This is a genomic window from Pseudidiomarina mangrovi (assembly GCF_003999375.1).
Taxonomy (GTDB): domain Bacteria; phylum Pseudomonadota; class Gammaproteobacteria; order Enterobacterales; family Alteromonadaceae; genus Pseudidiomarina; species Pseudidiomarina mangrovi.
On the sequence record NZ_RJLC01000017.1, the window covers coordinates 1 to 57,671 of the forward strand.

Annotated in this window: 47 protein-coding genes, 1 other RNA gene and 1 pseudogene (1 of these 49 running past the window's edge); 25 read left to right on the forward strand and 24 right to left on the reverse strand. The window is 50.8% G+C overall.

Features of this window, described 5'->3' with window-relative positions:
- On the forward strand, positions 1 to 816 hold an 816-nt coding region (locus tag EFO84_RS11720), incomplete at its 5' end, for a T6SS effector amidase Tae4 family protein (protein WP_205701971.1).
- A complete protein-coding gene (locus EFO84_RS09315; RefSeq protein WP_127347799.1) occupies positions 807 to 1,517 on the forward strand; it encodes a hypothetical protein in 711 nt (236 codons plus the stop codon). The genes EFO84_RS11720 and EFO84_RS09315, both read left to right, overlap by 10 nt.
- A 98-nt stretch (positions 1,518 to 1,615) precedes the next feature.
- Here the strand turns inward: EFO84_RS09315 and EFO84_RS09320 are convergent, their stop codons facing one another.
- Positions 1,616 to 3,184 (reverse strand): AbgT family transporter, encoded by a 1,569-nt coding sequence (locus EFO84_RS09320; protein ID WP_127347800.1) that lies wholly within the window; start codon positions 3,182 to 3,184, stop codon positions 1,616 to 1,618.
- Between the two features lie 88 nt (positions 3,185 to 3,272).
- Positions 3,273 to 5,741, reverse strand: a complete 2,469-nt coding sequence (gene fadE, locus EFO84_RS09325; RefSeq protein WP_127347801.1) for an acyl-CoA dehydrogenase FadE — start codon at positions 5,739 to 5,741, stop codon at positions 3,273 to 3,275.
- A gap of 183 nt (positions 5,742 to 5,924) precedes the next feature.
- Here fadE and EFO84_RS09330 point away from each other — a divergent pair, with 183 nt between their 5' ends.
- Positions 5,925 to 6,578 (forward strand): DUF3108 domain-containing protein, encoded by a 654-nt coding sequence (locus EFO84_RS09330; RefSeq protein WP_127347802.1) that lies wholly within the window; start codon positions 5,925 to 5,927, stop codon positions 6,576 to 6,578.
- A 10-nt stretch (positions 6,579 to 6,588) separates the two neighbouring features.
- Here EFO84_RS09330 and purN read toward each other — a convergent pair whose 3' ends face one another.
- Together purN and purM are read right to left on the reverse strand one after the other, a co-directional pair.
- Positions 6,589 to 7,233 (reverse strand): phosphoribosylglycinamide formyltransferase, encoded by a 645-nt coding sequence (gene purN, locus EFO84_RS09335; protein ID WP_127347803.1) that lies wholly within the window; start codon positions 7,231 to 7,233, stop codon positions 6,589 to 6,591.
- Positions 7,230 to 8,276, reverse strand: coding sequence for a phosphoribosylformylglycinamidine cyclo-ligase (purM, locus tag EFO84_RS09340; RefSeq protein ID WP_127347804.1), 1,047 nt, complete (start codon positions 8,274 to 8,276; stop codon positions 7,230 to 7,232). Before purM ends, purN begins: the two co-directional genes overlap by 4 nt.
- 161 nt (positions 8,277 to 8,437) lie before the next feature.
- On the opposite strand from purM, the gene rimI reads away from it, so the two are divergent.
- From rimI to ssrA, 3 genes are all read left to right on the forward strand, one after another.
- Positions 8,438 to 9,559 (forward strand): ribosomal protein S18-alanine N-acetyltransferase, encoded by a 1,122-nt coding sequence (gene rimI / locus EFO84_RS09345; protein ID WP_127347805.1) that lies wholly within the window; start codon positions 8,438 to 8,440, stop codon positions 9,557 to 9,559.
- A gap of 117 nt (positions 9,560 to 9,676) precedes the next feature.
- Complete coding sequence (locus tag EFO84_RS09350; protein ID WP_164742420.1) at positions 9,677 to 10,555, forward strand: pepsin/retropepsin-like aspartic protease family protein; 879 nt, start codon at positions 9,677 to 9,679, stop codon at positions 10,553 to 10,555.
- Between the two features lie 45 nt (positions 10,556 to 10,600).
- Positions 10,601 to 10,960, forward strand: a transfer-messenger RNA (tmRNA) gene (gene ssrA, locus EFO84_RS09355).
- 143 nt (positions 10,961 to 11,103) lie between these two features.
- On the opposite strand, the gene EFO84_RS11835 is transcribed toward ssrA, so the two are convergent.
- The 4 genes from EFO84_RS11835 to EFO84_RS09370 all read right to left on the reverse strand — a co-directional run bounded on the left by EFO84_RS11835 (position 11,104) and on the right by EFO84_RS09370 (position 12,981).
- Complete coding sequence (locus EFO84_RS11835; RefSeq protein WP_240642683.1) at positions 11,104 to 11,613, reverse strand: Sir2 family NAD-dependent protein deacetylase; 510 nt, start codon at positions 11,611 to 11,613, stop codon at positions 11,104 to 11,106.
- Positions 11,501 to 11,932 (reverse strand): Sir2 family NAD-dependent protein deacetylase, encoded by a 432-nt coding sequence (locus tag EFO84_RS11840; protein WP_240642684.1) that lies wholly within the window; start codon positions 11,930 to 11,932, stop codon positions 11,501 to 11,503. Before EFO84_RS11840 ends, EFO84_RS11835 begins: the two co-directional genes overlap by 113 nt.
- A 129-nt stretch (positions 11,933 to 12,061) precedes the next feature.
- The gene (locus EFO84_RS09365) at positions 12,062 to 12,328 is read right to left on the reverse strand and encodes a DksA/TraR family C4-type zinc finger protein (protein WP_127347807.1); all 267 of its coding nucleotides are present in this window, start codon (positions 12,326 to 12,328) and stop codon (positions 12,062 to 12,064) included.
- Positions 12,329 to 12,369: 41 nt separating this feature from the next.
- Positions 12,370 to 12,981 (reverse strand): membrane-associated protein, encoded by a 612-nt coding sequence (locus tag EFO84_RS09370; RefSeq protein ID WP_164742421.1) that lies wholly within the window; start codon positions 12,979 to 12,981, stop codon positions 12,370 to 12,372.
- 174 nt (positions 12,982 to 13,155) lie between these two features.
- Here EFO84_RS09370 and EFO84_RS11965 point away from each other — a divergent pair.
- Positions 13,156 to 13,677: pseudogene (locus EFO84_RS11965) on the forward strand (DUF1543 domain-containing protein).
- An 18-nt stretch (positions 13,678 to 13,695) separates the two neighbouring features.
- On the opposite strand, the gene EFO84_RS09380 reads toward EFO84_RS11965, so the two are convergent.
- Positions 13,696 to 13,986: a YebG family protein gene (locus EFO84_RS09380; protein ID WP_127347809.1), complete on the reverse strand. Its 291-nt coding sequence runs from the start codon at positions 13,984 to 13,986 to the stop codon at positions 13,696 to 13,698.
- Between the two features lie 768 nt (positions 13,987 to 14,754).
- Between EFO84_RS09380 and EFO84_RS09385 the strand changes: the two genes are divergently transcribed.
- The 8 genes from EFO84_RS09385 (at position 14,755) to EFO84_RS11905 (ending at position 25,820) form a co-directional block, all read left to right on the forward strand.
- Positions 14,755 to 16,122, forward strand: a complete 1,368-nt coding sequence (locus EFO84_RS09385; protein ID WP_127347810.1) for a TolC family protein — start codon at positions 14,755 to 14,757, stop codon at positions 16,120 to 16,122.
- The gene (locus tag EFO84_RS09390) at positions 16,115 to 17,947 is read left to right on the forward strand and encodes an efflux RND transporter periplasmic adaptor subunit (protein WP_127347811.1); all 1,833 of its coding nucleotides are present in this window, start codon (positions 16,115 to 16,117) and stop codon (positions 17,945 to 17,947) included. Before EFO84_RS09385 ends, EFO84_RS09390 begins: the two co-directional genes overlap by 8 nt.
- A complete protein-coding gene (locus tag EFO84_RS09395; protein ID WP_431355330.1) occupies positions 17,947 to 21,642 on the forward strand; it encodes an efflux RND transporter permease subunit in 3,696 nt (1,231 codons plus the stop codon). The genes EFO84_RS09390 and EFO84_RS09395 overlap by 1 nt, the downstream gene beginning before the upstream one ends.
- A 1-nt stretch (position 21,643) precedes the next feature.
- Positions 21,644 to 22,003: a copper-binding protein gene (locus EFO84_RS09400; RefSeq protein ID WP_127347812.1), complete on the forward strand. Its 360-nt coding sequence runs from the start codon at positions 21,644 to 21,646 to the stop codon at positions 22,001 to 22,003.
- Positions 22,004 to 22,099: 96 nt separating this feature from the next.
- A complete protein-coding gene (locus EFO84_RS09405; protein ID WP_127347813.1) occupies positions 22,100 to 22,450 on the forward strand; it encodes a copper resistance CopC family protein in 351 nt (116 codons plus the stop codon).
- Positions 22,450 to 23,298 (forward strand): copper resistance D family protein, encoded by an 849-nt coding sequence (locus EFO84_RS09410; RefSeq protein ID WP_127347814.1) that lies wholly within the window; start codon positions 22,450 to 22,452, stop codon positions 23,296 to 23,298. Before EFO84_RS09405 ends, EFO84_RS09410 begins: the two co-directional genes overlap by 1 nt.
- 27 nt (positions 23,299 to 23,325) lie before the next feature.
- On the forward strand, positions 23,326 to 24,042 hold the full coding sequence (locus EFO84_RS11900) for a PepSY domain-containing protein (RefSeq protein WP_127347815.1): 717 nt from the start codon (positions 23,326 to 23,328) through the stop codon (positions 24,040 to 24,042).
- Positions 24,039 to 25,820, forward strand: coding sequence for a 2Fe-2S iron-sulfur cluster-binding protein (locus EFO84_RS11905; RefSeq protein ID WP_127347816.1), 1,782 nt, complete (start codon positions 24,039 to 24,041; stop codon positions 25,818 to 25,820). The genes EFO84_RS11900 and EFO84_RS11905 overlap by 4 nt, the downstream gene beginning before the upstream one ends.
- 298 nt (positions 25,821 to 26,118) lie before the next feature.
- Here EFO84_RS11905 and EFO84_RS11855 read toward each other — a convergent pair whose 3' ends face one another.
- The 3 genes from EFO84_RS11855 to EFO84_RS09440 form a co-directional block, all read right to left on the reverse strand.
- Positions 26,119 to 26,277: a type II toxin-antitoxin system RelE/ParE family toxin gene (locus EFO84_RS11855; protein WP_276317321.1), complete on the reverse strand. Its 159-nt coding sequence runs from the start codon at positions 26,275 to 26,277 to the stop codon at positions 26,119 to 26,121.
- A gap of 119 nt (positions 26,278 to 26,396) precedes the next feature.
- A complete protein-coding gene (locus tag EFO84_RS09430) occupies positions 26,397 to 26,669 on the reverse strand; it encodes a CopG family ribbon-helix-helix protein (RefSeq protein WP_019677808.1) in 273 nt (90 codons plus the stop codon).
- 330 nt (positions 26,670 to 26,999) lie between these two features.
- Complete coding sequence (locus EFO84_RS09440) at positions 27,000 to 29,324, reverse strand: heavy metal translocating P-type ATPase (protein ID WP_083923088.1); 2,325 nt, start codon at positions 29,322 to 29,324, stop codon at positions 27,000 to 27,002.
- A gap of 175 nt (positions 29,325 to 29,499) precedes the next feature.
- Between EFO84_RS09440 and EFO84_RS09445 the strand changes: the two genes are divergently transcribed.
- Positions 29,500 to 30,650, forward strand: a protein-coding gene (locus EFO84_RS09445; protein WP_127347817.1) for an IS3 family transposase whose coding sequence is annotated in 2 segments (ribosomal slippage) — positions 29,500 to 29,743 and positions 29,743 to 30,650 — 1,152 coding nt in all. Because the reading frame shifts where the segments join, the coding sequence is not laid out codon by codon here.
- Positions 30,651 to 30,768: 118 nt separating this feature from the next.
- On the opposite strand, the gene EFO84_RS09450 is transcribed toward EFO84_RS09445, so the two are convergent.
- The 3 genes from EFO84_RS09450 to EFO84_RS09460 all read right to left on the reverse strand — a co-directional run bounded on the left by EFO84_RS09450 (position 30,769) and on the right by EFO84_RS09460 (position 34,591).
- Positions 30,769 to 31,635, reverse strand: a complete 867-nt coding sequence (locus EFO84_RS09450; RefSeq protein ID WP_127347818.1) for a sensor domain-containing diguanylate cyclase — start codon at positions 31,633 to 31,635, stop codon at positions 30,769 to 30,771.
- 66 nt (positions 31,636 to 31,701) lie between these two features.
- The gene (locus EFO84_RS09455) at positions 31,702 to 33,474 is read right to left on the reverse strand and encodes a putative bifunctional diguanylate cyclase/phosphodiesterase (protein WP_127347819.1); all 1,773 of its coding nucleotides are present in this window, start codon (positions 33,472 to 33,474) and stop codon (positions 31,702 to 31,704) included.
- Between the two features lie 88 nt (positions 33,475 to 33,562).
- A complete protein-coding gene (locus tag EFO84_RS09460; protein ID WP_127347820.1) occupies positions 33,563 to 34,591 on the reverse strand; it encodes an MBL fold metallo-hydrolase in 1,029 nt (342 codons plus the stop codon).
- A 160-nt stretch (positions 34,592 to 34,751) separates the two neighbouring features.
- Between EFO84_RS09460 and EFO84_RS09465 the strand changes: the two genes are divergently transcribed.
- Positions 34,752 to 35,168, forward strand: a complete 417-nt coding sequence (locus EFO84_RS09465; protein WP_127347821.1) for a thiol-disulfide oxidoreductase DCC family protein — start codon at positions 34,752 to 34,754, stop codon at positions 35,166 to 35,168.
- Between the two features lie 2 nt (positions 35,169 to 35,170).
- Positions 35,171 to 36,169: a catalase family peroxidase gene (locus tag EFO84_RS09470; RefSeq protein ID WP_164742422.1), complete on the forward strand. Its 999-nt coding sequence runs from the start codon at positions 35,171 to 35,173 to the stop codon at positions 36,167 to 36,169.
- Here EFO84_RS09470 and EFO84_RS09475 read toward each other — a convergent pair whose 3' ends face one another.
- Positions 36,170 to 37,459: a patatin-like phospholipase family protein gene (locus EFO84_RS09475; RefSeq protein ID WP_164742423.1), complete on the reverse strand. Its 1,290-nt coding sequence runs from the start codon at positions 37,457 to 37,459 to the stop codon at positions 36,170 to 36,172. It lies immediately after the preceding gene.
- Positions 37,460 to 37,682: 223 nt separating this feature from the next.
- Between EFO84_RS09475 and EFO84_RS09480 the strand changes: the two genes are divergently transcribed.
- The 3 genes from EFO84_RS09480 (at position 37,683) to EFO84_RS09490 (ending at position 39,944) form a co-directional block, all read left to right on the forward strand.
- Positions 37,683 to 38,123: a histidine phosphatase family protein gene (locus tag EFO84_RS09480; protein ID WP_164742424.1), complete on the forward strand. Its 441-nt coding sequence runs from the start codon at positions 37,683 to 37,685 to the stop codon at positions 38,121 to 38,123.
- The gene (locus tag EFO84_RS09485; RefSeq protein ID WP_127347825.1) at positions 38,120 to 38,530 is read left to right on the forward strand and encodes a VOC family protein; all 411 of its coding nucleotides are present in this window, start codon (positions 38,120 to 38,122) and stop codon (positions 38,528 to 38,530) included. Before EFO84_RS09480 ends, EFO84_RS09485 begins: the two co-directional genes overlap by 4 nt.
- 76 nt (positions 38,531 to 38,606) lie before the next feature.
- Positions 38,607 to 39,944: a diguanylate cyclase domain-containing protein gene (locus EFO84_RS09490; RefSeq protein WP_127347826.1), complete on the forward strand. Its 1,338-nt coding sequence runs from the start codon at positions 38,607 to 38,609 to the stop codon at positions 39,942 to 39,944.
- Here the strand turns inward: EFO84_RS09490 and EFO84_RS09495 are convergent.
- The 4 genes from EFO84_RS09495 to EFO84_RS09510 form a co-directional block, all read right to left on the reverse strand.
- Positions 39,941 to 41,458 (reverse strand): putative bifunctional diguanylate cyclase/phosphodiesterase, encoded by a 1,518-nt coding sequence (locus EFO84_RS09495; protein WP_127347827.1) that lies wholly within the window; start codon positions 41,456 to 41,458, stop codon positions 39,941 to 39,943. The two genes, EFO84_RS09490 and EFO84_RS09495, sit on opposite strands and share 4 nt — an antisense overlap.
- Positions 41,459 to 41,552: 94 nt before the next feature.
- The gene (gene fghA / locus EFO84_RS09500; protein ID WP_127347828.1) at positions 41,553 to 42,407 is read right to left on the reverse strand and encodes an S-formylglutathione hydrolase; all 855 of its coding nucleotides are present in this window, start codon (positions 42,405 to 42,407) and stop codon (positions 41,553 to 41,555) included.
- Positions 42,394 to 43,518, reverse strand: coding sequence for an S-(hydroxymethyl)glutathione dehydrogenase/class III alcohol dehydrogenase (locus EFO84_RS09505; protein ID WP_127347829.1), 1,125 nt, complete (start codon positions 43,516 to 43,518; stop codon positions 42,394 to 42,396). The genes fghA and EFO84_RS09505 overlap by 14 nt, the downstream gene beginning before the upstream one ends.
- A gap of 107 nt (positions 43,519 to 43,625) precedes the next feature.
- The gene (locus EFO84_RS09510) at positions 43,626 to 46,415 is read right to left on the reverse strand and encodes a M16 family metallopeptidase (RefSeq protein ID WP_127347830.1); all 2,790 of its coding nucleotides are present in this window, start codon (positions 46,413 to 46,415) and stop codon (positions 43,626 to 43,628) included.
- Positions 46,416 to 46,620: 205 nt separating this feature from the next.
- Here EFO84_RS09510 and udk point away from each other — a divergent pair, with 205 nt between their 5' ends.
- Positions 46,621 to 47,253, forward strand: a complete 633-nt coding sequence (udk, locus tag EFO84_RS09515) for a uridine kinase (protein ID WP_127347831.1) — start codon at positions 46,621 to 46,623, stop codon at positions 47,251 to 47,253.
- A gap of 21 nt (positions 47,254 to 47,274) precedes the next feature.
- Positions 47,275 to 48,525 carry a NupC/NupG family nucleoside CNT transporter gene (locus EFO84_RS09520; protein ID WP_127347832.1) on the forward strand — a complete coding sequence of 417 codons (1,251 nt, stop codon included), beginning with the start codon at positions 47,275 to 47,277 and terminating at the stop codon, positions 48,523 to 48,525.
- Between the two features lie 25 nt (positions 48,526 to 48,550).
- Here the strand turns inward: EFO84_RS09520 and tesB are convergent, their stop codons facing one another.
- Positions 48,551 to 49,411: an acyl-CoA thioesterase II gene (gene tesB / locus EFO84_RS09525; RefSeq protein ID WP_127347833.1), complete on the reverse strand. Its 861-nt coding sequence runs from the start codon at positions 49,409 to 49,411 to the stop codon at positions 48,551 to 48,553.
- Positions 49,412 to 49,532: 121 nt separating this feature from the next.
- Between tesB and acnA the strand changes: the two genes are divergently transcribed.
- Positions 49,533 to 52,214 (forward strand): aconitate hydratase AcnA, encoded by a 2,682-nt coding sequence (gene acnA, locus EFO84_RS09530; RefSeq protein ID WP_127347834.1) that lies wholly within the window; start codon positions 49,533 to 49,535, stop codon positions 52,212 to 52,214.
- 27 nt (positions 52,215 to 52,241) lie between these two features.
- On the opposite strand, the gene EFO84_RS09535 is transcribed toward acnA, so the two are convergent.
- The 3 genes from EFO84_RS09535 to EFO84_RS09545 all read right to left on the reverse strand — a co-directional run bounded on the left by EFO84_RS09535 (position 52,242) and on the right by EFO84_RS09545 (position 56,706).
- The gene (locus tag EFO84_RS09535; RefSeq protein ID WP_240642685.1) at positions 52,242 to 55,475 is read right to left on the reverse strand and encodes a S41 family peptidase; all 3,234 of its coding nucleotides are present in this window, start codon (positions 55,473 to 55,475) and stop codon (positions 52,242 to 52,244) included.
- A gap of 110 nt (positions 55,476 to 55,585) precedes the next feature.
- Complete coding sequence (locus EFO84_RS09540; protein WP_127347835.1) at positions 55,586 to 56,299, reverse strand: SDR family NAD(P)-dependent oxidoreductase; 714 nt, start codon at positions 56,297 to 56,299, stop codon at positions 55,586 to 55,588.
- A complete protein-coding gene (locus tag EFO84_RS09545; RefSeq protein WP_127347836.1) occupies positions 56,296 to 56,706 on the reverse strand; it encodes a 2-amino-4-hydroxy-6-hydroxymethyldihydropteridine diphosphokinase in 411 nt (136 codons plus the stop codon). Before EFO84_RS09545 ends, EFO84_RS09540 begins: the two co-directional genes overlap by 4 nt.
- Positions 56,707 to 56,849: 143 nt before the next feature.
- Here EFO84_RS09545 and EFO84_RS09550 point away from each other — a divergent pair, with 143 nt between their 5' ends.
- On the forward strand, positions 56,850 to 57,671 hold the 5' portion of the coding sequence (locus EFO84_RS09550; protein ID WP_127347837.1) for a hypothetical protein. 33 nt of this gene lie beyond the right edge of the window; only the first 822 of its 855 coding nucleotides appear in the window; its start codon is at positions 56,850 to 56,852; its stop codon lies off the right edge, out of view.

The window sequence follows — 57,671 nt, forward strand, 5'->3', positions numbered from 1 at the left end:
AGCAACAACCAGCTCTATTACGTGCATAACGACCATTTAGGCCGCCCCGAAGTACTGACTGATAACCAAGGTGCAGTGGTGTGGCGGGGGCAGCTAGAAGCCTTTGACCGCTCGGTGCTTATGAGCACAATCGGCGACTTCAACATCGGCTTTCCGGGGCAATACTGGGACGAAGAAAAGCACAGCTGGTACAACTACTACCGCGATTACGATGCCACCACCGGCCGCTACTTGCAAAGTGATCCAATCGGCTTAGCGGGTGGGATGAATACCTATGGGTATGTGGGTGGGAATCCACTGATTTTCATTGATCCCGTTGGGTTGTGTGCGTGCGGGCTTCCAAATTCGCAAGACTTTATGCAAAACTATCCTAATTATGGGGATTATTTGTCAGAACACGTTTGGGAAAAAATCGGTGGCTCACTTAACGACAAGTATGGGAAAACACCTACACGAGAGGCTCAAAATAGTTGTGCTGCGAGAGTTAGCCACGGTTTAAATGGAAGTGGTGCTACCATTCCAAATAGTCCCAAACATCAAACCAACAAAAACTGGAATGGTAATAATCAGCGATATATTTTAGATGCAACCATGATGAATAAATATCTTCGCGACACTTATGGTCCGCCGTCTCAAACGCTAACGAGTCATCAACAATTCCTCGACCTTAAGTTCAGTCTACCTAGAGGCCAAGCTGCTATAGTGTCGGCCCAACGTCACATTGGGGTTGTTACTTCTTCATATGATGATGGGATAGTCCCGACGTATTTAGGAGATGTTTGGCTACTTCCGGGAGCAGCTTGCACATGCAATTGAAAATTATTTTTTTTTGTGTCCTTTGTGCTTTGAGCCTGATAACTGGGGTCAAAGCGAAACCTGCGGATCAAGCGGGTTTGGAATGGTTTGAAAACGGAAACAGCGGTATAACGATCAACGTAAAGCTAACTTCTGGTACCGAAGTCAAAGGTATTCATTATGTACTACTTATTCCTGCCAGCAATAGTTGGATATTGAGAGTACAAGAACGCTCGGTAAATTATTCAGGTATTGAAATCCACACTGACCAGGGCCAACGGCAAAGTATGTCGCGTATAGATTTTGAAGAACTAATAAACGTGCTGTTGGTTTTCATTGCGGAAAACTATCAATCAAACAGCCTAGAGTCTATCCATCTTGGGTTGGGCATTGTAGAAGAACTTTGGCAAGATACTGCCTCCTCAATGAGGCAGGGCGATATCCCGAAGAGTTATTTTTTGATACCTAAGGAAAAAGATACCAATTTGATAAACCATAGAATGGTGACATATTTAGGTAATCATCCCACGATTAAAAAGTTGTGTGATTCTGCGATAGTCTTAAACAAAACTTGTGGTCAAAGTTTTGTGAAAATGAACCCCATTTTTTTTGAGTATGATTATATCGGTAAGCAATGGCAGGATGTTGAAATGCTCCCAAATTTAGGTATCCCGGTCGACAGACACTGGTTCGCAGTCAATTTTCGGGAAAATCATCTATAGTTATTTATTCTAATAAAGACATCGTAAAGTCGAGCCGCTCACATGAGTTATAATGTCAGCCAGGTTCACTGACTGACACTATTGTAATGTATTAGCCTCTACGGTGCCGGATAATAGGTCGGTGAGCCAGGCCCAACCGGTAGTTCTAAACCAAATACCCAAAGCATAAAGAAGGCTGTCCAGCCAACAATAAACACCATGGTATAGGGCAGCATCATGGCAATCATGGTACCGATACCGGTATCTTTCTTATAGCGTACGGCAACCGCCAAAATTAAGCCGAAATAGCTCATCATCGGGGTAATGATATTGGTGACTGAGTCGCCAATACGGTAAGCCGCTTGAATCACTTCAGGTGAGTAGCCAATTAACATCAGCATGGGAATAAATATTGGTGCAAAGATAGCCCACTGAGCTGAGGCTGAGCCGAGTGATAAGTTCACAAAGGCACACATGAAGATAAACACAATGAACAGCAGTGGCCCGGTCAAACCAATGTTCTGTAGAAACTCAGCGCCGTTTACCGCAAAAATAGTGCCGAGGTTGGTCCAGCCGAAGAAGGCCACGAACTGCGCGGCAAAGAACACCAGCACAATATACATGCCCATGGTGCTCATGCTGTCTGACATGGCATCAATGACATCGCGGTCGCTGCGCATGACTTTAGTGATGCGGCCATACACGTAGCCAGGAATGGCAAAAGTAATAAAGATAAAGACAACGATGCCTTTAAGGAACGGTGAATTAGCCACTAAACCAGTGCTTGGATCACGTAAGATGCCGTCGGCCGGAACAATGGTGTAGGCGAGCAAGGCAGCCAGCACCAAAAAGGCCAATAGCGCGCCTTTTAAACCGCGTTTCTCCAGTGGGTTGAGCGCCTCTATGGTTTGTTCTTTGAGGTTAATGGTGGCTTCTTTGGGGTTGTATTTACCGAGCTTGGGCTCGACGATTTTTTCGGTAACGAAAGTACCCATGAGTGCAATCAAGAAGGTTGATGCCGCCATAAAGAACCAGTTGGCTTCTGCACCGACCACGTAATTTGGATCCAATAAATTAGCCGCTTGCGTGGTGATACCAGCCAACAGCGGATCAACTGTACCGATGGCTAAGTTCGCGCTGTAACCGGCGGATACGCCAGAAAATGCTGCCGCTAAACCGGCCAGCGGGTGGCGCCCAAGAGAATGGAAGATCATCGCCGCCAACGGTACTAAAACAACGTAGCCTAATTCAGCCGCGGTATTTGAAATGACCCCGGCAAATACCACCGCAACAGTGACTAAACGCGGCGGTGCGTTCATAACCAGGCCGCGCATCATTGCTGATAACAGGCCTGACCGCTCGGCAATGCCAACACCTAGCAGGGCAACCAGCACCGTACCTAACGGGGTAAAACCAGTAAAGTTGGTGACTAAACCGGTGACAATACGTTGCAGGCCTTCGGCATTGAGCAAGTTAACCACTTCTATAACGCCGCCACCTGGGCGCGGGTCCTGCGCGGTTACGCCAAAATAGCTGGCAACGCCGCTGCCAATCACAATGGCAATAGCGAATAAGGCAAATAGGGTAATGGGGTGGGGCAATAAGTTACCAAGATACTCAACGGTGTCTAAGAAACGGGTAAAGCCACTGCGCTTAGCGCTCTCTGATTGTTGTGGTGTTTGCGTCATGCAGACTCGACTCCAAATTCATTTTTGTTATTTGAAGGCCGATTGTACACCAAAAAAAAACGGCGCCACAGGCGCCGTTTGTCATTTATTACGCGGCATCAGCGGCCGCTTTGGGCTTTTTCGGCTTATTTGCCAAGGCATAGTCACGTGCTGCTTTGCCAGCCATCAGGTCTTCATGGGCAAAATCATCCACGTTGATGGTACGCAAACGACCTTCTTCAGCACGAATCAACAAGGCGACTTCTTCGTCATTCAGCACACCCAATTCTTTGCCTTTAGCAGCCACTTTATCAAGGAAGATAAAGCTCATACGCTGATTAGCTGCTTTGCGAACGCGGTCGAACAGTTCTTCCGCTTTAATAATATCGCGCAAGGTTGTTTCTAAGTAGCCAAATGCACCCTCTGGGCTCAAGAACTGGCCAGCGCCTAAACGCTCACGTGAGGCATTTGGTTTCAGCAGCAGCTTCGCGACTTTGTGATCTAGCTTGTCACTTGGGCGGCTAGCGATGCGACCGAATGGATACATCACAACTTTTAATGCTTTACCAATACCACCAAAGTTATCCAGCAAAGCTAACTGACTTTCTTGTAGTTTGTGCAAGGTGTCTTGTAAAGCCCAATGCACTAACGGCAGGTCGTCTTTTTGACGGCCTTCTTCGTCAAAGCGTTTCAGCGTTGCTGAGGCTAAGTACAGGTAGCTCAACATATCACCCAAACGCGCAGAGATACGTTGTTTACGTTTCAGTGAACCGCCTAATACACCCATGGCAACATCTGATAACAGTGCCAAGTTAGCGCTAAAACGATTCATTTGTTTGTAGTACTTAGCGGTGCTATCGCCAAATGGCGTTGAACTAAAGTGCCAACCACCAAAGCCCAGCACCATTGAGCGTACAAAGTTGCTCATGGCAAAGCCAATATGACCAAACAAGGCTTTATCGAACCGCGCTAAGCCAGCTGCGGTATGATCGGCAGACGCCAACATTTCTTCCAATACATACGGATGGCAACGAATTGCGCCTTGGCCGTAAATCATCAGGTTACGGGTTAAGATGTTAGCGCCTTCTACGGTAATGGCTACCGGCACACCTTGATAACCGCGGCCAAGATAGTTATTCGGGCCTAAACAGATGCCTTTACCGCCATGAATATCCATCGCGTCATCCATACGGGCACGCAATTTTTCGGTCATGTGGTATTTAGCAATAGCTGAAATTACCGATGGTTTTTCGCCCAAATCAATGGCTTTGGTGGAGAAGCGAGTAACCGCATCCATCAAATAGGCATCACCAGCTAAACGCGCTAACGGCTCTTCAACGCCTTCCATTTTACCAATCGGTAATTTGAACTGGCGGCGAATATAGGCATAAGCACCGGTTGCCAAAGCAATCGATTTGACGCCACCGGCGCTGTTGGATGGCAGGGTAATAGCACGACCCACTGATAAACACTCCACCAGCATGCGCCAGCCTTTACCGGCCATTTCTTTGCCACCAATAATGTAATCAAGCGGCACAAACACGTCTTGACCACGTAACGGACCATTCTGGAATGGCACGTTTAATGGGAAGTGACGGCGACCAATTTCAAGCCCTTTGGTATCGCGCGGAATTAACGCTGCGGTAATACCGAGTTCAGCTTTATCACCCAACAGTTGCTCTGGGTCATATAATTTGAATGCCAAACCAATTACCGTAGCCACCGGGGCTAGGGTGATATAGCGCTTATTAAAGTTAAGTTTAATACCAACGATTTCTTGGCCTTCCCACATGCCTTTACAAACCACCCCAGAATCTGGAATAGAACCGGCATCAGAACCCGCTTCAGGGCTGGTCAGAGCAAAGCAAGGGATCTCATCACCCACTGCTAAGCGCGGTAAGTAATAGTCTTTTTGTGCTTTAGTGCCATAGTGTTGCAGCAACTCGCCCGGGCCTAAAGAGTTTGGTACGCCTACAGTTGAGGCCAAAATAGTGCTAACGCCAGCAAGTTTCTGTAGCACCCGTGATTGGGCATAGGCAGAGAACTCTAAGCCGCCATATTCTTTTTTGATGATCATGGCGAAGAACTTATGGTCTTTCAGATATTGCCACACATGCTCAGGCATATCGGCTAACTCATGGGTCGCTTCCCAATCGTCGAGCATTTTGCAGACTTCTTCCACTGGGCCGTCTAAGAATGCTTGCTCTTCGGCAGTTAACTCAGATTTTTGAATGCTGTGCAGCTTTTTCCAGTTTGGCGCGCCACGGAATAGATCGCCTTCCCACCAGGTGGTACCAGCATCAATAGCGTCACGTTCGGTATCGGAGATTTCCGGCATAATGTTGCGGTATACCGACAGAATCGATTTACTCAGTACGCCGCGACGAAACGCAGTTATATTCAGCGGCAACAGCACCACGGCCAGCACAGTCCATAACACCGGGCCAACAATACCGAGTAAGTTACCGACCGCGAATAAGCCCACGAGTGCTAAGCTAGTGACTAGCAGCGAGCTGCGGTAATACATAAGGCCAACGAAAATTGCTATCGTGGCGATAATCCAAAGCGTGGTGAACATGCTGTTACTCCATCTCTATTCAGAGGTCTGACCAGTATTTGTTATCCATTAAAGGTAGTCGCTTTACGTCGATTTTTCAAGTGAAATTTGAAACAACCGTTTGAAACTCTAAACCATTACGCAGAACGACGGTCTTAAGATGACAGGTAGCCCTAATTTTCATATCAAGGATAGCTATTCGCGATGAAAGTATTGATGTTTTTGTTATTCACCAGCGTATTAAGCAGTGCTGTTGCTGAGACCAGTGCGCCATTACCTTACGCCGCCCAGTACGAGGTGCAGCGCGATGGCTCTGACTATGGCGAGGCGCAACGCACGTTGCAGATAAATGCCGATGGTTTATTCGAGCTGTACACAGAAACTGAAATTTCTTGGATGTTTTTAAGCGACCGCCGCAGGTACTGGTCAACCTTTGCTTGGCAGGATGACCGTGTGGTAACGCGAAAGTTTGGCTTTAAACGTTCAGGTACCGGCAAAAATCGACAGTATGATGCCAGTTATCCAGCACAGCCACCGGTGTTGGATGAAGCCGCATTATTAGAGCAGTTGCGGGTTGATCTGGCTGATACGAAGCGCAGCGAATTTCGTTACACCTTGGTGGATGAAAAAGGTGAAACTGACCAGCAAGTTTATCAACGCGGCGTCACTGAAACGCTACAATTGCCTTACGGCGAGGTAAGTGCCACCAAAGTAGCGCGTATTCGCGAACACAGCGACCGTGAAACCTATTATTGGTTTGCCCCAGAACTAGACAACGTGCTGGTGAAAATGCAGCAACTTGAAGAGGGTGATGAAGTGGCAACCTTGGTGCTACGTAAACTGCACACCAGTCAATAAGCCGCCGGTTTTAGTCGGCGGCATAGCCTTGTGGGCCCAGCAGTTCACCGTCGAGCTCAGCGCCGGCGGCGGTTAAGCGCAAGCGGCCGCTACACAACCAATGCACCACCAATGGATAAATACCGTGTTCTTGCACTTGCACCCGTGCTTGCAAGTCAGCAGCGGTGTCCTCAGCAAACACCGGTACTTTGGCCTGCAGAATAACCGGGCCGCCATCGAGTTCTTCGGTGACGAAATGCACACTCACGCCATGCTCACTATCGCCTGCCGCCAGGGCGCGATTGTGAGTGTCTACGCCTTTATATTTGGGTAATAGCGACGGATGGATATTGAGCATACGACCGTGGTAATGCTGGGTAAATGCGGAAGTAAGAATGCGCATAAAGCCAGCCAATACCACCACATCGGGGTGAAAGCTATCGACCAGCTGCAACAACGCCGCATCGTAATCTTCGCGGCTGGCAAAATCGCCATGAGCTAGCACTGCGGTGGCAATACCAGCCGCTTGCGCCTTTCCAAGCCCTGCAGCAGAAGCCTTGTTGCTTATAACCGCAACTACCTCACCGGCAATTTTTCCGGCTTGGCTGGCAGCCACAATAGTTTGCATGTTACTGCCAGAACCACTGATTAGAATGACAATACGCTTGTGGCTCATGCGCTGATTTCGACTCGCGCATCAGTCTCGCCACGAGCTGCAACGTGGCCAATTACCCATGCTTGCTCGCCGTGCTGCTGTAAAATGCTCAATGCTTCATCAACCTGCGCACCCGGCAGGGCAATAATCAACCCTACGCCACAGTTGAAGGTACGATACATTTCACGCGTGGTGACGTTACCTTGTTGCTGCAACCAATTGAAAATAGCCGGCCACTGCCAACTATCGCCATCGATCACTGCTTTGGTGCCTTCTGGCAACACCCGTGGGATATTTTCCCAGAAGCCGCCACCGGTGATGTGCGAAATAGCATGCGCTTCGCAGCGCTCCAGCATGGCCAGCACCGATTTCACATAAATACGGGTCGGGGCCATCAGATGTTCGGCAAGCACTTTGTCACCGAGTACTTCGGTGCGCACATCAGCGCCGCTTACTTCAATAATTTTACGGATCAGTGAGTAGCCGTTTGAATGCGGGCCTGACGAGGCCAGGGCAATCAAGGCATCGCCTGGAGCGACTTTGCTGCCATCAATAATGCGTTCTTTTTCAACCACACCAACGCAGAAGCCGGCAATGTCGTAATCGCCATGTTCGTACATGCCAGGCATTTCGGCGGTTTCACCACCAATCAGTGAGCAACCGGCTTGTACACAACCCTCACCAATACCGGTGACGACATCGGCGGCAACATCCACATCTAATTTGCCAGTGGCGTAGTAATCAAGGAAAAACAGTGGCTCAGCGCCTTGCACAATGAGGTCGTTGACGCACATGGCAACCAGGTCGATACCGACACTGTCATGCTTGGCCAGATCAATGGCTAAGCGCAGTTTGGTACCAACGCCATCGGTGCCCGACACTAACACAGGGTGTTTGTACTTGCTCGGTAACTCGCAGAGCGCACCAAAACCACCAATATTGCCCATCACTTCAGGGCGCTTGGTGCGCTTGGTCACGCCTTTAATACGCTCCACTAAAGCGTTACCCGCATCGATATCAACGCCGGCATCTTTGTAACTTAAAGAAGGTTTTTGCTCGCTCACAGTGGGTCCTCGGTTGCTGCCATAGCTGCTGCTAAAAATTGCGCGCAAGTTTACCACTTTTGTTGCCGCTTCGCGATATCTGAAACAAAAATCCACAGACAAGCGGCGAGGACAGGCCTATAATCATCCACGTATTTATAAATAGTCCAACGAGTTATCCCATGGCCATTGCGCTTCGCCCCGTCTGTCGCGACGATATTGACGCCCTTGAACAGATCGAAAACCGCAGCTTTATTACCGACCGTATCAGCCGCCGTAGCTTTCGGCGTTTTATTGATCAAAGTATTGGCGATTTTCAGGTGCTGACCGTATCTGGGCAGGTGGTAGGCTATTATATTGTGCTCTATCGCCAAGCCACACAGCTGGCGCGCTTGTATTCGTTGGCGGTTGACCCCGATCATCGCCGCCGCGGCTATGGCTCGCAGCTATTGAGTGCTGCCGAGCAAGACGCTGATGACCGCCACTGTTTATTTATGCGGCTCGAAGTCAAAGTCGATAATCTCGGTGCGCAAACCATGTATCACCGTGCCGGCTATTACGACATGGAGATCCGCCCCGAATATTACGAAGACGATAGCGATGCTCTGGTATTACAGAAGTTGTTGCCGCGCTTTGAGCCACATCCGGCCCATAACGGCACCCAACGGCTGGTTCCTTATCGTACGCAAACTACTGAATTTACCTGTGGCCCAGCCAGCTTGCTGATGGCCATGGCGTATTTTGATATTCCCACCCGCGACGCGCATTTAGAAGAACTAGAAATTTGGCGTGAAGCGACCACTATTTTCATGACCTCAGGGCATGGTGGTTGTGGTCCGCATGGTCTGGCTCGTGCAGCAAACAAACGTGGCTTGCAGGTCAGCCTACATGTCAGTGAGAGTGGGCCGCTGCTGCTTGATTCGGTACGTAGTGATAGCAAGAAGCAAATCATGGCGCGTATTCAAGAGGTCGATATTGCCGCACTGACCGCCGAGGGTGTTGCTATTGTGGTGGGTGATTACAGTATGCAGAACCTGTTTGATGATTTGGCCAACGGCAAATTGGTCGTCGGTTTAATCAGTACCTACGTATTTGACGAAAGTAAAGCGCCGCACTGGGTGTTGATTTGCGCGGCCGATGAAAACTATGTTTATATCAATGACCCCGATCAAGATACCTTTCCCTGGCAGTCACCAGCCGACCGCCAATATCTACCGATTCCGCTTGCCACCTTTAAGCGCGCCTTTGGTTTTGGTAAGCGCAAACAGAAGGCTGCCGTAGTGCTCAGCCGGGCCGGAAATTAATCGAGAATAAGTACTTTTATTCGTGATAGTGATTCGCTAAACTCCTTTTTGTATCAACAATTTCTATACAAAAAAGGGACTTTTATGCGTTCTATAATGCTTTCCATGAGCCTCATCATGAGCTTTGTTGCTGCCATTGTGAGTGCGCCTGTTCAGGCACAAGCCACCAGCTGGATCCCATTCGAACAGAGTAACGGCCATATCCGCATCAAGGTGAAGCTCGCCGGTATTGAGACCTACGCCATCATCGATTCCGGTTCGCAAGCCAACGCGGTTAACATCAGCTTTCTTGAGCATCACCAGTTATCGTACAAAAACCATGAATGGGTGCGTATTCGCGGTGTTAATGGCATTGATGAACGGCCAATCTACAAAGATATTCCAGCGGATATCTTGGGGCTTGAAATGGACATGGAACTCGTGGGCTTGCAGTTGGGTGGCCCAGAGGTTGGGCTGTTACTCGGCGCACCGGTACTGAATCAGTTTATTTTCCAATTTGATTATCCCAATAGCCAGATGCGTTTTGCGATGCCGGGTACCTTTGACTTAGCCGAGATCGGCAACATTGAAATGCGCTCGCAGCAGGGTTCAGGTCAGCCGCTGGTTAAAGTGAATTTAAATGGTGAGACCGACCGCTGGCTCGTGCTTGATACCGGCAACAGTGGTGGTATTTACATGCCACGAAATATTGCCGATAGCTTGGGTTGGTTAGAAAAATATCCGGTCGCTGCGGGTACCTCGCGTGGCGTGAATAAACAAGTAGGGGTCGACATGCTGCGAATACCGACCTTAGGGTTTGGCCCATTTACGTTAGAAAATGTTGCGGTAACGGTGCCTGAAGATGGCGTCGGTTTTGATTTTGCCTCGCGTTATCAGAGTGTTAATTCGCGTATTCGCGGCGTACAGGTGAGCGGTATTCTTGGCTACGATGTGATGAAGCATTTTGTACTGACCATTGATTATAAGAACGGGCGTGGCCATATATACGTTCCATAAGTCAGTGACAGCGACAGCCGATAGGCGTATAATCGCACTTGCTTTGGGGCTGATTAGGATTCGACGGGATACACGAAACCCAAGGTGCATGCCGAGGTGAGGCTGGCCTCGTAAAAAGCCTCAAACTAATAGTTGCAAACGACGACAACTACGCTTTAGCGGCTTAATAACCCGCTATGCCCGACCCCTAGCGCTTTGTCTGTGAGACTAGGACCAGTCGGCTAACCCTATAGCAGACTCGCGTGGAGGCTTCGCCCGTAGCCAAAGCGTTAAAACCAATCGGGATCGTCACCTTAAGGAGCCTGTCTGTCGGCGCCTTGGTGATTAACTAAAAGACCGACTAAGCATGTAGTACCGAGGATGTAGGTATTGCGGACGCGGGTTCAACTCCCGCCAGCTCCACCACATGAAAGACCAGACAAGTCTTATATTGTCTACTAACCCAGCGTAATTGCTGGGTTTTTTATTGCCTGTAGTAAAATATAGTCTTATGAAGAAAGTCGACTAAATTTCACTTGGTTTAACGCCCAGAAAAGTAAGTTGCTCGCTCACCGTACACATGTCAGCGTAGGAATAATTCTAGTATTCAGCTTCAAACTGGCGATATCATCGGCGCGGGTGGTGCCAAGATTGAGCAGTGTTAGTGGTTGCCCGGCTTGATGCGCCTGGCGGGCGAAACGAAAGCCAGAAAATACCATCAGTGAAGAGCCGATAACTAGCAGCCCGCCACTATCTTGCAATGCTTGTTGCGCTTGCTCTACTCGGGGGCGAGGCACATTGTCGCCAAAATACACTACATAGGGCTTCAATATGCCGCCGCAGTGGAGGCAGTCAGGTACATGAAAATCGTCAAAGTTGCCCTCTAAAAAAGCATCTCCGTCGGGGCCAGCTTGCGGCGATAGGTTGGCATAGTGAGGGTTTAATGCCAGGCAACGTTCGTGCATATCAAGGCGCGGACTGTGTTGGCCGCAGTCCATGCAAACCATGTTGTTGGCGTCGCCATGTAAATCGATAACGTCGGTACGTACTGCCTGCGCGCTGGTGCAGACCGTCAACATTTTGTGTAATAATGGTGCCGATCAGGCCTTCAGCTTGCCATTGTGCGAGCGTTTGATGGGCTGCGTTGGGTTTGGCGTAATATAGCTTCGGCCAACCATGTAGACTGCGAGCCCAGTAGCGCTGGCGTGCCTGATTGCTACTCATATATTCGCGATGCTGCATGGGTGGGGGGCTTTTCCATGCGCCTTTGTGGTCGCGGTAGGCTGGGATGCCGGAATCGGTGCTAATACCTGCGCCCGTTAATACCGTCACTGGTCTAGCATGGGTGAGCAATTCGTGGAGTGCTGCACTGGCTTGCGCGATTTCATCAATGTACATATAGCAAACTGCCTTTTGCGCTGACTACCCGCGCTATGATGCCAAGTTTTGGCTGACGATAGAAGCATAGAAAGCATCTAAGCTACCGCGGGGCATCGGACAGCAAGCCTAAGGGTAATGTAGTCAGCATCAACGCAACTGGCTGTCTTTACTGCCGCGGCGGTTGATACCAGCCGCGTTACTGGCTTGTTTGTCGAGCTCGGTTTGGCACTGGATGCAATAACGCACGCCGGGCAGAGCTTCGCGCCTTGCTCGTGGTATTGTTTCGCCGCACTCAGCGCAGTGGATCAGGCTTTCACCTGCGGGGATCTTGCTTGTTGCCTGTTTCACACTGTCTTCAGTGCTGGCATCAATTTGTTCTTGAACTGTGCCATCTCGTGACCATCCGCCTGCCATATCAACCCCCTTAACTTAAGCAATACTTTTATTATTGTAGCTTATCCAGCTTGATTACTTTTGTCCCTGGCATCACAGTCAGGCAACCGGCAGGTGCTTAGGAAGCGTTTGCATAGCCAATGGGTGGGTAAGTAAATAATCACCACCATAGCAAACCAGAGCAACAATAAGTACAGCCATGGATTGATCATATCCTGCGCTTCACCGGGGCCGAACGCCCAGTTGATATTGGCTTCGGGGTCGCTGACTAGGTAGGTAACTGGCAGCACGATAAGTGCTACCAGGCACTGGAGCGCAAAACCACGGCGGCCATAGCCAAATTTGTACAGCATGTAAATTAAAACCGGGGGCAAGGCGAGGTGAAACTTACCGGACAATACCCGGATGTGTAGGGCGCGCTCAGCCTCAAACATGTAATTTGCGAGCACACTGAAGTAACTAAGGGTGATAAAATCTAGTGTCCACACGATTTCGGGTATTAGAACTGCGATCGCCATGGTACTGGCAATCAGTCGGTTTCCCAGCCATAGCGCAGGTACCAGTGCAAACAAGGCGATGTCAGAAAACCACAGGTAGTTCTCAGGTCCGTAGTAGTCCCAGTACGCGACAAACACAACAACGGCGAGGGCGGTGAAGCTTACCTTGAGCCACATGGGCACATCTTGCCCAGAGCCTGCTCGGGTGTATTGATGGTGACGAAAGTTAAGTAAATTCACTTTGAAAGCCTACTCCCTTTGGTTTATACGTGCTGTTTAGTCTAGCATGCGTGCTGCTGATTGAATGACGGCTTAAATGGGAGAGCGTAAAAGGTGAATAACAAGCTATTCATGGTTTATTTAGGGGGCACAGCGCCTGGTGCTAACATTGAGCTACACGACATTCGCTTTGTGGTTGCGCCTTCCATCGAAGCTGCTTACCCTGCGTTAAAAAAATAGTGGTTTGGCGTTCGAAGCAGTGTACACATCGACAGTTACATGTATGTGCATCATGTTGATGGCTATCGTGTTGAACTTGTGCCGCAACCTCAATTACAGCAAAGCGATTCAAGTGTTTCCCGGAAGAAACTTTATTTTGTGAATTTTGGCGGCTACTTTCCCGGCAACATGACGGAGTTTCATGATTTTACCTTGGTGGTGGCAGAGTCAGCTCAGCAAGCACGAGCGTTAGCAAAAAATAAAGTGTCTCAGCAATTATTGGCCAACGCCGAGCAGTTTCACAAGGACGATTTATTGGAAGTTGATGATTGTTTGCAGCTTGATCTGTTGGACGGACATCAAGTGGTGTTACATCATGACGGACAAGAACAGATAATAAGCCCAGACTGGAAGGGGTATCAGCCGATACCTTAAGCCTGGGCATAACAGGGGTTAACTCGCCGCTTTGCTTGCATCAGCTTCGCTGGCGCTTTTGTTTACTTTTTTCTTTGCAGGTTTTTTAGCCCCTAAAGCGAGTAAAACCTGCTCACGTTCGCGGGCCAAAAACAGAGCCAAGTCTTCCGTTTGTTTTTCGTCGGTGAGTAATTCGCTTTGTTCCAGTAATGGGAAGAGCGCCTCTACCATATCAAGCATTTTATCGTGTGCATCGGCTTCTGCTTTACTGGTAAATGACATTTTTTCTTCTCCGTCCCGCACTACTACATATTGTGTAATGACAGCCATGATATTCCTCGTGGTGTGCTATATGAGTGACAAGTAAGCAAGGTGTTGGTGCTCGGCAACTGTTTATTTATACAGTGTTTTTTATGTATGAGCAATGACGTGTTCATTGCATAGAGTTACATGGGGCAGGTGACGACGGCTGACCTTGTCATTGCGCTATTTTGCGTGTAAAGTAACTAGGTTATTATTTGGGGTTTTTCAATGCGATTTTGGATTCTGTTCGTGACAATGTGTTCGCTGCTGAGCTTACCGTTCTCTGGTACGCTTGCGGCTACTGATGTCATGCATGACCATAGAATGCAAGAAACCTCAGTTTCAGCTCACCACGGGCATGTGGCAGAAAGCTCAACGAAGAACTCAGTTGAGATTAGAGAGCACATGGCTTCATCCTCTCAAGAACGAACTGCGTCTGATGACGACAGCGAACATTGTCCGAGCATGGCAGGCAACCCACCAAACAGTGCGCACTCGGCTGGCACTGTGTTAGATCATGGCTCTGCTGATTGCTGTGAAGATATGGATTGTACTGATTGTCCTGCAGATTGCGGTCATTGTATTGCGTCGGATCACGGCTCATGCGCGACTTTGACCTGGCAGCAGGTGGCAACTCATGCGGTGATGTTATCGCCCGTGGTGGCCCATACCTCTTTTTACCAACTCCTTTCTGGGCAACCTTCGCCTCCACCTATTATTTCCTGATTTCAACAGTTTGGCTCCGGTTTATGCCTCATCGCATGCCGGTCGTGTTGATAATGCAGGAGATATTGCATGTCCATCTTGGTTCACGCAAGCCGCGTTTTAGCGGTACTTGCAACCTTAGCGCTCAGTGCGTGCGCTAGTTACAGTCCGAATTATGAAGCTTTGCAGCAGACAGCTTATGGCAACGATACACCGCTGCCGATAGATGCGGATATCGCAGAGCTGATACAGTTTGCACAGTCACATCACCCTTCGGTATTGGCTGCGACGGCTCAATTAGAGCGCGCTCGCGCTGCGTCTGTGTCTGCAGGCGCATTTGCTGACCCCGAGCTCAGTATTAGCCAAGGCTTAAACGATGCAGATTATTTTACTCTGGGGCTTTCACAAGAAATCCCTATTTTTAACCGTCGGGGAATGAGCATTGAGCAAGCAAAAAGCAGCGAGCTTGCTGCTAAGGCTCGCTTAACCCAAGTCCGAGCAGAGATTGCAGCCAATGTCGTACAGGCGTTCAGTGAATATTTGTATGTGTTGGAGAACCAGGCTCTGCAGCGAGATCTAGTGCAGTTACTGGAGCAGTTCTCCAGCATCGCTGAGCAAAGCTATGCCGCTGGCGATGTTGCTATGGCCGATCTATTGCGAGCGCAAAACGCGCTGGATGAGGCGCGTAGCGAATACGACAACCTGCAAGCGATGCGGTTTTCACAACGAGCTCGACTGAATTCAGCGCTTGGTCGTGACGCGCGAGCTGAGCTGCACGGTGACTATGCGCTGGAGGTCTCGCATCGAGAGTTCGCGCACTTACCAGCGCCGCCCGATGAATTATACGAACAGCTCAAAGAAAACAATCCTGCTTTATTGGCGTTGCGTGCGGAAGTGAAGAGTTTGGTGGTCGCGCAAGATATCGCTAACACATCTGGGTTACCACGCCTGATGATTGGGGCCGAGTATATGAATACCGACATGGCCTCGGATACGGTGGCAGGCATGCTGTCGGTTTCACTACCGATTTGGCGTGCCAATTACCGGGCGCAACGAGAGGCTGCAGAGGCTGACTTAGCCTCAGGGCTGCACGAGCTGGAGGCCAGTGAGCTGGCGATTCAGGCTGAGCTGAGTATGGCGCTTTACCAATGGCAGGATGCTGAGCGCAATCGCGTGCTTTATGGTGACGTCTTAATTGGTCGTGCCGAACAAGCGGTGGCTAGCAGTTTAAGCAATTATCAAAGCGGAAGCGCCAGCTTTACGGACGTTATTACGAGTCAACAGGAGTGGCTTAGTTTCGCCTTGGCACACCGCCGAGCCATGGCAAATCAGTTAGCAGCGGTGGCGACCATACATGCCCTGATGCCAACCCTTCCGCTGCCAGCAGAAACGCCTGCTGAAGCAGAACTTTCCGCGACTTCCGTCGAGGTTATTTCCGTCGAGGTTAAAGATGAATAAAAAGAATCCAATTACCGTGATTGCCGTGGTTTTCGTTGTACTTGCGTTGGGAACAACAGTACTAGGCATATCTTTCCAGACGCCTCATTCACATGATCATGTGCATGAGCACGACCATCAAGCCTCATCATCGGAAGCTGCAGCGAACGATGAGCAAGAATACACCTGCTCGATGCACCCAAGCTTTCGCTCAACAGATCCGAATGATCGCTGTCCTATTTGTGGCATGGAGCTTGTGCCTGTCACCAGCAGCAGTGCCCGTGACGATGACGTTGTGGCGATAGAGCTTAGCGGACGAAGTTTGGCGCTGCTTAACCTGCAAACCTTGGTGGTTGAGAAGGGCTCTGCCACAGCACAGTTACGTTTAATAGGCTCACTCGACTTTGATGAGCGGGCGTTGACCACTATTTCAGCTTGGACGAGTGGGCGTATTGAGCGTTTACATGTGAATTACTCGGGTGCGCAGGTGGAAGCAGGCGCACCATTAGTTGAACTGTATAGCCCAGAGCTTTTGATCGCCCAACAGGAACTGCTACAGGCGCAGCGTCAGGCAAACCGTGAAGCACCAGCATTCCTGGCGGAATCGAATCAAACCACGTTGCGCGCCGCTCGTGAACGTTTGCGCTTGCTGGGGCTTTCAAGCAGCCAGATTGAACAGGTCATAGCGCGAGGTGAAGCCAGTGATCGAATTGAGATTCACGCACCGTCGTCGGGACTTGTGGTGACGCGAAATGTATCGCAAGGCGATTATGTTAACACGGGTGACACCTTGCTGGAGCTTGCGGATGCTGAGCGTATGTGGGCGGTATTCGAGTTGTTTGAGCGTGATCTGGCATACATTGAAGTAGGTCAAACGCTGACATTTTCACTGACTTCCTCAGAGCAACCGATCGAAGGCGTGGTTGAGTCTCTATCCCCTCGTTTAGATGCGGACAGTCGTACCCGCCAAGTACGTGTAGCGATACAAAACGCGGGTGGTAATTTGACTGCTGGTGCCTTGCTGCGCGCTCAGGTTGAGGTTGAAGTGGATGATGTCATCACTATTCCTGCATCGGCACCATTGTTAACCGGCAAACGGGCTGTGGTATACGTCAGGACATCGCCTGATAGTGGCGAGTTTGAGGCGAGACAGGTGGAGATTGGTCGTCGCCTGGGCGAATACTATGAAGTACTGAGTGGACTAGAGGAAGGCGAGCTGGTTGTCAGTCGTGGTGCATTTCGTATCGACAGTGAGCTGCAATTGCGCGGACGCCCGAGCATGATGGCACCACAAGGTGGTGGTGGCGGAGGTCATGACCACGGGGGGATGTCACATGCAGACATGGCTGATGAATCTGCAGCGGGGCATGCTGCTACACATGAAGATATTGAAGTGCCCGTTGGCGAAGATCTTGAGTTAAGCGAGCTTTTGGATGCGTATTTTGCGATGTGGGAAGCGCTCCACAGTGATGACTTAGACGCTTGGCAAGCAGCCGCTGAATCGTTTTTCCAGGCAGCGGAAGCGGTGCAATGGCCTGCCAACATGCATGATTTGCACAGTCTATTGGCAACCGGCGCTGGTCATGCACATCATGTCACTAGTCTGGAACAAGCTCGTGAGCAATTTCAGGCACATTCGCAGGCGATGATAGCCTTGGCAAGCGCCGGTTATCTTGCGCGTGACAGCTACCTGATGTTTTGTCCGATGGCGTTTGATAATCAGGGAGCATACTGGTTGCAACCAGACAGACGTCTATTAAACCCGTACTTCGGTGATGCGATGTTACGCTGCGGTGATCGTGTTGAGCGATTTGAAGGCGGGCACGATAGCCACGGAGGCCACTGATGATGACGAATTGGCTTCTGAATAATAAGCTCGTGGTGGCGCTACTTGCCGTTATTGTCGTGGTTGCAGGTATATTGGTGGCGCCGTTTAACTGGGATACCGGCATGCCTCGCTCGCCTGTGGCGGTGGATGCTATTCCTAATATTGGTGAAAACCAACAGATTGTGTATACCGATTGGCCTGGGCGCTCGCCGCAAGATGTTGATGACCAAATCAGCTATCCGCTGTCGGTGCAATTGATGGGGGTGCCGGGTGTTAAAGACGTGCGTACATTGTCGATGTTTGGTTTCTCCAGCATTGCCGTTATTTTTAACGATGACATTGAGTTTTACTGGTCGCGCTCGCGTTTACTGGAGAAGTTGAGTAGCTTGCCTGCTGGTACGCTGCCGGAAGGTGTGCAGCCAGCTTTGGGGCCAGATGCGACCGGACTTGGCCAAGTGTACCTGTATACCTTGGAGGGTAGAGACCCGCAAGGCAACCCGATAGGCGGCTGGGATCTGGATGAACTGCGTTCGGTCCAGGATTGGTATTTACGCTACGCCTTGTTAGCTGCAGAAGGGATCTCTGAAGTGGCCTCAGTGGGCGGATATGTTCGTGAGTATCAAGTGGATGTCGACCCCGATGCGCTGCGTTATTACGAGGTGAGCTTGGAGCAAGTGATGCAGGCGGTGCAGCAGTCAAACCTGGATGTTGGTGCGCGCACCACTGAAATTAACCAAGTAGAGTACCTTGTTCGTGGTGTGGGCTTCATCAAGTCACTTGACGATATCGCAGCGGCTGTGGTGGCGATGGCCAGCGACAACACGCCAATCCTGGTCTCTGACGTGGCTAACGTTGGGTTTGGTCCTGCGGAACGACGTGGTGCCTTAGACGTGTCAGGCGCTGAGGCGGTCGGTGGCGTGGTTACGGTGCGAGAGGGTTTCAACCCGCTTCAGGCGATTGAAAACACCAAAGCACGCATTGATGAAATTGCCACAAGCTTGCCAAGCCGTGCGGTGGTCGATTGGGATCAGGTATCGCCGTCCGAAGTGCGTCAATTTGCGGCTGAGCAAGGCCTGCCAGATTACCGCAGTGGAACGTTAAACTTTGATGATGAGCATCACCGGGCTTGGTCTGACTGGCTGCAGGCACACCCTCAAAGTAGCTGGCCAGATTGGTTGAACCTTAGCCAGATTACGGTAGTGCCGTTTTATGATCGCTCAACGCTGATCATGGAAACCTTAGGCACCTTAAGCGACGCTTTATCGCAACAGCTATTGGTGACTGCTGCGGTGGTGATGATTCTATTGTTGCATTTACGCTCGGCGATTACCGTGGCCACAATGTTGCCGTTGGCGGTACTGATGACCTTTATTGGCATGCGAATACTCGGCGTTGAGGCCAATATTGTTGCCTTGGCTGGTATTGCCATTGCAATCGGCACCATCGTTGATATGGGTATTATTGTCACCGATAATACGCTGCGTTTACGTAAGCAGCAGCCAGATAAAGATATTGGCAGTATTATCAGGCTTAGCACCAAAGAAGTGGGACCGGCTGTGATGACCGCGATCGCGACCACAGTGATCAGTTTTCTCCCTGTGTTTATGATGACTGGTGCAGAGGGCAAGCTGTTCACGCCATTGGCTTATACTAAGACTTTGGTCCTCTTAGCCGCAGTGGTACTGGCGCTGGTGGTAGTGCCAGTTATGTTGCGCGTTTTGCTGAGTGATCGGTTAGCGAGACTTGACGCTTGGTTAGAGGCCCGCCGGCAGGCTTATCGTATAGTCTACGCGGTGTTAACACTCATTGTATTAGTGCTGCTGGCAAACCTATGGGAGCCTCTGGGGCCCGCTGCGGGTAACATTCGCAACTTTCTTTTTGTCGCCATTTTGTTTACCGCAGTGGTGGGCAGTTTTGCGCTTATTATTCGCTTTTATGAGCCGATGCTACGCTGGTGCTTGCGCTTTAAAGCGGCGTTTCTTGCTTTACCGGTGTTGGTGGTGGCCGCGGGTCTTGCCATTGTCCCGGGGTTAGGGCGCGAGTTTATGCCGTCGTTGGATGAAGGTGCTTTCTTGCTTATGCCAACCACCATGCCCCATGCGTCCATTGGCGAAGCACTCGATGTGTTAAGCCAACAGGATAAAGCCATTGCTGCCATTCCTGAAGTTGAGTCTGTGGTCGGCAAAATCGGTCGGGCAGAAACGGCACTTGACCCGGCACCGGTGTCGATGATTGAAACCATTATTAACTACAAAAGTGAATTTAAGAGCGATGAGAACGGGCGTCGCTTGCACTTTAAAGTGGACTCGAGTGGTGAATTTTTGCGAGATGAGCAAGGTGCCTTGATACCAGATCGGCTTGGCAGGGCCTATCGCCAATGGCGAGATCACATTCAAAGCCCGAGTGATATCTGGCATGAAATCACTGCTGCAGCAGAAGTGCCAGGGGTAACCTCCGCTCCGCGTTTACAGCCTATTGAAACCCGGCAATTGATGCTGCAAACGGGCATGCGAGCGGCGATGGGGGTCAAAATACAGGCCCCCGATCTGGCTACTTTAGAGCAGGCAGCGGTTGATATTGAACGCGTGCTGAGGGAGTCCAACGGCGTCAACTCCGCTTCGGTGAGCGCTGAACGGGTGGTTGGTAAGCCCTATCTTGAGATTAACTTAAAGCGCGAGCAGCTAGCACGCTACGGTTTAAGTGTTGAAACAGTGCAGAATACCATTGCCGCTGCCATCGGTGGTGTGGAGGTAACTCGCAGTGTGGAAGGTCGTGAACGCTACCCGATCCGCGTGCGTTATCAACGCGAACGACGAGACGGTATTGAAGCGATGTACGATACCTTGATCACAACCGCCAGCGGTGCACAAATTCCGCTATCTGAGGTGACCGAGATTAAGTATGAACGTGGTCCGCAGATGATCCGTTCAGAAAATACGTTTCTCACCGCGTACGTCACCTTTGGTTCTGCCGGCGGTTATGCCGAGGTAGAAGCCGTTGAGGCGGCCCGAGAACACCTTCAAGCGGCACAAAACAGTGGAGAGCTTCGCTTGCCCTCTGGCGTTAGCTACAGCTTCGCAGGCAGCTATCAGCAGCAGCAAAGCGCGATGCAAACGCTGCAGTTGGTGATCCCGTTGTCGTTAGTCTTAATCTTCATCTTGCTGTACCTGCAATTTAAAGAAGTAAGCACAGCGATGATGGTATTCAGTGGGATTGCCGTTGCGTGGGGTGGTGGCTTCATCATGCTCTATTTGTATGGTCAAAGCTGGTTTGCCAACTTTAGCATCCCACTGATCACACAAGGTGTCACCCTCCGTGACATATTCCAGTTCGAGGTGACACATTTGAGTGTCGCTGTTTGGGTTGGTTTCCTTGCGTTATTTGGCATCGCTGTTGACGATGGCGTCGTCATGGCAACCTATCTAAAACAGCGCTTTAGCGAAGAGGCAAGCGATACGGTTGAGCGTGTGAGAGAGCGCACGGTTGAAGCCGGCTTGCAACGTGTTCGTCCGTGTTTGATGACGAGTGCGACCACTATCCTCGCGTTATTCCCAGTATTGACAGCCACTGGTCGTGGCGCGGATTTGATGATCCCTATGGCGATCCCGACGGTTGGCGGGCTGACGTTTGTTGTTTTATCTATGTTCGTTGTGCCAGTGCTCTATAGCTGGCGTGAAGAGTTGAAAGTAAAGTCGAAGCAGACAGGAGTTTAAGATGAAAAAAGTAAGTTCATTAATCAGCGTGGTATCGCTGGCGCTTGTGATGAGTGGTGCTGCAATCGCGCATCAAGAGCATGGACATCACTCGCATGCTCATAGCCACTCTGAAGCTGAGGCTGAGAGCCAGTTTGTGCGTGCTGAAGTGATTGAGATCGATGTCGACCATCATGAACTTGTGCTACGTCACGAGCCCATTGACCATCTGAACATGGGAGCGATGACCATGGCCTTTAGCGTGTCTGAGGATCTCGACATCGATCACTTAAACGAGGGCGAAGAAATTAAAGTTAAGGTAGAGCGTAAGGACCGCGACTTTGTTGTCGTTGCCATGAAAAGCGCTCAGCACGCTCACTAAGTGCCGTGTATCCAGCCAACCTTGGTGAACCAGACACGACATTTCGATTGAGGTCTCAGCCTGGTTGGCTTTATTAGATGATAGAGGGGAAGATAGATGAAAAACTTATTAAAGGTTGCCCTGGGTGCTGCGATGTTGTTGAGCATTAGCGCGCATGCACATTATGAGCTGATATCAAGCACGCCAGGTGAAGGTACCCTGTTGACAGCATCTCCCAGCCAAATCAAACTGACCTTCAGTGGCGAGGTGCGTTTGATCAGTGTTGAGTTACTGTCCGATAGCGGTGATACTCAGGCTTTAGATTTTACGATGAGCCGAACAGCTCAGGCAGTCAAGGAGATACCAGTGGCTGATGATTTATCAGCAGGTACTTATACTGTTGAATGGAGAGCCATGAGCAGTGATAGTCACAGAATTTCAGGAGCCTTTAGTTTCGAGGTGAAATGATGAACCTTTGGACTGTAGCCAGCATTGTGATGCTGGCTATTATTTTTTGGTTAAACGCGACCATCATCGCTACGCCCTATATCGCCAAGCTGTCAGGGCAGGCAACACCACTCATGAACAAAAAGGCAGGCGTGATCACCATCCTGTTATTGTCGGCGAGTCTGATGTACTTCATGTTTATTGTGGGCGACTTAGCCGATGCGGGGCTCAGCGGTATGTTTGACCCTATGTATATGGAGTTTATCCAGACGGGGCCGATTGGTCAGTTTGTGTTGCTGCAAATAGGTGCGGCTGTCTTGTGGCTGGTAGTTGCCGTGGTCGGGTTGCCTCCTATCCGAGTACTGGCATATATGGGGGCGGCTGCGCTTATGAGCTGGAGCTTTTTAGGCATGGGCCATAGCGCTGACGCTGCTTGGTGGGCTAAGTTGGCTTTCTTGATTCATCTGCTTGCTGCGTGGCTATGGTTTGGCAGCCTGCATGGATTGCGTCACTTGGCAACATCCGTTCCGCCAGCTAAAGCCCGACGTATTATGGAAACATTCGGCTCGCATATGTCAATTGCGGTGCCAGCCCTTATTATCGCAGGCATGTTGATGTATAGAAGTGCGACTGGGCAATGGATACCAGCACTTCCTTTCAATAGTTATACGTTTGTGCTTGCGGCCAAGCTGCTGTTGGTCGGGCTGATCCTTGTGATGGCTGCTATCCATAAGTTTAAGTTAGTTCCCCAGCTAGATGGAGCATTGGCGGCGCACCGCCTTAAACAATCAATCACGGTAGAGATGTTGCTAGCGGTATTGATTATTATGTTAGCGATGACATTGAGTAGTGGGCTCTCACCTCGTTAAGGTCGCCTCAATATGTAAAGGAATGCTATGCAATATCAATCCTCGTCATTTCGTACCTGGCATCGGTGGCTGTCGTTGATTGTCGGCGTACAGATGGTGATATGGGCGGTATCTGGTGCGTATATGGTTTTGGTTCAACTGCCTTTTATTCATGGCGTGCATTTGACCCAAGAAGCAGATGGTGAGATCCAAGATAATTCTCTCATCGAACGCTTCCCTGACATTGTGCAGCAATATCCAGAAGCAGAGCACATGTACCTGGTGAATCGCTTGGTGCAGGGAGAGTTTCGAGATCTGGTTCAGCTCGAGACTGACGGTACATCCGTACTGGTGGACCCGCACACACGCTCACAAATTGAGATCGGCAGAGATGATATTTACCAGTTAGCTTCAGTCTACTATGCCAAGGGCGATCCTCAAATCAGCGAGGTTCGCTATTTAAAAAGCGAGGCGCCGAGTGAGCTGAATGAACGATTCCTACCAATCTGGCAAGTCAACTTTGATGATGTCGGTAATACTAGCTTATACCTTCACCCTCAAACGGGGGAAATGATGGTGCGCCGCCATGATTTCTGGCGGGGGTTCGACATCATGTGGATGCTTCATATTATGGATTACCAAGACCGGGTTAATATCACCACCTGGTGGCTACGTGCCTTTATTTTTGCGACCTTTGCTTTTGTTTTTACCGGCACCATTTTGCTGGTACAAACGATTTGGTTGTCGCGGAGGCAGCCTGGATGAGGTTTTTACAGGGAATACATCGCTGGACTGGCCTTATCCTGCTGATACAGCTGCTTTTATGGACGATCAGTGGATTGTATTTCGCGCTGGTTGATCACCATGGTATGGCGGGACAGCAATATGCACGTTCCCCTCAACCCGAGACATTAAGCCCGGCGCAACTTACTGAAGTATCGGCTAGTTGGTGGGGTGATTTGGACGGTGTGACTAAAGTACACGCCTATGCGCAAGCTGGCGTTCCCAGGGTGGACGTGCATCATGCCGGAGGGGTTCAGTACTTGGATGGGCGCGATGGTTCAGTCTGGCGAACGTCGCGGGATTTTGCTCAGCAGCTTGCGCAAATCAGTTATGCTGGGCCGGGTAACGTTAAGCAGACAACGGCAATCACCCATAGCCGAGAGTTACATGGGTGGAGCGGCGAGGGTTTTCGATTTGATTTTGATGACGATCTAAATACCCGAGTCTATGTTGATGCGGCGTCAGGGGCTGTCGTTGCCCACAGAAATACGCCATGGGTGGTGGCTGATTGGATGTTTCGCCTTCATTTTATCGATTACACAGGGGGCAGAAACTTCAACAATCTGGTGATTACGCTAGCTGCCCTGATAACGCTCTGGTTTGCTCTGTCGGGTTTGATGTTGCTTATCAAGCTGATATCGACAGGTGACATGAGATTCTCGTTTCGGAAGTATTCAGTCACCGCAATAGTTGCGGGGCAGCCCAAGCAACTCGTAGAGCCAGCACATAAAACCCTGTTGCAAGCACTGCAAAGCAATAACATTGTCATTGCAAGCGGTTGTGGTGGCGGTGGTACTTGTGGCCTCTGCCAAGTGAAAATGGCCGATGATACGCCCATCAGCCATGCTGACCGAGCTTTACTGCCGTCGCGTCAGTTGCAAGAGGGGTACCGTTTGGCGTGCCAGCACAAGGTAAATGATGTCCATCGTATTGAAGTGCCGCAAACTGATGCGCGCCACGTTAACCTGCAGTTGAAAAGTACTAAGTTTATAACGCCGATGTTGCGCGAATTGTGCTTTGAAGTGCTGGACCGCAAGCTTGATTACGCAGCCGGCCAGTATATGCTGTTTACCATTCCGGCTGGAGCAGGTCGCAGTCGCCCTGAAGACATTCCTGAGCACTTCCTTTCGCAGTGGCAGCATATTGAAAACACAGAATATATGCATAGCGCTGTGCAAAGAAGCTACTCCATGGCGACAGCTGCAGGTGGCAAAGAGCTGGTGTTCACCGTGCGTTATCAACCGCAAGCAACAGACGCGCCATCGCCAGGTATTGGCTCTTCATTTTTATGTAATCTAAAACCTGGTGAAATCATTGCTGCAGAAGGCCCTTTTGGCGACTTTCAAAGGCAACCAGGCGCTCGACGCAAACTTTGCTTTATCGGTGGCGGCGCGGGAATGGCGCCGCTACGAGCGCTCATGCAAGAAGAGCTGAATGATACAGCATCGCGACCGATAATCTTCTTCTACGGTGCGCGAAATCGCCATGAGTTACTCTATTACGATGAGTTTATGCAGCACCAACAGCGAGGTGAGCTGACATTTATCCCAGTGTTGTCTGAGCCTGAAAAAGCGTGCTTATGGCAACAGGATGTCGGTTTTGTGCATGAGATTGCGGGGAAATGGTTGCAATCTCAAAGCGTCGACGCGTACGATTTTTACCTCTGTGGCCCACCTTCTATGCTCAGCGCGACGCTGATTATGTTAAAAGAGCACGGCGTGGATGAAACACGCATCCGCTATGATGATTTCGGTAGTTAGGCAAGTAACTGCTTGTTATCACGAGCCATAAGAAAGCCCTGAAACTCGAATGCTTGAGTTGTCAGGGCTACTTTGTAGTATTTACTCTTGCTCGATGAGCGCGATGGTATTGAACTTTTAAATATTCAAATTAAAAACAACACTTACTTCGCAACGGTCTTCATACCGGAGGGGAAGCTAGTTGTTTTCCAGCGAAAGCTCGAAAAGTATGTAGAGACTAGGGCTTGTTGACGTTTCGAGATTAAATTTTGTTCGCTCTGGCGGCGTTGCCGGATTATGGCATCAACCTGGCCAATGGTTAGCGTTCATTTTCAAGCCCGTGCCATACCCGCAGAATAATAATGGTGTTGCTATGTAATGAATAACGCACAACGTAGTGGCCAAAGATGATGTCACGAATGACATCCGGCACAGGCGCCAGCGCAACCGGAGTGCCGAGCTTAGGAAAGGCTGGCAACAGCTAATTTTTACTTATTAACTCTGCAGCTACTCTGTTGGCGGCGGTTGGATTATGCACGGCGATAAACTGCCGTAAACGCTTTAAATCGCCGATAGCCTCATCGGTATAAACTAATTTCACTTAACCGATCCCGGTGCAGCCTGTTCATGTTCCGTTCCCCAGCTGCTTAACCAGTTGTGCACTTCACCGGCGTCCACCACTTTTCCCTGCGCTGCAGATTCCATAGCATCCAGGGTTTGTTGCCAGCGAGCTAGCTCCAACTGCTGCTTATCTATGTATTCCGCTAAGGCCTGATTAATCACCCAGCCTTTACTGCGATTAAGCCTGTTAGCGATAGCATCCAACTGCTGCTCAACCTCGGCTTGTAAGCGAACTGTCGTCACGCTCATGCTTTTCACCTTTAGCAAAACAATGTAATACATTGTAGTCAGCTTAGATCAGATACGCAATTTAACGGTGAAGCGGCACGGGGTCTCAGTTATTTAATTTTTGTCTGACTCCACTTATTTCGCCCGCTAAGCATATCAATGCAATTGTTGCAGTGAGAACAACAGCTGGATCTGACCCCGAATGTCCAACCAGATAATCCGATGAGATGCCGGTCTGTCTCACTCTCATGCAAAGGTAAGATCAACCATTTAATCCCCTTACCCGAAAAACCGAAGAAAAATGGCGAGTAGAGACTCGCCATTTTCCGCTACCCCCTCGACGTATCCAGCTTAAACCGAACCACGAAGCCGCAGCGAGTTGAATACAACGGACGCTGAACTCAGACTCATCGCCAGGGCTGCAAACATGGGTGATAGAAGCAACCCGGCAAACGGGTACAGGACGCCAGCAGCCAGTGGAACGCCTAACGCATTATAAATGAACGCAAAACCAAGGTTCTGCTTCATATTGAGAACAGTCTTGTTTGACAGGTCCCGGGCAATCGAGATACCCCGCAGGTCTCCTTTTACCAAGGTGATTTGCGCACTGTTCATCGCTACGTCCGTCCCGGTTCCCATAGCGATACCGACATTCGCCTTGGCCAGTGCCGGGGCATCGTTGATGCCGTCGCCCGCCATCGCAACGATGCAACCTTCTGATTGAAGCTTATCAACCAGATTCAGCTTGTCGGCCGGTTTCACTTCGCCATGAACTTCGTCTATGCCTAGTTGTTCGGCGACCGCTTTTGCCGTTGAAATACCGTCACCAGTAGCCATGATGACCCTGATTCCCGCGGCCTTGAGCGCCTGTACCGCTTCAGGGGTGCTCTGTTTGATGGGGTCGGAAACGGCGAGTAGGCCGACCAGTGTGCCGTCAACCGCCAGGTACATCACACTCGCACCCTTTATCCTCCATCCCTCAGCGGTGGCAGCCAGGCCATCAACATTGACGTTATCCTGCTGCATGAACGCAGTGTTGCCCAACAGCAGTATTTTGCCTTCAACCTTGCCCCGTACGCCTATGCCGCTACCCGAGTCAAAGTCGTCCACTGGGCTGAGCACCAAATTACGTTCGCGCGCAGCGCTGACAATAGCGTCAGCCAAAGGATGCTCGCTGCCTTGATCGAGGCTGGCAGCCAGGCGCAAGATTTCATCGGCGTCCAACTCGCCAGCGGAAACAGCCTGATCGAATGCGGGTCGGCCTTCTGTCAAGGTGCCGGTCTTGTCTACGATGAGCGTATCGACTTTGCGCAGATTTTCTATTGCTGCTGCATCACGAAACAGAACACCCTGGGTTGCGCCTCGTCCGGTAGCAACCATGACTGACATGGGCGTTGCGAGCCCCAGCGCACAAGGGCAAGCGATGATCAGAACAGCGACCGCATTGATCAGGCCATAGACCCAGCTTGGCTGCGGGCCGAACATGCCCCACACGACCAAGGTGAGGATGGCGATGGCTACCACCGCCATGACAAAGTAACCCGCCACCAAATCAGCCATCCGTTGCATCGGCGCCCGAGAGCGTTGGGCCTGAGCCACCAACTGTACAATTTGTGACAACACAGTGGCCGAGCCGACTTTCTCCGCCCGGATCACAAGTGCACCAGAGGTGTTCATCGTTGCCCCTATGACCTTGTCACCCGGGCGCTTGCTGATGGGTAACGATTCACCAGTCAACATGGATTCATCGAGAGAACTTGCACCCTCTTCAACAATGCCATCGACAGGAACTTTCTCACCGGGACGTACGCGTAAACGATCACCTTCATGCACATGCGTCAGCGGTACTTCTTCTTCTGTTCCGTCTGCATTGATACGGCGGGCCGTCTTGGGCGCCAGACCGAGCAATGACCGGACGGCAGCGGATGTCTGGGAACGCGCGCGAAGCTCCAGCACCTGACCAAACAGCGTAAGGGAAATGATCACCACTGCGGCTTCGAAATAAACCGCCACACGCCCCATGGACATGAATGTTTCCGGAAATATACCGGGAGCTACGGTTGCCAGCGTGCTGTAGACGAAGGCGGCACCGGTACCCAAGCCGATGAGCGTCCACATGTTGGGACTGCGGTTGACCACTGATTGCCAACCCCGTACGAAGAACGGCTGTCCGGCCCACAGCACCACGGGAAGCGACAGTACAAGCTCTATCCACGTTTGCGTCGCCATCTCGAACCAGCCAAGCTGTGGCCCAAACATGGCAAGCACCGTGACAATGACGGTAAAAGGCAATGTCCACCAGAATCGCCTGGAAAAATCGTCCAGCTCGGGATTGTCATCTTCCAGACTGGGCATCAGGGGTTCAAGTGCCATGCCGCATTTAGGGCAGGTTCCGGGGTTGTCCTGACGTATTTCCGGATGCATCGGGCACGTATAAATTGTGCCTTTGACCGCTTCCGAGGGAGGTGGCGGGGTTGGTGAAAGAAACTTCTCAGGGTCATGCTGGAATCTATTCATGCATTTGGTGCTGCAGAAGTAGTAAGTTTTACCCGCATGCTCAACATGCTGGGCAGAGTCTGCCGTTACACCCATGCCGCAGACCGGGTCTGTAAGCCCTGAGCCCGTGTGGGAGGGTGTATGGTGATGACAATGAGACTCAGAATTATCGTGAACCATGGATAAGCACCTTTCCAAATAAGCAGGCAGTTTGCGCCGCGTTTTTTGCGGCTTCTTAAAGGAGGAGATTACATGAATCATGATACCATAAACTTATTAGGGCTTGTTGATCTGATCCGTACCAGTACTTTTGGACACCGAGCTAAGTGAGTAAAATCACTTAACGAGGTGAATCATGAAAGCAAATAAAACACGCAAAGTCCACACACAAGAATTTAAAGCAGAAGCCCTGAAATTAGCTGAAAGAATAGGCGTTGCAGCGGCGGCTAGAGAACTGAAAGTCTACGAATCCCAGCTGTACAGTTGGCGGACTACGGCGCAAAAAAAATCTAGCACGAGCGCCAGAGAAGCAGAGCAAGCCGCTGAAATTGCTCGATTAAAACGTCAATTAGCTGAACAGGCAGAGGAGCTAGCCATATTAAAAAAGGCGGCTACCTACTTCGCGAAGAACCAAAAATAGCCAGATTTGAGTTTATTCTTGAGCACCAGCATCAATTCAGCTTAAAGCGGATGGTGAACGTGCTCAACGTATCGCGTAGTGGGTATTATGCCTGGCGGAAACATGGTCAGACAGTCAATCCTCGAGAGCAGCGTCAAATTGAGCGAGACGAGGCGATTAAGCAGGCATTTATTGACTCGAAAGAGCGCAGCGGCGCTCGGCGTATCCAAGTGGATTTGGCAGAGCTCGACATGACACCCGACATCAAAACTATTCGCAATAGTATGATACGCCAGGGCCTTGTACCTAAGGCTGCACGTAAATTTAAGGTCACCACGGACAGTAAGCACAATCAGCCTGTGGCGCCAAACTTGCTGGAGCAAGATTTTACGGCAAGAGCTCCGAATCAAAAGTGGGTTGGCGATATCACGTATTTATTCACTAGTGAGGGCTGGCTGTACCTAGCGGTAATCATCGATTTATATTCACGCTCGGTTGTTGGCTGGTCGATGAGTAACCGAATGACCGCAACGTTGGTGTGTGATGCTCTGAAAATGGCTTTATTTCGCAGAGGTTTTCCCGAAGGGATCATTGTTCACAGCGACCGAGGTAGTCAATATTGTTCAGACGATTATCGAGATTTAATTAAGAAACATAGACTTACTCAGAGTATGAGCCGAAAAGGAAATTGTTGGGATAATGCCTGTGCCGAAAGCTTCTTTCACTCATTAAAGGTCGAAGCCTTGCAGGACGAGCCCATCATGGATCGAGAAAATATGCGCCGAGCAGTCTTTGAGTACATCGAAGTTGATTACAACAAGACAAGAAGGCATAGTGCTATTGGCTATCTCAGCCCAGAGAACTTTGAATTAAAAAATAGTGCTTAGCAAAGTGTCCACTTTTAGTGGTACGGATCAAATCCCGCCAGCTCCACCAAATCCAATAAAAAGCCGCTCATTGAGCGGCTTTTTTGTTTGCGCGACGCGATAAAGGCGCGACGGTCAATCAGCGGCGCATCGCACGGTGTGAGTGTTTTGATTGATACATGGTGCTGTCGGCGTAGCTGATGAGGGCATCGGCGCTGTCGCCATCGTCGGGATAGCAGGCCACGCCGATGCTGCAAGAGGGGAGCTGTAGGCCGTTGAAATCGTCGCTTAGTGGCTCGGCCATCATGGCCATAATTTGCGCGACTTTATGGTCCACGGCATGATCGGACTGCAAGTCGGTCAACAGTACGGTGAATTCATCGCCGCCGATGCGGGCCACGGTGTCGGTTTCGCGTACTAGGGTTTCTAGCCGCTTAGCAATGGCACAGAGTACCCGGTCGCCCATGACGTGGCCATGTTGGTCATTGATATGTTTGAAGTCGTTGATGTCGATAAACAGCAGTGCCAGACGATTTTTATGACGTCGCGCCGAACGCAGCGCTAAATCGAGCCGTTCGTTAAACAGGGCGCGGTTGGTTAGGCCGGTGAGCGGGTCGTGATGGGCTAAATAATGTAGTTTCGACTCAGCCTGTTCAAGTAGCGTGACATCGCGAGCAACACCGATGCGCACGCCATCTTCGGCGGACCAGCGGGCCGACCACAAAATGTAGACGATGCGGCCATCTTTACGAATGTAGCGATTACGGAAATCAACGTGCGGGCGGCCATTCATTACTCGCACAATCGAGGAACGGGTGGCGGCTAGGTCTTCTGGGTGGACGTAATTCATAATAGTAGTGCCGATCAGTTCGTCGGCACGGTAACCCAGCAGTTGCTCGCAACCGTCGCTGACGTACACGATGGTATTGTCGCTATCCACCACAAACACGGTGTCGAGCAACAAATTTATCAGTTTGGGGTAGAGCTCGTTCAGATTAGTCGGCATCGGTTCGCGGATCCGCAATTAGAGCTACTTAGTGGCGCTATTTTTAGCTTGTTTTCTATAGCTAGGTCAACGCTTTTTAAGCCAAGTGTCCGCAAATTCTTCGGCGCAGACTGGGCGCCCAAGGTGATAGCCTTGACCAAGGTGGCAGCCGAGTTCGCGCAACATGGCTAATTGCTGTGGCTGCTCGATACCTTCGCCCACCAGCACCATGTTCATGGTTTTGGCCATGGCCACCAGGGTTCGAACCAGCATTTCATCGTTGGTGTTGCCGGGTATCTTGGCGATAAACGAGCGGTCAATTTTGATTACGTCAACGTTGAGGCGGGTCAGATAAGCCAGCGAGGAATACCCCGTACCAAAATCATCAAGCGCCCAGCGGAAGCCGAGCTCCTTAAGCCGGTTGATTTGCCGAATATTATGCTCGGGCGCCCGCATAATCGATGATTCGGTAAGCTCCAACACCAGTTGTGAGGGCGTCACCTCGTCAAGGCACTCCATAAAGGTTTCGATGACGTCATCGGGCTCAAGTTGGCGGTTGGAAATGTTGACCGACAGCTTGCCATGAAAGGGTAACCCTTGCTCACGCCAGCTACGGAGCTGCTTTGCGGCGGCGCGCAGTACCCAAAGGCCAAGCTCATTCATTAAACCGCGTTCTTCCGCAACTGGAATGAAAATGTTTGGGCCGATCCAGCCGAGCTGTGGGTCATGCCAGCGGCACAGGGCTTCAGCGCCAAATAACTCGCCGCTATCGAGGTCAAACACCGGTTGATAATGCAACCGTAATTGGTCGGTGCGTAGCGCAACAATCAAGCGGTCATAGATAGTTTGTCGATATTCGAGGGTTTCTACCATGTTGCGCGCATAAGCGACAACTGGGGTATCGTTGCGTTTGGCTTCAGCCAACGCAATAGAGGCCTGACGTAACAGCTCGCCGTGGCTTTGATAAGTATCGTCACGTTGGGATAGCCCGAGCCGGATATCAACGTTCAGGTCGCGTACACCGCAGCGTAGCGGTTCCCCAAACCAGCTGCGCAAGGCTTGGGCGGTGTCTGCGGCCGAGCGGCTTGAGCTATTACTGAGGGCAATGGCAAATTCATCGTTGGAAAAGCGCGTTACCAGCTCATGTTCATTCAAGCGACTGCGCAAACGAGCCGCTACGGCATTAAGTAAGAGATCCCCTTCACGGTAGCCATACAGGTCGTTAAAGTCTTTAAAGCGCCGAATATCCAGCAACACCACCGCAGCAATATCATCGCGCTTGGCTAATAGGTCGTTCAGATGTGCAGCGTTCGGTAAACCGGTCACGCTGTCTTCGTAGGTTAAGCTTTGAATGTGCGAGCGGTTATGAGCTAACTCAAGTTCGGCACCGACTTGAGCAGCGGCAATTTGCAGTATCTCTGAGTCTTCACTACTGACTTGCCAAGCGCGTGTTGACATTGCTGCAATAAGACCTAGCTTGGTGCCGTCAGAGGTAAGAATAGGCATACCGACGTAGCTTTCAATGGCTAAATCAGCGAGCAACACATCACTTGGAAATAGTTTGGTAACCGCATTTTCATAACTACACATTTCGCGCTCGGGTACCGTTTCGCAAGGAGTTCCTTGTAGCGGATAGACAAAGTTATCAAGAGCTTGCTGATGGCCAATTGCGGCAATGGTTTGGGCTTCGTGAACGGCGCCGTTAGCGCTATCAATTTTCGCAATGATAATGTATTCGACGCCGAGAATGGTAGCGAGCTCGCGGGCTAAGCCCAGGTAAAAGTCCTGATATCCACTACGAATTAACGCTTTGGCGAGGCAGCTAAATTTTGATGTTCGGTCACTGATTACGCCAACCATGGGAATCAAAAAGCCTTTTAATACGTTAGGTTATATTTACCCATAGTGTTAAAAGAATTCGCTGTGAATTGCAAGTGAATTCGGGCGGTTAGAACTGTTCGGTGGCACCAATGGGGATAATACGCACGGCAGTCGGCTCTAGCTCCGCATTTAGTCGCGCGCTGGCGAGATCATGGACGGTTTGCTGAAGCCCTTCAGCGGCCAGTGGATAGGTGCCCCAATGCATGGCGAGAGAGTGTTGGGCGCGCACGTCACGGTGCATTTGCAAGGCTTCAGCAGGGTCAATATGTTGCGGTTGCATAAACCAGCGGGGCAAGTAGGCTCCGATTGGGATCATCGCCACATCGACACGACCGGCATAACCACCAACTTGTTTAAATTGCACCTCGTTGTAGCCGGTATCGCCGGCGAACCATGCAGTGAAATCATCGATTTGAATGAGCCAACTTGCCCATAAGGTGTCATTGCGATCCCACAGGCTGCGAGCGGACCAATGTTGGCTGGGAGTAGCGGTTAGGGTGAGTGGGCCGATGCGCAGATCGTCCCACCAATCGAATTCATACACCTGCTCGGCGGCAACACCTTGTGCCAAAAACCACGGCGTTAAACCAAGTGGGACAGCGTACCGCACGTTGTCCGGCAGTGCTTGAATGGTGGCGCTGTCGAGGTGGTCATAGTGGTTATGGCTTATCACCACCCAATCAACCGCTGGTAATTCATCGGCTGCCAGTGGTGCCGGTTGCAAGCGTTTGGGCCCGGCAAAGCTGAATGGCGAGGCGCGCAGGCTGAGAATAGGGTCGGTTAATACGCTGAGCCCTTGGTATTGCACTAAAAAGCTGGCATGCCCTAACCAAGTAACTTGCGGGCGTTCACCGGGGGTTAGCAGCACAGCCTGATCAATAGCTTGGCGCGGCACTAACTGCGGCTGTTGGGCCAGTTCTTGGTACTGATCGGCCCAAGGTTCAGCGCCGAACAAGCGCATGCGCCAGAAGGTCAGGGCATTGGCATGTTGCATCTGCAAATAGGGGTTACGATCAGCAAATTTCCCAGCCGGAAGCGCTGTCGTGCAACCCCAAATTGTACTAACAACTACCACAATAACCACTAACCAGCGCATACTTATGTCTCTTGTTAATTACGGAGCCAGTACCTTAGCTAAGTGCTTGGGTCCCGACAACACATGATCGAACTTAACGGCAAAATTAATCGTTACTGAGTGCATCGATTTGTGCGACTTTCGCGTATAACAGATCAGATGCACCTATCAGGAGTACGCTGTGTCCGCGTTAACGGTTTTTTATGATGGTCGTTGCCCATTGTGCGTGCGGGAAATGCGCCAACTCAAACGGCGTGATCATGCCAACGCCATTCTTTTAATTGATTTGCATAGTGAACAATTTACCCCGTTTTCGGGTCAGATTGATGCCCTAGCTGCTGACCGAATTTTGCATGGGCTCACCGACGATAACCAATTGTTACTTGGCCTTGATGTGACGCATAGAGCGTGGTCACTGGTGGGTCGCGGCTGGATGACTGCGCCGTTGCGATGGCCGGTGATCCGTTGGTTTGCGGACCACGGCTATCTATTTTTTGCCCGTCATCGCAACCGTATTGCTTATTTATTAACCGGTGAGCGCGTGTGTCAACAATGCGCCATCGAACCGAATTCTACTGCGTCAAAAAGGAAGCCGTAAGCATGTTCAAAGTATCGTTGTTAACTGCTGTTGTCACTACTGTGCTGGCCACTATGAGTCCCGTTAGCGTTGCCCAACAAGCGCCAGCTAGCGCCAACGCCAGTGATTTCATTGCGGTCTTTAAGGAGTTATTTGGCACTCAGCCTGGCGTTCGCAAAGGGCATGCCAAAGGGGTCTGCGCGGTGGGTGAATTTAGCCCAACCGCCGCGGCGCAGCAGCAATTCAATAGTCCGTTGTTTGGCACCACCAGCGTACCACTGGTGTTGCGCTTCTCGATGGGCGGCGGTAATCCTGAAGCCGATGAGCGGAGTAATTCACCGCGTGGTATCGGTGTTCAGTTCCAATTGCCCAATAACCAAGTGCACATGCTGGCCGGTCTTTCTACGCCAATGTTTGCCGGTAAAAATCCACAGCAGTTCCTCGGCTTGCTGCAACTAAATGCCAAGCGCGCTCGCGGTGAGGCCACTGGCGATGATTTGCAGGCCTATTTTGCGGCGAATCCAGAAGTGGCGCGCCAAGGTAATTTCCTAGCGAATAATCCACCAGCGGCTGAATATACCCAGTCTGATTATTTTGGCGTACATACTTTTTTAGCCACCACTGCCGATGGTCAATCACAACCATTTCGCTGGCAGTTGCAACCACAGCGAGGCACCGTTGCCTTAACCAAAGAACAGCAGCAACAACTACCGCCAAGTTTCTTGGCCGACCGCTTGGCAGCGCGCCTTGCGGCCGATGGGCAGGTCAGTTTTGATTGGTATTGGCAGTTGCCCGAGGCGGGCGATGTGCTTGATGATCCGTCACAACCTTGGCCAGCGGAACGGAGCCGTATTAAAGTGGGTGAAATTACGGTAACGGCTAGCCATGACGAGGCCTGTCAACAGGTCAATTTTGACCCGAATCGGCTGGCCAACGGTATTGCGCCGAGTAACGATCCGGTCTTGGCCATTCGTTCAGCGGCCTACGCAATTTCTTGGGCGCAGCGCTTGAGCGGGCAATAATTAGTCGTTGTTGAGTTGCTGCAACAGTCGCTGAAATTCAGGGTGATTCTGCAGCAGCTCGCGTCCGGCAAGAATGAGCGCGTCGGCTTGTTCAGGGGTAAGCGCCAGACCCGTCGGAATTTGGTTGAGCAACAGCCGTTGCTGCTCTTGTTGTACCCCGGCAAAGCTTATTTCGATGAAGTAGGGTTCCACCGGCTGCCAAAAGTCTGAGAGATCGCGGCTCCAGCGCTCTACCGCTCGGCTCATCACACTAATGGTAGCCGCGTTGTAGCGGTGCAATTGGATATCGGTGACCGCACTCACGGTGTTATCGATACTTGGAATTTCATGGGTTGCTTCAATTGCATAGGCAGGTTTGGCCGATGCATTGACCGAAATCACCACCAAGCGCGGGGTAGGTTTACTACCAAGGCGTTCCACAAAGCTGTTAATGCCACCACCAATTTCGACCATTTCATAGAGTGCCATTAAACCTAAATTATCGGTAATGCCGCCATCTACTAAATGAATATAGGGCCGTTGCTGCTTGTCTTGGTAATTGTTGAGCGCTTCGACGGTATCTATTAACCCGGGAGCGCGCTTAAATTCAGCCCAATCGTTGTGTTCTATTTTTTGCAGATAGTCCTGAGCCGGATTAATACAGCCGGAATGATTCCGCAGCACCACTGGGTTGAGCATAATGGGCACCGCGGAGGATGCGGTTACTGCTCGAGCGATGGGGTAGCTCGACAAATCAGAGCAGAGCAAATCGAAATATTCTTGGAGAAACGAGAAGCGCGCGCCACCGCCTAAATCGGTCGCGTTGATAACGATTAACGGGCCATTGGCTTGATGGAGATCGGCAAACGTTGCACCTTTAAACAACCGTTCTTCATAAATTTGGGTGGCAATATCGGTGCGGCCGCGGCTGGAAAACCATTGTAGTGGGTTGGCGAGCCCAGTAAGCCATTCGGTTTGGTAATCGCGGCGAATAAAGTCATTCTCGAAGTCGGTGAACAGCTTGTCACCGTATAGGCCATAGTAGGCTGCGGTAAAGCTGCCCCCCGATACCGAGCTGATCATGTCGATTTCAGCAAGTATGTTGCTATCACGAAGCCCTTGCATCACCCCATAGGCAAGCGCAGCAGCGCGGCCACCACCGCCCGAGAAAGCCACCACTAAGGTTATCTCATCGTTACTACGATGGTGCTGGTTGAAGTCTTCAAGCCCATAGCGGATGTCACTATTGGTGGTCACCACCGATTGATTATCAATGACCGCGTAGGTTGTGCAGCCTGACCCTATGGCCATAGCTGGGATGACCCAAAGCAGACGGAGCAGCCCGTCGCGCAAACACCTGTTCATAAAAGCGCCAGTGAGAAAAATGTTCCGTTAGTGTAGCGAAATTGGTGCTACCATCAATCACAATTATAGTCTGCAGGAGCAACCTATGGTGGTTTTAATGTCACTTAAATTACGGTGGCTGGCTGCGTTAATTGTCACATTAAGTGCAATACTAGTGGAGAATAGCGCCATGGCCACTGAAACTTATTCTTGGTATTTCGTTCGACACGCGGAAAAAAATGCGGAAAAAGTTGACCCGCAACTGTCCGAAGCCGGTCACCAACGTGCACAGCTGCTGGCTGAGATGCTGGCTGAAAGCAGCATTAAGGCAATTTATGCGACCGCGTATCAACGCACTCAGCAAACTGCTGCGCCGTTAGCGCAACAGCTACAACTCGGAGTTCAGACGTACGCTGCCGGTGAGCCGGAGCAGCTGTTAGAGCAGTTGCAGCAAGCCCAACAAACGAGCCTTATTGTCGGTCATAGCAATACCATTCCGGCTTTGGTGCGCCTAGCTGGTGGTCAAGCCGAGGATCTCACCGAGCAGCAGTATGGTGATTTGTTCATCTTGCAGCTGACTGATGGTACGGTCATTAGTCAACGTCATCAGCGCGTGGAGTCACAGCAATGATCCCTTCCATTAGCTATATCACTCTTGGAGTTGAAGATTTAGCGCGGAGTGTTGCTTTCTATCACGATGTATTTGGCTGGCCGACTGACGGGATTATCGGCACCGAGTTTGAGCATGGCGCGGTGGTATTTTTTAAACTCGACAAAGGCATCACGTTTGCCTTGTGGCCGCGCACCAGTATTGCCCACGATGCTGGTATAGCCTGTGGACCGCGCGACCCGAGTGGACTGTTGTTAGCCCATAATGTCGGCTCGCACGCAGAGGTTGATCAGATTATGGCACAACTGCAAAGCGGCGGCGCAGACATCAAAAAGCCAGCGCAACCATTATTTTGGGGTGGCTATGGTGGATTAATTGCAGATCCTGATGGTCATTTGTGGGAAATCGTTTACAATCCGCATAGATAGACAAGTGCATAATTAATAACCAGCCAAATTAAAATAACGTAAAATTTATGTAGAAGTGGTCTTTCGGGGGTGGTAGGTGTTACATAGCAGCTCAAAACGTGCGCTCTTTGTGGTGGCAACAGTCAGCTCATTGATTATCGCCTGTATTGCTATTGAATATTTTCACCGCTTGCATGTTGATCGGGTTGAAAAGGAACAGCTATACGACCTCCAAGCCGATTTTGCCACACTGCGTTCCGATTTAGAGTCCGAACTTAATGCTTCCATTTATCGCAGTTGGGGCATGCTCAGTTATATTTCCGCGCACCCCTCAAGCACCACTAGCGATTGGCTGGCGCTCAGCGATGAATTACTGCGCAGCGCCAATCACATTCGCAATATCGCCGTTGCACCCGACAATGTGATTAGTTTTGTTTACCCGATGGCCGGCAATGAAGCAGTGATTGGGCTGGATTACAGTAAGGTACCCGATCAATTAGCATCGGTAGAACGAGCCATGGCGAGCCGCGACATGATCGTTGCCGGGCCGGTGAACTTGCGCCAAGGTGGCACCGGGATCATCACCCGCACCCCAATCTTTGTGAATGATGGTAACTCCACCTCGTATTGGGGCGTGGTATCTATCGTGATTGATATTCCAAGCTTGTTTGCTGCAGTACAACTGCCGGAACTCCAGAACCAATATCAAATCACTCTACAGGGACGGGATGCCTTGGGCGCTAGGGGCGAGGTGTTTCTGGGAGATCCTGCAGTACTTGCCGACGCTGATGCCCTAGGTACTATTCGTTTTGCCAGCGGCTCGTGGGTGCTGGCTATGAAAAGCGTGAACGGTTCAGCACCGTCGGTATGGGCAGCGCAACGAGTACGGGTGGTTGGCTACTCCTTTATCGCCTTGTTATACATACTGCTATTTGGATTGTTTGCACTCTATCGCGAGTCCTATGGTGACTCGATGCATGATCCGTTGACCGGTATTGCCAACCGTCGCTTGCTCATGGATCGCATTAATACGCTGTTGAATATGCATCAACGCACTCCAACCGCATTTGCACTGATTAATATTGATTTGAATAACTTCAAAGCCATCAACGACCGTCATGGGCATCAGGCCGGCGACTATGTGTTGCAGCAAATTGCTGAGCGGCTGAAATCCGCGGTACGCGCCGTCGATACTGTAGCGCGGGTGGGTGGCGATGAGTTTTTGGTGGTGATGGTGGGTATTGATAACCCGCAGTTGGCAACGGAACAAAGTGTAAAATTACTGGGCAAAATCAATCAGCCGCTGGAATGGAAAGGCCGCACTATTGATATTTATGCCGCCTTGGGCTGGTCGCTGTTCCCCACCCAAGCGACCACCATTGATGACTTATTGCAGCAAGCCGACGAGATGATGTATCGGCAAAAGACTATTTAAAACTGCTTACGGGTGGTTTTGTGGTTTTGAATAAAGCTGAGTAGTGCATCAATCGTCATTGGCCGCGCATAGAGATACCCCTGCATTTCTTGACAACCCTCCTGTTGTAAAAAGCGCGCTTGTTGAGGTGTTTCTACCCCTTCGGCAACCACGCGCAAATTGAGTGCATTGGCCATAGCTAAAATGGTTCGTACAATTTTGGCATCGCTTAAGTTGCTACCAATGTCGCGAATAAATGACTTATCTATTTTTAGTTCTTGGATGGGTAGTTGGCGCAGGGTACTGAGCGATGAGTAACCCGTACCAAAATCATCCAGTGACACCTGGACACCGCGCTCGCGGAGGCCGCTCAGCACTTTGCGAATACGCTCCATATTCAGTAAAGCCGAGGTTTCGGTGAGTTCCAATTGCACGACCGACCATCCACCGTGTAATCCTTCAAGGTTGCGCTGAAAGCGCTCTAAGCTGCGCTCTGAGTTAAAATCGGCGGCGGATACGTTAAAGGAAACGCGCTGGACGTCATGATAGAGCAGGCGTTGCAAGTGTAATTCATGTAGCGCCCGACGCATCACGAAATCGGTAATTTCTGAAATAACGCCGTGCTGCTCGGCTAACGGAATAAATTGATCGGGGCTGATCCAACCGTGTTGCGGATGATACCAACGCAACAGCACTTCAACCCCAGTGATGAGGCCATTCTGCGCAGAGAATTGCGGTTGATACATGACACTGAGTTCATCGGCCGCCAATGCGCGCTTCAGGTCCATCAGCAGCCGCGCCCGATGATTAGCATGTTCGCGGTAGGCAGTGCGATAGGTACGAATGTGGTTCGGACCGGCTGATTTGGCTTCTTCCAGGGCTAAGCTTGCTTCATCAATGAGTGTACGGCTGCTATCGCCATCACGCGGAAACAGCGCCATGCCAATACTCACTGTTAAATGCAGATCGGGCAAACCCTCTACCGCTAATTGCCGCACCTTTTGTTGTAATTGTTCAGCCAACGGGATCACGCCATCTGGCCATAGGGTGGAGGGCAGTGCTACGGCGAATTCATCACCGCCAATGCGACCAATAATAACGCGTTGTTGAAAATGGTCGCGCAAGAGCAGAGCAAAGGCCTTCAAATAAAGATCGCCGGCTTGCAAGCTGGCATTGCTGTTAATTTGCTTGAACCCATCAATGTTAAGCAGCATCAGTACCAGCGGTTGGTCTTGCTTTTTTGAAAATTTGAGCTCAATTTCCAGCGCACGGTCGAACATATGCCGATTTAATAAATGGGTCAGGCTATCCTGTTCATTCAGGGTGCGTTCGCGGGCCAGTGCGCTGTAGACTAAAGCATAGAGCATCAGGGCTGTGACCAATACGTAGGTCAAGCCTTTGTAGGTTTGAAGTTGCGTCAGTAGTTCAGATTGGTCAACTAAGGCTAACAGAGCTTGGTCAGAAAAGTTGATCCATAACACGCCCAACACCCCATAACAGAGGGTAATGAGGGCGGCTGCGCGATTTGGTGTCATGCATAATGCCTCGGTTAAGTAAACCTTATGCGGTTCACATTAACCGTAGCATAAACTGCAAAAATTGCAGAAATTTTAATGACTCGCGTTGTTTCTATGACTGATCTGCGGGGTTTAAATGGCCGGCATGAAAGGCGATATGCTCAGCGATAAAACTGGCAATAAAATAATAGCTATGGTCGTAACCAGGCTGAAGCCGAATGCTGGCGCTAATTCCCGCCTGCTGACACGCCTGCTGCAAGCGCTCAGGGCGCAGTTGACTGGTTAAGAAATTATCGCTGTCGCCTTGGTCAACCAACAGTGGCGGCGGTGTGAGGCCCTGTTGAATGAGTCGGACACTATCATAGTTTGCCCAAGCTTCAGTGGAGCGACCTAAATAGCCGCTGAAGGCTTTTACGCCCCATGGGCAGTCCATCGGGTTCACAATGGGTGCAAAGGCCGATACGCTGCGATAGCGGCTACTGTTGCGCAGCGCAATCACTAAAGCGCCATGGCCACCCATTGAATGCCCGCTGATACTGCGCACAGCAGTGATGGGGAGTTGGCTCTCAACCAGCTGTGGCAATTCATCGACGATGTAATCATACATGCGATAGTGCTTGGCATAAGGTTGTTCGGTGGCATTGAGGTAGAAACCCGCGCCTAAGCCAAAATCATAAGCACCCTCGGCATCATCGGCGACACCCTCACCGCGTGGGCTGGTGTCGGGAATGATTAAAGCAATACCATGCTGCGCAGCGTATTGCTGAGCCCCGGCTTTGTGGCTGAAATTGTCGTCGGTGCAGGTGAGCCCCGATAACCAGTATAACGCTGGCACCGGGCCTTGCTCGGCTTGTGGCGGTAAAAATACACTAAATTTCATGCTGCAATCTAAGCATGCCGATGCATGCTCAAACTGCAGTTGCTGGCCGCCAAATACTTTATGGCTGGACAGTTTAGTCAGCATAATGAATCACCGTGCGAATTGATTTACCTTCGTGCATCAAGTCAAAAGCGCGATTAATGTCGTTTAAACCCATGGTGTGAGTGATGAAAGTACTGAGCTTAAACTCGCCATTGAGATAACGTTCAACGTAATCCGGTAATTGGCTGCGCCCTTTGACGCCACCAAAGGCACTTCCGCGCCAGACACGTCCGGTCACTAGCTGGAATGGACGGGTTGAAATTTCTTGCCCCGCACCGGCTACGCCGATGATCACCGATTCACCCCAACCTTTGTGGCAGCACTCGAGGGCAGCGCGCATCACTTTGACGTTGCCGATACATTCAAACGAGAAGTCTACTCCACCGTCGGTCAGTTCAACGATGACTTCTTGAATGGGCTTATCGTAATCATTCGGATTGATGCAATCGGTCGCACCCAATTGGCGGGCAATCTCAAATTTGTCTTCATTGATATCAATAGCAATAATCCGGCCCGCTTTTTCCATAGCCGCGCCGATAATCACCGACAGCCCAATACCACCTAAGCCAAACACGGCTACAGTATCGCCTTCTTTGACTTTCGCGGTATTACGCACAGCGCCCATGCCAGTGGTGACGCCGCAGCCTAGCAAGCAGACTTCTTCCAATGGCGCAGCCTTATTGATTTTGGCCAGTGAAATCTCGGCAACTACAGTGTATTCCGAGAAGGTTGAAGTACCCATGTAGTGATAAATGGGTTGACCATTTTTGGAAAAGCGGGTGGTACCGTCGGGCATTAAACCTTTGCCTTGGGTGGTACGAATGGCTTGGCACAGGTTGGTTTTACCCGATAAACAGAACTTACACTGGCCGCACTCTGGAGTGTATAAGGGGATCACGTGATCGCCGACGGCGACGGAGGTGACCCCTTCGCCCACCGCTTCAACAATGCCAGCGCCTTCGTGGCCTAAAATGGCTGGGAATACCCCTTCAGGATCAGCACCCGATAAGGTGTAGGCGTCGGTATGACAAACCCCTGTGGCGATAATTCGCACCAACACTTCACCACGTTGTGGTGGCATGAGCTCAACTTCTTCAATAGATAACGGTTGGCCTGGGCCCCAAGCAACGGCGGCGCGAGTTTTAATCAGTTCCATGGTTCATTCCTTATGACAGATAACGTAGGGTCATTGTACATACTCACTAACTGGCTTTCGAGTTCAAAAAAAAGCCGCTCAATTGAGCGGCTTTCAGGGGGGGCATTTTAGTTGACCGGATTCCCATCGGCATCAAGAATCACCACATCACCTAAATTCAATTCACGAATTTGGCTTTCAATGGCCTTTAAGTCACCCACAATCACCCAGGTTAAGACATCTGGGGTTAAGTGTTGCTTCGCAGTGGCTTGAATGGTTTCAAGCTCTAGCGCTTCAATACGTGATCCGTAGGCTTCTAACCACGTCATATCTTTATCTTTGTTAAGGGTGCTTACCACAGAGCGCAACAACGCTGCTTTGGTTTCGTAGGCACCTGGCAAACGCGCCGTTTTGTTGGCTTTGGTTTTGGCTAACTCATCGGCGGTCGCCGGCTTGTCACCCATGTAGTTGTTGAATTCAGCCAACAGTTCCTGCACCGACTCTTTGGCTTTGTCGGCTTGCACCGGCGCTACTGCCAGCAACAGACCGGCAGCATCAGCACCAAACCAGCTGGTGCGAGCACCATAAGACCAACCTTTATCTTCACGTAAATTCATGTTGATACGACTGGTGAAACTGCCACCAATGATGGTATTCATCACGTCAAAGGCTTCGGCTTCTGGCACATCACTTTCTGGGGCAAATTGACCGGCAATGATCATCGCTTGCGGTGAACCTGGCTGATCAATTAAGAATACCCGCGCGCTGGTAGGCGCAGTAACGGCTGGGAATTGCTTGCTTGGCTTCGCGGTTGCTGGCGCATCCCAATTTACCAGAGCCTGCTCTAACAATGGCTTGATGTCTGCCTCGCTGGTGGCGCCAACGATCACTAAGCGGGCGTTATCTGGGCGCAACCAAGTGGCGTGGTGATTGACCAAATCGTCACGGGTTAAGCTGTTGATCGAGGCTTCCGTACCTGAACCAGTTAACGGTGCGTTATAGGCATGTTCATCACTAAACATCAGCCCTGGCAAAATACGCAGTGCTTGTGATTGTGGTGAGGCCTTTTCACGTTTGATAGTTTCCATCCATAAGCCACGACGCCGCTCAATTTCCTCTGGGCTGAAGGCCGGATTCATCAATACATCGGCAAAAATCTCTAAACTTGGGGTGAGGTTAGAGGTCAGGGTATCCATGGCAATGGTGGCGTTATCTAGGGTCGCCCACGCCGATAAGTTGGTTCCTAAGCTATCGAGCTCTTTATTCAATGCCAAGGTATCACGCGAGCTGGTGCCTTCGGTCAGCATTGCCATAGTGAAGCTAGCAGTACCCGGCTTGCTGCCTTGGTCGGCGGCATAGCCACTATCAACCACGAGCTGCATTTGAACCGTTGGTACGTCATGACGTTCTGCTAAATACACCTCAAGGCCGTTGGATAAGGTGAAGTTCGTCAGTTGTGGTAAATCGAGTTCTGGTAATTGGCCAACTTCTGGCAGTTTGCTGCGGTCAGCCTGCGCTTCAGCGGTGGTGAACTTCGGTTGTGGTACCACGTTGAGCACAAACGCGCCATCGTCTAACCAGCGTTGAGCGGCCGCTTGTACGTCTGCTGGCGTAGCTTTACGCATGATTTCCAACGAGGTTTCGTAGGCAGCAGGGTCACCTTGATAGACTTCGCCAGCGGCTAAAATATCAGATTTGCCGCCAAAGCCGCCAATTCGCTCAGCGCCACGAACAAACCCGGCTACTGCGCCAAAGCGCACGCGGTCCAGTTCTTCTTGGGTTGGTCCCTCGGCCAAAATACGTGCCACTTCTTCATCGATGATGGCTTCAATTTGGCTCATTTCAACGCCTGGTTTGGCATCGGCAACGACAAAGAATTGACCCGCTAACACGCGGTCGTATTGGAATGCAAACACGCTGCTGGCAATTTGTAAGTCATAGACTAAACGCTGATACAGACGTGAGTTTTTGCCACCAGCTAAAATGTCGTTCAGGAGTGACAAATATTCGGCATCTGCGGTACCCATTTCTGAGGTGTTCCAGATTTTGTAGATACGCGCTGCGGGCACGTTGTCTTCCATAGTGGCGCGTTTGGTGCCTGAACGCTTAGCTACCCAAGCATCTAATTTTTGTAGCGGCTTACCGGCTGGAATGTGGCCAAAATACTCGTTCATTTTAGCTTTTGCGGTTTCCACATCAATGTCACCCGCTAATACGACGACGGCATTGGCGGCACCGTAGTAATCATTAAACCACTGATGCACGTCGTCAAGAGAGGCGGCATTCAGATCCTCCATGGAGCCAATCACTGACCATGAATAGGGGTGGCCGGCTGGGAAGGTTTGGCTGGCGATAAAATCAAAGGCGCGGCCATACGGTTGTGATTCACCTTGGCGTTTTTCGTTTTGCACAACGCCGCGTTGTTCATCTAGTTTTTCTTGGGTAACGGCGCCGAGCAGGTGACCCATGCGGTCTGATTCCATCCACAACGCCATATCTAAGGCTGGGGTAGGGACGTTTTGGAAATAGTTGGTGCGGTCGTTGTTGGTGGTACCGTTTTGGTCGGTGGCACCGGCACGTTCAAACGGGCCAAAGAATTCGTCATCGTAGTTTTCAGTGCCGTTGAACATGAGGTGTTCAAATAAGTGCGCAAAACCGGTTTGGCCTGGCTTTTCATCTTTAGAGCCAACGGCGTACCACACGTTGACCGCCACAATAGGCGCTTTACGGTCGGTGTGCACAATCACCCGTAAGCCGTTATCGAGGGTGAAACTTTGGTAGGCAATGTTCACTTCTGGCAGTTGCTGTTGTACCACCGCAGCAGGGGTGCTGCCTTTGGTTTGTTCGGCAGTTGCTTGGCAGCCGGTCAATAGCACCGATGCTACGGCAATGGCGGTCAAAGATTTATACAGACGCATAGATGAATTCCATTGTTGACGTAAGTTAAAAAGACAAGTCACTTAAAAAAATGAGTGCTTAGATAATAAAGGGTTAGCCAGCGGATACAATCGTCACCCTCAGTTAAAATGTAACAAGATTGGTCTGCCCGCATCGAAGCTTCCAATTACCCTACGAATCAACGATAATTGCGCCTTAATGTCGCCTCAACAAAGACTCAATCGCGTGGAAAAAACGACCATCATCGCCATAGCTGGCGCCTCAGCCTCTGGAAAAAGTTTATTTGCCTCAACAGTTTACCGTGAGTTAGTGGCTGAGCTCGGTGGTCAAGGCATCGCCATTCTTGCAGAAGATGCGTACTATCGCGACCAAAGCCATTTGAGCTTTGAACAGCGGCAATTGACCAATTATGATCATCCATCGGCGTTTGAGCATGAGCTGTTGGTGCAGCACTTGTTACAATTACGTTCTGGGCAATCGGTACAAATGCCGCAATACAGCTATAAAACCCACACCCGTGTGAGTGATACCATTAAGGTCAATCCGGGCCGGGTGATCATGGTGGAAGGAATTTTGTTGTTGAGTGACCCGCATTTGCGTAAGTTATTCGATATCTCTGTGTTTATGGATACCCCGCTTGATGTATGTTTGTTGCGGCGGATGATTCGTGATGTGGAAGAACGTGGGCGTACTATTCAGTCAGTGGCTGAGCAGTACCATGAGACAGTGCGTCCGGCATTTTTTGAGTTTATTTTACCGTCGAAACAGTTTGCTGATTTGGTGGTCACGCGCGGTGGACAAAACGAAATTGCCATCGACCTGATTAAATCTAAAATTCGCCAACTGTTGGCAGAATAACAACAATAACGGCTTAACTTTATGCATAGTATTTTTGGCATTGCCATCATCCTTCTCATTGCCTACGCCTTTTCCAGCAATCGTGGCGCTATCCGTTGGCGTACTGTTGGCGGCGCCTTTGCTATCCAGCTCGCCCTCGGCGCCTTTGTACTCTATGTACCCTTTGGCCAAGACGTGCTTTACGGTGTGGCCTCTGGGGTTGCTAGCGTAATTGCCTTTACCAACGCCGGTATTGATTTCATGTTTGGCGGTTTAGCTTCGGCTGATTTTGGCTTTGTTTTTGCAATTCGTGTGCTTTCCGTGATTGTGTTCTTCTCGTCATTGATTGCGGTGCTCTATTACCTTGGCATTATGCGTTGGGTCATCATGATTTTGGGTGGCGCGCTACAAAAAATTATCGGTAGCAGCAAACCTGAATCTATGTCCGCCGCTGCCAACGTATTCGTTGGCCAGACGGAAGCGCCTATGATGGTACGGCCATTTATTCCCAGCATGACCCAATCAGAACTATTTGCGGTAATGGTGGGTGGTATGGCATCGGTTTCTGGCTCGGTATTGGCCGGTTACGCAGGTGTTGGGGTGGAATTGAAGTATTTGATTGCGGCTAGCTTTATGGCGGCGCCGGCTGGCTTATTAATGGCCAAGATGATCATGCCAGAGATTGATAAGCCACGTGACGATATTGACGGTATCATTGAAGGTACCGCTACTCATGGCGCGAAGCCAGCGGCAAGCCCAGTGGAAGACCGTGCCGTTAACGTCATTGACGCGGCTGCCACTGGAGCTAGTAGCGGTATGCAATTGGCGATGAACGTGGGCGCTATGCTGATTGCCTTTGTGGCGCTGATTGCACTGATCAACGGTATTTTTGGTTGGGTGGGTGGCTGGTTTGGTTACCCTGAGCTGTCATTGCAGTTGCTGTTTGGCTATATCTTCCAGCCGGTAGCCTATGTCTTGGGCGTGAGTTGGGATGAAGCGCAACTGGCGGGCAGCTTTATTGGGCAAAAATTGGTGATTAACGAGTTTGTCGCCTATTTAGATTTCGTCAACTACAAAGACCAATTGAGTCAGCACAGCCAGGTCATTATCACCTTTGTACTCTGTGGTTTTGCCAACTTCTCATCGATTGCTATTTTGTTGGGCGGCTTAGGCGGTATGGCGCCCAGCCGCCGTCACGACATTGCTCGGTTGGGTCTAAAAGCGTTGTTGGCAGCTACTTTAGCCAACATGATGAGTGCCGCTATAGCTGGCTTCTTCTTTACCCTCGGTTAATCTCAGTTCAGTGGTAGCGAGTGCGCTAGCTGCGCACTCGCATCACACCTTCTTGCATGGTTGACGCTACCAGCTTACCGCTACGGGTGAAAAATTGTCCGCGCACTAAGCCACGTGCGCCGCAGGCAATGGGACTATCAATGGCGTACAAGAGCCAGTCATCCATTCTAAAATCATGATGAAACCACATGGAATGGTCAATGGTGGCCATTTGAATACCAGGCTGGGCAAAGCTGGTGCCATGGGGCTGCAGTGCGGTTGGTAGAAAGTTAAAGTCGGACGCATAAGCCAGTAAATACTTGTGTACCCGCGGGTCATCTGGCATCGCGCCATTGGAGCGAAACCACACATAGCGCTGCGGTTTATCAACATGCGGTTTGAACGGGTTGTTGGCAGTCACAAAACGCATTTCAATGGGCTTTTCTGAGATGAATTTATTGCGAATTGCCGCTGGGATAAGCTCGGCATGTTCACGGTAAATATCCAAATCAGACACTAAACCTTCAGGGCCGGGCACCTCTGGCATGGTGGTTTGATGTTCAAAGCCGCATTCATCTATCTGAAACGATGCAGTCATATAAAAAATCGGTTTGCCATACTGTATGGCTTGCACCCGCCGGGTTGAAATACTGCGGCCATCTCGAATGGTTTCAACGTCATAAATAATCGGCTTGTGGGCATCGCCGGGGCGTAAGAAGTAGGTGTGCAGCGAATGCACCTTGCGATCTTCCGGCAAGGTCTCTTTGGCCGCCGATAGTGCTTGGCCAATCACTTGGCCGCCAAACACCGCAGCAAAACCCAAATCTTGGCTTTGCCCACGGTAAATACCTTGTTCTATGGTTTCTAGTTTTAATAGATCTAAAAGATCAGCCAGTACCTGACTCATAAGTAATCCCTATACGCGCTATTGGCAAGTTGGTCTATTATAAGGTTGATCTTCGCTCGCTGCACACCCATAGTTATAACTAAGCATGGATAACAGATAGTGCCACAACTAGGAGTACTCTATGACCAGTAAGGACAGTTTCAACACCCATCAAACCCTTGATGTTGAGGGTAAAACCTATCATTACCACAGCATTCCGGCGTTGGCTAAGCAGGTCAGCAAGCACGGCGAGTTGGCTAAGCTTCCAGTGTCGTTAAAAGTGTTGCTGGAAAACTTATTGCGCCATGAAGATGGCCAAACCGTGGTGGCTGATGACATTGAAGCCATGGCGGCATGGCTGAGTGAGCGCAGTTCCGAGCGTGAAATTCAATTTCGGCCGGCACGGGTGTTGATGCAAGACTTTACTGGGGTACCGGCGGTGGTTGATTTAGCAGCCATGCGCGATGCGGTGGCAAAAGCGGGTCATGATCCGCAGCAAATTAACCCGTTATCAGCGGTTGATCTGGTGATTGACCACTCCGTGATGGTTGATAAATTTGCCTCCGATGGCGCCTTCAAAGAAAACGTGGCCATTGAAATGGAGCGTAACTTTGAGCGTTACCAATTTTTGCGTTGGGGCCAAAAAGCCTTCGAAAACTTCCGTGTGGTGCCACCGGGAACGGGCATTTGCCATCAGGTGAATCTGGAGTATCTAGCCAAAGTGGCGTGGACCAAAACCGTTGATGATAAGACTTTCGTTATGCCCGACACCTTAGTGGGAACCGATTCCCATACCACCATGATCAACGGCCTTGGGGTGCTCGGTTGGGGCGTGGGTGGTATAGAGGCCGAAGCGGCTATGTTAGGGCAACCAGTATCGATGCTGATCCCCGAAGTGATTGGTTTCCGCTTAAGTGGCAAGTTAGCCGAGGGCGTTACCGCCACCGATTTAGTGCTGACTGTTACGCAAATGCTGCGTAAACATGGTGTGGTGGGTAAGTTTGTGGAGTTTTACGGGCCTGGATTAGACCATTTGCCGCTAGCCGACCGTGCCACTATTGCTAATATGGCACCTGAATACGGCGCTACCTGTGGCTTCTTCCCAGTCGATCAAGAAACCCTGCGCTATTTGCAATTGACAGGCCGCGATGCCCACACTATTGCGCTGGTTGAGGCTTATAGTAAAGCTCAGGGCATGTGGCGTGATAGCAGCTATGAGCCGATGTTTACCGATAGTTTGGAGCTAGATTTAGCCCATGTTGAGGCCTCGTTAGCTGGTCCAAAACGGCCACAAGACCGCGTTACCATGCCGCAATTAGGTAAGCAATTTGACCTATTTTTAGAAACCCTTGGGCAGTTAGACCAAGCCGATAACGCGGTTCCGGTAGCAGGTGAAGATTACCAGTTACGCCACGGTGATGTTGTGATTGCCGCTATCACCTCCTGTACCAACACCTCGAACCCTGGGGTCATGATGGCCGCTGGCTTGCTCGCCAAAAATGCCTTGGCGAAAGGTTTGCAGCGTAAGCCGTGGGTGAAATCATCGTTAGCCCCAGGCTCGAAAGTGGTGACCGATTACCTCGCTAAATCTGGCCTCAGTGAGTATTTAGATGCACTCGGCTTTAATTTGGTTGGTTATGGTTGTACCACCTGTATTGGCAACTCGGGGCCATTACCCGATGCCATTAGCAAAACCATTCAGCAACATAACTTAGCAGTGTCTTCAGTGCTGTCGGGCAACCGTAACTTTGAAGGCCGTATTCATCAGGATGTTAAAGCTAACTGGCTAGCGTCGCCGCCACTGGTGGTCGCCTATGCACTGGCTGGTACCACCCGTATTGATCTAACCAACGACCCATTGGGTCACGATAGTAGCGGTGAGCCGGTCTATCTCCGTGATATTTGGCCGTCGAACCGTGCTATCGCCGATGCCGTGGCATTGGTGGATGATGGCATGTTCAAGCGTGAGTACGCGGCGGTGTTTGATGGCGACGAGCAATGGCAGGCTATCCCTATTGGTGAAGGGCAAACTTACAACTGGAGTGATGATTCAACCTACGTGAAGAATCCGCCGTATTTCGATGCTATTGATAAGCCATTAGCGCCGCTGCAAGAGATCATTGATGCGCGTGTTTTAGCGTTGTTTGGTGATTCCATTACCACGGACCACATTTCCCCAGCTGGGTCTATTAAGCCATCATCGCCAGCCGGCAAATACTTGCAGGACAATGGGGTGGCGGTTGCTGACTTTAACTCGTACGGGTCACGGCGCGGTAACCATGAAGTCATGATGCGCGGCACCTTTGCCAACATTCGTATCAAAAACCAGATGCTCGATGGCGTTGAAGGTGGTTTCACCAAGCATCTGCCCAGCGGTGAGCAAATGGCTATCTATGATGCCGCGATGCGTTATCAGCAGGAACAGACCGAGTTAGTTATTTTAGCGGGCAAAGAATACGGCAGTGGTTCAAGCCGTGATTGGGCCGCTAAAGGCACAACGTTGCTTGGTGTGAAAGCCGTTATTGCCGAGAGCTATGAGCGTATACACCGCTCTAACTTGGTTGGCATGGGGGTGTTGCCGCTGCAATTTATTGACGGCAAAAATGCCAAATCCCTTGGTCTCGATGGTCACGAACAAATCAGTATTGTCGGCATTGACGACAACTTGAAGCCCGGCCAGCTGTTGACCGTTTATGCTAAACGTGATGATGGTTCGGTGTCTGAGTTCCAAGTGCTATGCCGTATTGATACGGGTAATGAACTCGATTACTACAAAAATGGTGGTATTTTGCACTATGTACTGCGGCAAATGTTGGCCAGTTGATGATTCAACTGGCCAACGCCACACCGGCTATAAGCCGAGTTTGGTAGGCATTGCTGGGGCTTTACTATGATCAGCTGGCGGGTTATCGCGCAACTGTTGTAAGGTCTCAGCAATAGCTCGCTCAAGCTGACTATCACGGCCTTGATTGACCATAATCGGGTCTAACTCAACCTCAATATCCGGCGCCACGCCTTCGTTTTCTACCCGCCATTCGCCATCCGGGGTATAGAAGCGGAAGAACGGTACCACGTGAAAGCCGCCATCAATCATGTTGGGATTGGTTGAGATACCAATCAAACCACCCCAAGTACGCGTGCCAATAGTTTTACCTAAGCCAAGACGCTTAAACGCCCAGGGTAAGAAGTCACCACCAGAACCGGCATCTTGGTCAATCAACATGGTTTTCGGGCCGGCAATGACGCCACCCGGTGTTGAAAAGGTAAGGCCGTCACGATCTTTCCAGCCCGATAGTAGCGGCCGCGCTAAGATTTCGGTGATGTAGTTGGCTGCTTGACCACCGCCGTTCTTGCGCTCATCGATGATCAAGCCGGGCTTATCAACTTGGGCAAAGAACATCCGGTTAAAGAAGTAGAAGCCACCACCGGCGGTGTTCGGCAAGTACACATAGGCAAGCTTACCATCACTGGCTTGGTCAACCTGTTGACGATTACGTTCAACCCAGTGCCATAACCGCAGCTGCGCTTCGTTAGCCGTTGGTTGTACCGTGATCTCTCGTGGTTCACGACCATCGGCATGGCTCGACAGCGTTAGGACGATCTGTTTACCTTGGGTGTTATCAAGTGCGGCAAAAATATTTTGCTTGGCCGTAAGCTCTTGGCCATTGATGGCAATGATGAATTCACCGGCTTTTGCCGTTGCCCCAGGGGTTGCCAGAGGGGCCTGCAAATAAGGGCTCCAACGATCACCTTGATAGACGGTAGCCAGTTGATAGCGGTTGTCGACGACGCGGAAATCAGCACCTAATAAGCCAACTTTAGAGCTGCCTTCTTGATGCACATCACCGCCGCCAATGCGGTTGTGACCTACTTGCAACTCGGCAATCATCTCTACCAGCACCTCATTGAGGTCTTCCCGACGCTGCAGGTGGGCGAGTAGTGGCTGGTATTTGGCGTACACTGCCTGCCAGTCAATACCATGCAAGTTAGCATCATAGAAATACTCCAATTGCATGCGCCACGCGTCGGTGAAGATGTGTTGCCATTCTTCACGCGGGTTCACAAAGCTACGCACATCCGCCATATTAACGGCTTTCAAATCGGCTTTTACCGCCGCATTGCCGACCTGGAGGCGGCCACCCGGTTGAATAGTGAGTAAGCTCTTGCCATCGGCGCTTAGGTTGAAATCTAGCACCCCAGCCGTGACTTCAGCACTTTTTTGTTCGCTAAAGTCGAAGCGCATTAAGCTGCCAGCAAAGCCATTGCCACCCGGTGGTTCATTACTGCCACCTGGCTGCGGATACTCCATGTACAGCAGGGCGCCATCCGCCGCTACCGCCAAGTTGCCGTAGTTACGTTCGGCGATGGGGAGGCCGACGATACGCTGCAATAAATTGTCACTGTCGAGTTTGAAGTCGGCTTTGGTGTCGTCCTTTTCACTGCTGGTTAACGGTTCATCACCGGCTTTAGGCAGTAACGGCGATTGCCCATCAGCGCGCAGCACCATGGCATAAATACCTTTGCGAACCGGCCGTTCTTGGGTCGATAAATCTAGCCCCACTTGTGATGGGCCGGTATTAACCGATGCCGCGAAGAATAAATAATCGTGACTGAATACCGGGCTATCAGCATGGCTCAAACCATCGGTAACCCGCTGTGAGCTGTTGGTGGTGAAGTCATATAGATAGATTTGGCTAAAGTAGTTAGCACCATCGGCGGTGTAGGCTAAATAGCGGCTATCTGGGCTAAAGCTGACTTGCACATCACCACGGCGCTGCGAGGTAGCGAGTTTTTGGCTGCTTTTTGCTGCTAGGTCGTACACATACAGATTTAAATGGTTGTCGCTGTACACAATCCGATTGTTATCGGGCGACCAAGCGAGTAATTCATGATACGACTGGCCCAGCTCATGACGCTGTAACAGCTCGTCACCGGCTTGATTGGTAATCACCAGCTGCTGCTGTTTGCCATCATCATGCAGGTAGGCGATACGCTGACCATCGGCACTCCATAAGCTAGCGAATTCACGCACCGCTGAACTTTGCGTTAGGTTGCGGGTACTGCCATCTTTCACCGGCACAGTAAATACGTCACCACGGGCGCTTATCAACACTCTCTGACCGCTGCTTGATAGCCGTGCTGAGGTGAGGGTTTTGCTGGCGTCTTTCCATTGTGGTCGGGTTTGTGGACCGGCTACTGTGAGGTTCACGGTAATGGCCTTGCTGTTGCCGCGTTTGGCGTCAAACTGATACAACAGCCCGCCGGCTTCATAAACAATGGCATCACCGTGACCACTGGCGCTGCGAATATCCCAGTCTTTCAGTTGAGTGAGCTGCTCGACCTTGCCGCTGCGATAGCGATATAAATTCATTGCTACGTTGTCACGGTCCGACAGGAAATAAACATCATCGCCGAGCCAAAACGGATTGTGCTCGTTCGCGTTGGGGTGTGGCACTTTGTCTAAGGTCTGTTGCTCAAGGTCGATAATCCAAATGGGTGGCGTGCTACCACCGCGATGCAAACGCCAGCCGCTAGAGCCTGAATAGGCCATGTTATTAGGGCGATACGCCAGTTTTTTGCCATTGCGGTGAAAATCACCTTCAAACGCTACAGCAGCCATAACTTTTTGTTCATAACCGCCGTTTACTGGCACTTCAAACAATTGATTGCTGCGGCTATTGAGTACTTCACGGTTAGAGGCAAACACCACGTTTTTGCCATCTGGGCTCCAGCCATTTACCACATCGGCACTCGGGTGCCAGGTTAAGCGTGTGGCTTGGCCGCCTTGGGCCGGCATCACATACACATCGGTGTTGTTATCGTAACTGGCAGAAAAGGCGATCCAGTTGCCGTCCGGTGAAAATTTCGGTGCGAACTCATTGGCGGCGTGGGTGGTTAATTGCCGCGGCTGGCTGCCGTCGCGTTGGCTGACCCAAATATCACCCCCATAGACAAAGGTCAGTAGGTCGCTGCTGATATCTGGCTGGCGCAGTAATTTGGTGCCATCGCTGGCATGCGCAGTGAAGCTGAGTGCCGCCGCGCAGAGCACGGCAAGCTTGGATAAGGTCAACAATTTTTGTGACATGAGGGGCCCTTAGGTTGGGAAACCGATTAAATAGACCCCTACACCATAGCTGAATTGCTCAGTAGCGCGAATCATTAATTGTAAGTGAATTTTAGCGTGGGTAGCGGCGGCTAAATATTCAACGCACGGCCACCATCAACCTTAATCGATTCACCGGTCATAAAGCGGTTGTCACGCAAAAAGCGCACGGTGTCGATCATCGGTTGTAATCCCCCTTCAAGTTGTAATGGGGTTTGTGCCAACACCTGCTGACGATGGGCACTGTCGTGTTCGGGGAGAAATAAAATCGGGCCGGGTTGAATGGCGTTGACCCGCACCTTAGGCGCCAGTTGCTTGGCAAAGGCTAGGGTGAGATTGGCCAAGGCGGCTTTGGCGGCACAATAGGCGATATAGTTTGTAGACGGGCTATCCACATAGATATCGGTGATATTAACCACCAGCCCATTAGCTGATGCTTGCAGCAATTCAGTCAGGCCATGAGTGAGTAAATAGGGTGCTATCGCGTGCACCTGAAATACCGCTTGTAACGCGGCTAGATCATCATCAACGCGAGCATTGTTGAAGAAGCAGGAGGCATTGTTAACCAGCAAATCAAGCCGTTGGTAAGTGCCCTTGATCTCAGTGATCATGGCTTGCACCGCCTGCGGATCGGCCAGATCGGCAGCCATCGGTATGGCACCTTGTTGCTGTAATGCATCCACCCCATCACGCGAGGTATGGTAGTGCGCAATCACCTGATAGCCCTCGGCTAACAATGCTTGCGCTAGGGCAAAACCAAAGCGGCGACCGGCGCCGGTAACTAATGCAATGTGCTGTTGCTTCATTCGGTGCTCTCAAGTTGCTGAAACAGTTGCTGCAAACTGCTGACCGCACTGTGCAGATAATCGGGTACTTGGCGCCAACTGGTGGCGGCGCTTTCGGGCGTTAATGGACCGAGAATATCAATGTCCATAGGCCGATCTTTAAGGGCGCTCTGCGGATCACTGCGGTCGCGCCCGAGTTGTTGCTCAATGGCATTGAATTGTTGCTTGAGGCTTACGCTATCAAGCTCAGTGTGCAAAATAAACAAGGCATTCAGAAAATCGTGAGTACTGTTCATTGCGACTGGTTTGGTATAGAGCGCCCGCGAATAATAGGCCTCGCCGAGGCGCACTAGCGCGCTGCGGGCTTTGGCAAAATTTTGTTCTGGTTGTAGGTTGGCACCCATACTACATAAAAACCAATGTGCCATGCTGGGTCCTTATTCTGTCCGATAGGTTAAGCATACCCTCATACGCAGGCCAGCAGAAGATAGATCGCAGCAGCAAACCGTGTTAATGATGGCAACAACCCATTATCATCACCCTTTATGCTCGCTCACAGGAGACTATGGAGATGTCACTGCATCCGCGTAATCACTTTGCTATTCGCCGTTTTATTGCGGCGCAAAGTTTAACCCGCCTGATTGGACTGTTCATTCTCAGCATTGTGATGTTGGCCGCGGTGCTGAGTATTATTGCCGCGCAAGCGGCCGAACCAGCCGTGCCGTGGTATCGGTTATGGAATGATATGTTCATTGAGTTGATGGGCAAAGAACAAGATTGGAGTCATCACGCGCTCTGGTTTAGTGCGCCGGTGCGGGCTTTGTTAGCCACCTTAGCGTTAATCATTCCGTCGTTGTTTTTCGGTTTAGTGGTGTATAAATTTTTTGTCCTGCAAAAAGACGTAGTGATTTTTCGCTCACAGTGCGAGCTCAATGAGCAACAAACGGCCGTTGTGGTGCACTTTTATATAGCATCAGCGCTGCAAACACATAACGTGCGCATTGAAGCCTTTGTGCGTACCTACCAAGCGCAGCTCGAAAATGCCGACCAGTCGGGCTACCCGATGAATACCATTCCACTGCAGCTCGGCGCCGACAGTTGTTTTCCGTTGCCCTTTAGCCGTGTGCCGTCGCGGGTGGAGGTGCCCATAGCGGGACAACAGGGCGGCCCAGTGATAGCCCTCGCAGCCGATAGCATAGCGATTGAAATGGGCTCCAACCGCATTGAGTTAGCCCTGCAGCAGCGTGATTTTTGCCAGCTAGTGATGGTCATTAGTGGCGAGGTACCAGATTTACAATCGCAGTTTCGTGAGGTGCATAGCTATGATCTACCAGCAGCACTGAGTCATGCGCCACTACCGGCCATGATCACCCAATTTAACCGCAAGCGGCAG

Excerpts from the sequence above, each read along its gene's own strand:
- EFO84_RS09390 (WP_127347811.1), top strand. The coding sequence starts at position 16,115 with ATGAATAAAAAGAATCCAATTACCGTGATTGCCGTGGTTTTCGTTGTA.
- EFO84_RS09455 (WP_127347819.1), bottom strand. The coding sequence starts at position 33,474 with ATGGTTGGCGTAATCAGTGACCGAACATCAAAATTTAGCTGCCTCGCC.
- EFO84_RS09405 (WP_127347813.1), top strand. The coding sequence starts at position 22,100 with ATGAAAAACTTATTAAAGGTTGCCCTGGGTGCTGCGATGTTGTTGAGC.
- tesB (WP_127347833.1), bottom strand. The coding sequence starts at position 49,411 with ATGAGTCAGGTACTGGCTGATCTTTTAGATCTATTAAAACTAGAAACC.
- EFO84_RS09520 (WP_127347832.1), top strand. The coding sequence starts at position 47,275 with ATGCATAGTATTTTTGGCATTGCCATCATCCTTCTCATTGCCTACGCC.
- EFO84_RS09395 (WP_431355330.1), top strand. The coding sequence starts at position 17,947 with ATGATGACGAATTGGCTTCTGAATAATAAGCTCGTGGTGGCGCTACTT.
- EFO84_RS09480 (WP_164742424.1), top strand. The coding sequence starts at position 37,683 with ATGGCCACTGAAACTTATTCTTGGTATTTCGTTCGACACGCGGAAAAA.
- rimI (WP_127347805.1), top strand. The coding sequence starts at position 8,438 with ATGGCCATTGCGCTTCGCCCCGTCTGTCGCGACGATATTGACGCCCTT.
- EFO84_RS09430 (WP_019677808.1), bottom strand. The coding sequence starts at position 26,669 with ATGAGCGTGACGACAGTTCGCTTACAAGCCGAGGTTGAGCAGCAGTTG.
- EFO84_RS09505 (WP_127347829.1), bottom strand. The coding sequence starts at position 43,518 with ATGGAACTGATTAAAACTCGCGCCGCCGTTGCTTGGGGCCCAGGCCAA.
- EFO84_RS09400 (WP_127347812.1), top strand. The coding sequence starts at position 21,644 with ATGAAAAAAGTAAGTTCATTAATCAGCGTGGTATCGCTGGCGCTTGTG.
- EFO84_RS11835 (WP_240642683.1), bottom strand. The coding sequence starts at position 11,613 with ATGTTGACGGTCTGCACCAGCGCGCAGGCAGTACGTACCGACGTTATC.
- EFO84_RS11900 (WP_127347815.1), top strand. The coding sequence starts at position 23,326 with ATGCAATATCAATCCTCGTCATTTCGTACCTGGCATCGGTGGCTGTCG.
- EFO84_RS11840 (WP_240642684.1), bottom strand. The coding sequence starts at position 11,932 with ATGTACATTGATGAAATCGCGCAAGCCAGTGCAGCACTCCACGAATTG.
- EFO84_RS09380 (WP_127347809.1), bottom strand. The coding sequence starts at position 13,986 with ATGGCTGTCATTACACAATATGTAGTAGTGCGGGACGGAGAAGAAAAA.
- fadE (WP_127347801.1), bottom strand. The coding sequence starts at position 5,741 with ATGTTCACCACGCTTTGGATTATCGCCACGATAGCAATTTTCGTTGGC.
- EFO84_RS09545 (WP_127347836.1), bottom strand. The coding sequence starts at position 56,706 with ATGGCACATTGGTTTTTATGTAGTATGGGTGCCAACCTACAACCAGAA.
- EFO84_RS09535 (WP_240642685.1), bottom strand. The coding sequence starts at position 55,475 with ATGTCACAAAAATTGTTGACCTTATCCAAGCTTGCCGTGCTCTGCGCG.
- EFO84_RS09540 (WP_127347835.1), bottom strand. The coding sequence starts at position 56,299 with ATGAAGCAACAGCACATTGCATTAGTTACCGGCGCCGGTCGCCGCTTT.
- EFO84_RS09370 (WP_164742421.1), bottom strand. The coding sequence starts at position 12,981 with ATGTGGCTCAAGGTAAGCTTCACCGCCCTCGCCGTTGTTGTGTTTGTC.
- EFO84_RS09365 (WP_127347807.1), bottom strand. The coding sequence starts at position 12,328 with ATGGCAGGCGGATGGTCACGAGATGGCACAGTTCAAGAACAAATTGAT.
- EFO84_RS09440 (WP_083923088.1), bottom strand. The coding sequence starts at position 29,324 with ATGGTTCACGATAATTCTGAGTCTCATTGTCATCACCATACACCCTCC.
- EFO84_RS09485 (WP_127347825.1), top strand. The coding sequence starts at position 38,120 with ATGATCCCTTCCATTAGCTATATCACTCTTGGAGTTGAAGATTTAGCG.
- EFO84_RS09315 (WP_127347799.1), top strand. The coding sequence starts at position 807 with ATGCAATTGAAAATTATTTTTTTTTGTGTCCTTTGTGCTTTGAGCCTG.
- purN (WP_127347803.1), bottom strand. The coding sequence starts at position 7,233 with ATGAGCCACAAGCGTATTGTCATTCTAATCAGTGGTTCTGGCAGTAAC.
- EFO84_RS09470 (WP_164742422.1), top strand. The coding sequence starts at position 35,171 with ATGTTCAAAGTATCGTTGTTAACTGCTGTTGTCACTACTGTGCTGGCC.
- EFO84_RS09350 (WP_164742420.1), top strand. The coding sequence starts at position 9,677 with ATGAGCTTTGTTGCTGCCATTGTGAGTGCGCCTGTTCAGGCACAAGCC.
- EFO84_RS11905 (WP_127347816.1), top strand. The coding sequence starts at position 24,039 with ATGAGGTTTTTACAGGGAATACATCGCTGGACTGGCCTTATCCTGCTG.
- EFO84_RS09495 (WP_127347827.1), bottom strand. The coding sequence starts at position 41,458 with ATGACACCAAATCGCGCAGCCGCCCTCATTACCCTCTGTTATGGGGTG.
- EFO84_RS09320 (WP_127347800.1), bottom strand. The coding sequence starts at position 3,184 with ATGACGCAAACACCACAACAATCAGAGAGCGCTAAGCGCAGTGGCTTT.
- EFO84_RS09385 (WP_127347810.1), top strand. The coding sequence starts at position 14,755 with ATGTCCATCTTGGTTCACGCAAGCCGCGTTTTAGCGGTACTTGCAACC.
- EFO84_RS09450 (WP_127347818.1), bottom strand. The coding sequence starts at position 31,635 with ATGCCGACTAATCTGAACGAGCTCTACCCCAAACTGATAAATTTGTTG.
- EFO84_RS09330 (WP_127347802.1), top strand. The coding sequence starts at position 5,925 with ATGAAAGTATTGATGTTTTTGTTATTCACCAGCGTATTAAGCAGTGCT.
- acnA (WP_127347834.1), top strand. The coding sequence starts at position 49,533 with ATGACCAGTAAGGACAGTTTCAACACCCATCAAACCCTTGATGTTGAG.
- EFO84_RS09460 (WP_127347820.1), bottom strand. The coding sequence starts at position 34,591 with ATGCGCTGGTTAGTGGTTATTGTGGTAGTTGTTAGTACAATTTGGGGT.
- EFO84_RS09410 (WP_127347814.1), top strand. The coding sequence starts at position 22,450 with ATGAACCTTTGGACTGTAGCCAGCATTGTGATGCTGGCTATTATTTTT.
- EFO84_RS09475 (WP_164742423.1), bottom strand. The coding sequence starts at position 37,459 with ATGGCCATAGGGTCAGGCTGCACAACCTACGCGGTCATTGATAATCAA.
- EFO84_RS09510 (WP_127347830.1), bottom strand. The coding sequence starts at position 46,415 with ATGCGTCTGTATAAATCTTTGACCGCCATTGCCGTAGCATCGGTGCTA.